General features: G+C 54.7%; 51 protein-coding genes (2 of these 51 running past the window's edge). 31 read left to right on the top strand and 20 right to left on the bottom strand.

Annotated elements, in window-relative coordinates; genetic code table 11:
- Positions 1-51: the 3' portion of a magnesium transporter CorA family protein gene (locus tag TURPA_RS20075; protein WP_014805102.1), read on the top strand. Its footprint begins 978 nt before the window's first position; 51 of the gene's 1,029 nt are visible here — the last part of the coding sequence; its start codon lies beyond the left edge, outside the window; it ends in the stop codon at positions 49-51.
- 3 nt (positions 52-54) lie between these two features.
- Here the strand turns inward: TURPA_RS20075 and TURPA_RS20070 are convergent, their stop codons facing one another.
- Together TURPA_RS20070 and TURPA_RS20065 are read right to left on the bottom strand one after the other, a co-directional pair.
- The gene (locus tag TURPA_RS20070; RefSeq protein ID WP_014805101.1) at positions 55-459 is read right to left on the bottom strand and encodes a hypothetical protein; all 405 of its coding nucleotides are present in this window, start codon (positions 457-459) and stop codon (positions 55-57) included.
- On the bottom strand, positions 459-1,244 hold the full coding sequence (locus tag TURPA_RS20065) for an SDR family NAD(P)-dependent oxidoreductase (RefSeq protein ID WP_014805100.1): 786 nt from the start codon (positions 1,242-1,244) through the stop codon (positions 459-461). Before TURPA_RS20065 ends, TURPA_RS20070 begins: the two co-directional genes overlap by 1 nt.
- A gap of 333 nt (positions 1,245-1,577) precedes the next feature.
- Between TURPA_RS20065 and glnA the strand changes: the two genes are divergently transcribed.
- The 7 genes from glnA to TURPA_RS20030 all read left to right on the top strand — a co-directional run bounded on the left by glnA (position 1,578) and on the right by TURPA_RS20030 (position 8,780).
- Entirely contained in the window at positions 1,578-3,014 is a 1,437-nt protein-coding gene (gene glnA / locus TURPA_RS20060) for a type I glutamate--ammonia ligase (RefSeq protein ID WP_014805099.1), read from the top strand.
- Positions 3,015-3,121: 107 nt separating this feature from the next.
- On the top strand, positions 3,122-3,565 hold the full coding sequence (gene dut / locus TURPA_RS20055) for a dUTP diphosphatase (protein WP_014805098.1): 444 nt from the start codon (positions 3,122-3,124) through the stop codon (positions 3,563-3,565).
- A complete protein-coding gene (locus TURPA_RS20050; protein ID WP_014805097.1) occupies positions 3,543-5,216 on the top strand; it encodes an MBL fold metallo-hydrolase in 1,674 nt (557 codons plus the stop codon). Before dut ends, TURPA_RS20050 begins: the two co-directional genes overlap by 23 nt.
- Positions 5,213-5,983 carry an imidazole glycerol phosphate synthase subunit HisF gene (gene hisF / locus TURPA_RS20045; protein WP_014805096.1) on the top strand — a complete coding sequence of 257 codons (771 nt, stop codon included), beginning with the start codon at positions 5,213-5,215 and terminating at the stop codon, positions 5,981-5,983. Before TURPA_RS20050 ends, hisF begins: the two co-directional genes overlap by 4 nt.
- A 102-nt stretch (positions 5,984-6,085) precedes the next feature.
- Positions 6,086-6,691, top strand: a complete 606-nt coding sequence (locus TURPA_RS22375; protein WP_014805095.1) for an SRPBCC domain-containing protein — start codon at positions 6,086-6,088, stop codon at positions 6,689-6,691.
- A 4-nt stretch (positions 6,692-6,695) separates the two neighbouring features.
- Positions 6,696-7,967, top strand: a complete 1,272-nt coding sequence (locus TURPA_RS20035; RefSeq protein WP_014805094.1) for a sterol desaturase family protein — start codon at positions 6,696-6,698, stop codon at positions 7,965-7,967.
- Between the two features lie 75 nt (positions 7,968-8,042).
- On the top strand, positions 8,043-8,780 hold the full coding sequence (locus tag TURPA_RS20030) for a hypothetical protein (RefSeq protein ID WP_014805093.1): 738 nt from the start codon (positions 8,043-8,045) through the stop codon (positions 8,778-8,780).
- 46 nt (positions 8,781-8,826) lie between these two features.
- On the opposite strand, the gene TURPA_RS20025 is transcribed toward TURPA_RS20030, so the two are convergent.
- The 5 genes from TURPA_RS20025 to TURPA_RS20005 are packed head-to-tail and all read right to left on the bottom strand — an operon-like array spanning position 8,827 to position 15,729.
- A complete protein-coding gene (locus TURPA_RS20025) occupies positions 8,827-9,138 on the bottom strand; it encodes a hypothetical protein (protein ID WP_014805092.1) in 312 nt (103 codons plus the stop codon).
- Entirely contained in the window at positions 9,122-11,443 is a 2,322-nt protein-coding gene (locus TURPA_RS20020) for a hypothetical protein (protein WP_014805091.1), read from the bottom strand. Before TURPA_RS20020 ends, TURPA_RS20025 begins: the two co-directional genes overlap by 17 nt.
- Before the next feature lie 45 nt (positions 11,444-11,488).
- On the bottom strand, positions 11,489-13,153 hold the full coding sequence (locus TURPA_RS20015) for an acyl-CoA dehydrogenase family protein (RefSeq protein WP_014805090.1): 1,665 nt from the start codon (positions 13,151-13,153) through the stop codon (positions 11,489-11,491).
- A gap of 1 nt (position 13,154) precedes the next feature.
- Positions 13,155-14,414, bottom strand: coding sequence for an acetyl-CoA acetyltransferase (locus TURPA_RS20010; RefSeq protein ID WP_014805089.1), 1,260 nt, complete (start codon positions 14,412-14,414; stop codon positions 13,155-13,157).
- 13 nt (positions 14,415-14,427) lie between these two features.
- Positions 14,428-15,729 carry a 3-hydroxyacyl-CoA dehydrogenase family protein gene (locus TURPA_RS20005; protein WP_014805088.1) on the bottom strand — a complete coding sequence of 434 codons (1,302 nt, stop codon included), beginning with the start codon at positions 15,727-15,729 and terminating at the stop codon, positions 14,428-14,430.
- Positions 15,730-16,085: 356 nt separating this feature from the next.
- On the opposite strand from TURPA_RS20005, the gene TURPA_RS20000 reads away from it, so the two are divergent.
- Positions 16,086-16,607 carry a hypothetical protein gene (locus TURPA_RS20000; RefSeq protein WP_014805087.1) on the top strand — a complete coding sequence of 174 codons (522 nt, stop codon included), beginning with the start codon at positions 16,086-16,088 and terminating at the stop codon, positions 16,605-16,607.
- 152 nt (positions 16,608-16,759) lie between these two features.
- Here the strand turns inward: TURPA_RS20000 and TURPA_RS19995 are convergent, their stop codons facing one another.
- Genes TURPA_RS19995 through TURPA_RS19975 form a run of 5 tightly spaced genes read right to left on the bottom strand, consistent with a single transcriptional unit; the run spans position 16,760 to position 20,691 of the window.
- A complete protein-coding gene (locus TURPA_RS19995) occupies positions 16,760-17,119 on the bottom strand; it encodes a hypothetical protein (protein ID WP_157210606.1) in 360 nt (119 codons plus the stop codon).
- A 20-nt stretch (positions 17,120-17,139) separates the two neighbouring features.
- Positions 17,140-17,979 carry a 3-deoxy-8-phosphooctulonate synthase gene (kdsA, locus tag TURPA_RS19990; protein WP_014805085.1) on the bottom strand — a complete coding sequence of 280 codons (840 nt, stop codon included), beginning with the start codon at positions 17,977-17,979 and terminating at the stop codon, positions 17,140-17,142.
- A 9-nt stretch (positions 17,980-17,988) separates the two neighbouring features.
- Positions 17,989-18,312: a hypothetical protein gene (locus TURPA_RS19985; RefSeq protein ID WP_014805084.1), complete on the bottom strand. Its 324-nt coding sequence runs from the start codon at positions 18,310-18,312 to the stop codon at positions 17,989-17,991.
- On the bottom strand, positions 18,309-19,016 hold the full coding sequence (locus tag TURPA_RS19980) for an ABC transporter ATP-binding protein (protein ID WP_014805083.1): 708 nt from the start codon (positions 19,014-19,016) through the stop codon (positions 18,309-18,311). Before TURPA_RS19980 ends, TURPA_RS19985 begins: the two co-directional genes overlap by 4 nt.
- Positions 19,017-19,020: 4 nt before the next feature.
- A complete protein-coding gene (locus TURPA_RS19975) occupies positions 19,021-20,691 on the bottom strand; it encodes a hypothetical protein (RefSeq protein WP_014805082.1) in 1,671 nt (556 codons plus the stop codon).
- Positions 20,692-20,843: 152 nt separating this feature from the next.
- On the opposite strand from TURPA_RS19975, the gene TURPA_RS19970 reads away from it, so the two are divergent.
- The 5 genes from TURPA_RS19970 (at position 20,844) to TURPA_RS19950 (ending at position 24,265) form a co-directional block, all read left to right on the top strand.
- Positions 20,844-21,668 carry a tetratricopeptide repeat protein gene (locus TURPA_RS19970; protein ID WP_014805081.1) on the top strand — a complete coding sequence of 275 codons (825 nt, stop codon included), beginning with the start codon at positions 20,844-20,846 and terminating at the stop codon, positions 21,666-21,668.
- Between the two features lies 1 nt (position 21,669).
- The gene (gene hisG / locus TURPA_RS19965; protein ID WP_014805080.1) at positions 21,670-22,299 is read left to right on the top strand and encodes an ATP phosphoribosyltransferase; all 630 of its coding nucleotides are present in this window, start codon (positions 21,670-21,672) and stop codon (positions 22,297-22,299) included.
- A 120-nt stretch (positions 22,300-22,419) separates the two neighbouring features.
- Positions 22,420-22,623: a 50S ribosomal protein L32 gene (gene rpmF / locus TURPA_RS19960; protein WP_014805079.1), complete on the top strand. Its 204-nt coding sequence runs from the start codon at positions 22,420-22,422 to the stop codon at positions 22,621-22,623.
- A gap of 85 nt (positions 22,624-22,708) precedes the next feature.
- Positions 22,709-23,269, top strand: coding sequence for a PaaI family thioesterase (locus TURPA_RS19955; protein ID WP_014805078.1), 561 nt, complete (start codon positions 22,709-22,711; stop codon positions 23,267-23,269).
- 84 nt (positions 23,270-23,353) lie between these two features.
- Positions 23,354-24,265 carry a PfkB family carbohydrate kinase gene (locus tag TURPA_RS19950; protein ID WP_014805077.1) on the top strand — a complete coding sequence of 304 codons (912 nt, stop codon included), beginning with the start codon at positions 23,354-23,356 and terminating at the stop codon, positions 24,263-24,265.
- 34 nt (positions 24,266-24,299) lie between these two features.
- On the opposite strand, the gene TURPA_RS19945 is transcribed toward TURPA_RS19950, so the two are convergent.
- Positions 24,300-26,168, bottom strand: coding sequence for an alpha/beta hydrolase (locus TURPA_RS19945; RefSeq protein ID WP_014805076.1), 1,869 nt, complete (start codon positions 26,166-26,168; stop codon positions 24,300-24,302).
- 168 nt (positions 26,169-26,336) lie between these two features.
- On the opposite strand from TURPA_RS19945, the gene TURPA_RS19940 reads away from it, so the two are divergent.
- Positions 26,337-27,164, top strand: a complete 828-nt coding sequence (locus TURPA_RS19940; RefSeq protein WP_245536845.1) for a formylglycine-generating enzyme family protein — start codon at positions 26,337-26,339, stop codon at positions 27,162-27,164.
- A gap of 70 nt (positions 27,165-27,234) precedes the next feature.
- Entirely contained in the window at positions 27,235-27,915 is a 681-nt protein-coding gene (infC, locus tag TURPA_RS19935) for a translation initiation factor IF-3 (protein WP_014805074.1), read from the top strand.
- 63 nt (positions 27,916-27,978) lie between these two features.
- Here the strand turns inward: infC and TURPA_RS19930 are convergent, their stop codons facing one another.
- A complete protein-coding gene (locus TURPA_RS19930; protein WP_014805073.1) occupies positions 27,979-28,797 on the bottom strand; it encodes a ferritin-like domain-containing protein in 819 nt (272 codons plus the stop codon).
- A gap of 69 nt (positions 28,798-28,866) precedes the next feature.
- Between TURPA_RS19930 and TURPA_RS19925 the strand changes: the two genes are divergently transcribed.
- From TURPA_RS19925 to TURPA_RS19895, 7 genes are all read left to right on the top strand, one after another.
- Positions 28,867-30,117, top strand: coding sequence for a nicotinamide-nucleotide amidohydrolase family protein (locus TURPA_RS19925; RefSeq protein ID WP_014805072.1), 1,251 nt, complete (start codon positions 28,867-28,869; stop codon positions 30,115-30,117).
- Between the two features lie 113 nt (positions 30,118-30,230).
- Complete coding sequence (locus TURPA_RS19920; protein WP_157210605.1) at positions 30,231-31,136, top strand: hypothetical protein; 906 nt, start codon at positions 30,231-30,233, stop codon at positions 31,134-31,136.
- Between the two features lie 9 nt (positions 31,137-31,145).
- Positions 31,146-35,705, top strand: a complete 4,560-nt coding sequence (locus tag TURPA_RS23210; protein ID WP_014805070.1) for a hypothetical protein — start codon at positions 31,146-31,148, stop codon at positions 35,703-35,705.
- A gap of 9 nt (positions 35,706-35,714) precedes the next feature.
- Positions 35,715-36,590, top strand: coding sequence for a porin family protein (locus TURPA_RS19910; RefSeq protein WP_014805069.1), 876 nt, complete (start codon positions 35,715-35,717; stop codon positions 36,588-36,590).
- Positions 36,591-36,648: 58 nt separating this feature from the next.
- Complete coding sequence (locus tag TURPA_RS19905) at positions 36,649-39,333, top strand: carboxypeptidase-like regulatory domain-containing protein (RefSeq protein WP_014805068.1); 2,685 nt, start codon at positions 36,649-36,651, stop codon at positions 39,331-39,333.
- Position 39,334: 1 nt separating this feature from the next.
- Positions 39,335-40,057: a hypothetical protein gene (locus tag TURPA_RS19900; protein WP_014805067.1), complete on the top strand. Its 723-nt coding sequence runs from the start codon at positions 39,335-39,337 to the stop codon at positions 40,055-40,057.
- A complete protein-coding gene (locus tag TURPA_RS19895; RefSeq protein ID WP_014805066.1) occupies positions 40,047-41,465 on the top strand; it encodes a hypothetical protein in 1,419 nt (472 codons plus the stop codon). Before TURPA_RS19900 ends, TURPA_RS19895 begins: the two co-directional genes overlap by 11 nt.
- Before the next feature lie 3 nt (positions 41,466-41,468).
- On the opposite strand, the gene TURPA_RS19890 is transcribed toward TURPA_RS19895, so the two are convergent.
- Together TURPA_RS19890 and TURPA_RS19885 are read right to left on the bottom strand one after the other, a co-directional pair.
- Positions 41,469-41,951: a low molecular weight protein-tyrosine-phosphatase gene (locus tag TURPA_RS19890; RefSeq protein WP_014805065.1), complete on the bottom strand. Its 483-nt coding sequence runs from the start codon at positions 41,949-41,951 to the stop codon at positions 41,469-41,471.
- Between the two features lie 5 nt (positions 41,952-41,956).
- Positions 41,957-42,388 (bottom strand): hypothetical protein, encoded by a 432-nt coding sequence (locus tag TURPA_RS19885; RefSeq protein WP_014805064.1) that lies wholly within the window; start codon positions 42,386-42,388, stop codon positions 41,957-41,959.
- Between the two features lie 16 nt (positions 42,389-42,404).
- Between TURPA_RS19885 and TURPA_RS19880 the strand changes: the two genes are divergently transcribed.
- Positions 42,405-42,878 (top strand): phosphoribosyl-AMP cyclohydrolase, encoded by a 474-nt coding sequence (locus TURPA_RS19880; protein WP_157210604.1) that lies wholly within the window; start codon positions 42,405-42,407, stop codon positions 42,876-42,878.
- A gap of 1 nt (position 42,879) precedes the next feature.
- A complete protein-coding gene (locus TURPA_RS19875; RefSeq protein ID WP_014805062.1) occupies positions 42,880-44,520 on the top strand; it encodes a hypothetical protein in 1,641 nt (546 codons plus the stop codon).
- Here the strand turns inward: TURPA_RS19875 and TURPA_RS19870 are convergent.
- Positions 44,495-47,230 (bottom strand): 2-oxoglutarate dehydrogenase E1 component, encoded by a 2,736-nt coding sequence (locus tag TURPA_RS19870; protein ID WP_014805061.1) that lies wholly within the window; start codon positions 47,228-47,230, stop codon positions 44,495-44,497. The genes TURPA_RS19875 and TURPA_RS19870 overlap by 26 nt on opposite strands.
- A gap of 132 nt (positions 47,231-47,362) precedes the next feature.
- On the opposite strand from TURPA_RS19870, the gene TURPA_RS19865 reads away from it, so the two are divergent.
- Genes TURPA_RS19865 through TURPA_RS19855 form a run of 3 tightly spaced genes read left to right on the top strand, consistent with a single transcriptional unit; the run spans position 47,363 to position 50,782 of the window.
- A complete protein-coding gene (locus TURPA_RS19865) occupies positions 47,363-49,366 on the top strand; it encodes an ABC transporter ATP-binding protein (RefSeq protein WP_014805060.1) in 2,004 nt (667 codons plus the stop codon).
- A complete protein-coding gene (locus tag TURPA_RS19860) occupies positions 49,363-49,809 on the top strand; it encodes a chemotaxis protein CheX (RefSeq protein ID WP_014805059.1) in 447 nt (148 codons plus the stop codon). The genes TURPA_RS19865 and TURPA_RS19860 overlap by 4 nt, the downstream gene beginning before the upstream one ends.
- Entirely contained in the window at positions 49,802-50,782 is a 981-nt protein-coding gene (locus tag TURPA_RS19855; RefSeq protein WP_053332252.1) for an RluA family pseudouridine synthase, read from the top strand. The genes TURPA_RS19860 and TURPA_RS19855 overlap by 8 nt, the downstream gene beginning before the upstream one ends.
- Here the strand turns inward: TURPA_RS19855 and TURPA_RS19850 are convergent.
- From TURPA_RS19850 to TURPA_RS22365, 3 genes are read right to left on the bottom strand one after another with little or no spacing between them, the layout of a single operon-like run.
- A complete protein-coding gene (locus TURPA_RS19850; RefSeq protein ID WP_014805057.1) occupies positions 50,775-52,313 on the bottom strand; it encodes an FAD-dependent thymidylate synthase in 1,539 nt (512 codons plus the stop codon). The genes TURPA_RS19855 and TURPA_RS19850 overlap by 8 nt on opposite strands.
- A 50-nt stretch (positions 52,314-52,363) precedes the next feature.
- Positions 52,364-53,467, bottom strand: coding sequence for an LptF/LptG family permease (locus tag TURPA_RS19845; RefSeq protein WP_014805056.1), 1,104 nt, complete (start codon positions 53,465-53,467; stop codon positions 52,364-52,366).
- A 1-nt stretch (position 53,468) separates the two neighbouring features.
- A complete protein-coding gene (locus TURPA_RS22365; protein ID WP_014805055.1) occupies positions 53,469-55,043 on the bottom strand; it encodes a bifunctional glycosyltransferase family 2/GtrA family protein in 1,575 nt (524 codons plus the stop codon).
- 111 nt (positions 55,044-55,154) lie between these two features.
- On the opposite strand from TURPA_RS22365, the gene TURPA_RS19835 reads away from it, so the two are divergent.
- The 3 genes in view from TURPA_RS19835 to TURPA_RS19825 are tightly spaced (at most 11 nt apart) and all read left to right on the top strand, a layout consistent with a single transcriptional unit that may run on beyond the window.
- Positions 55,155-56,492, top strand: coding sequence for an aminopeptidase P N-terminal domain-containing protein (locus tag TURPA_RS19835; RefSeq protein WP_014805054.1), 1,338 nt, complete (start codon positions 55,155-55,157; stop codon positions 56,490-56,492).
- An 11-nt stretch (positions 56,493-56,503) separates the two neighbouring features.
- Complete coding sequence (locus TURPA_RS19830; RefSeq protein WP_014805053.1) at positions 56,504-57,142, top strand: hypothetical protein; 639 nt, start codon at positions 56,504-56,506, stop codon at positions 57,140-57,142.
- 4 nt (positions 57,143-57,146) lie between these two features.
- Positions 57,147-57,671: the 5' portion of a M50 family metallopeptidase gene (locus TURPA_RS19825; RefSeq protein ID WP_014805052.1), read on the top strand. The gene runs 288 nt beyond the window's last position; 525 of the gene's 813 nt are visible here — the first part of the coding sequence; it begins with the start codon at positions 57,147-57,149; its stop codon lies beyond the right edge, outside the window.

The raw sequence follows: 57,671 nt of genomic DNA, 5'->3' as shown, positions 1-57,671 counted from the left end.
ATTCTCGCAGGTGTCATGATGGTCTTTTTTCTCAAAAAGCGTTGGCTCTGAGGATTAATCTTCTGCAGGCAGGTCGGGCAGTGGGCGAAAGATTTTGCTTCGCTCGAAGTCGGCGAGTTCGGTTTCGGCCGGCGCATTCGGCGCCTTTATGTAGCCTGCTTTTTCGGCGTCTGCGATTCTCGATGCATCGATTTCAAAGAATAGTTCCCGGTGGTAGGTAGGGCATTTGCCGCATGCCTGACAGGTCGGCTGGTTTCTGAAAAAACTGCGGTAAATGACTAGCTTGCGCTCTTTTAGAGCTACTGATGTTGCTTCAGTGCCTGGCGCGATAAACTTGATTTCAGCCCCGGTTTTTGCGCAGAGCGGGCCGCCGACATAAGTTCGCTGAACCCATACGGTTTCGACTGCCGACAGATCTGCAGCCGCAAAGAGTACGAGCAGCAGCAGCGGCTTGTGCATCAGCTGCGTCCGATTTTTTTCATAACCTGCGCCGCGATATAGGTGCCGATGCCGCGTGAAACGAGGCGTGTGCTGAAAACCATCAGCTTGTTCTTGAACCCTGCGACAACCACGGACTTTTTGCCGAGCGCTTCTAGCGCTGCCGTGACAACCGGGCCGACCGGCATCGAACCCGGCACGGGCCCCGTGTCTGCCACGTTGGCAAATTCGGTCTGTGTCGCACCGGGGCAGAGCGTTAATACATCCACCTTGTGCTTTTTCAACTCATAGTGCAAACCTTCGCCGAGTAACAGGTCGTAAGCCTTCGTCGCTGCGTAGTGGCTCATGTAAGGCACGCCCTGAAACGAGACAACCGAACTCACCATGATGATGCCCCCGCGGCGGTGCGATGCCATCGCGCGGCCGAACTCGTGCGCAATAATCAGCGGGGCGCGGCAGTTGACGTCGAGCATCGCAACCTCACGTTCGAGGTCGTTTTCGGTGAATTCACCGGCAATACCGAACCCCGCGTTATTGATCACGAGACCTATATTGAGTTTTGCCGTCTGCTTCTTGAGCACTGCCATAAAGTTGGGTTTGCCCAAATCGAGCGGCACAACTTTGACCTGAATGCCATGTTCAACCTTGAGCGCAGTTGCGAGTTCATTCAACCGGTCGCGGCGCCGGGCGACGAGAATCAGGTCGAGCTTTTCAGCAGCGAGCTGGCGCGCGAATTCAGCGCCAAGCCCACTCGATGCCCCGGTGATCAGAGCCCAGGCGCCGTAGCGGTTGCGAAAATCGGTCATAGTGTACCATCCCTAAAAAACGTGCAGCAACTCGCCGGCCAAAGGCGACGGTCGCTGCTGCAAATGGGGTTTGAATCTGCTCAGCGGCCGTCAAGATTTTCGTGAGGAGTGCAAGTGCCTCTGAAAAAATCGCCTTATGACTTCGCTACGCGAGCGCCCTCAGAGTTATGTAGCCGTATTTTACTCTACTCGTTGACAATGTGTCTAAGAGACATACTTTCTCGTAAGTTCTGAGGTTGGCATCAAGTTTGCTGACCAAGCAACAAGAGGGACGGCGGCACAAGCGTAATCGCAGGCCTGAGATCCCGCTGACTACAGACAACAGGAGAAAATATGGCAAAATTAAAGTTCGGCTCGTGGAAAGAAGTCATCGATTTCGCAAAAAAAAGCGGCGTGCTCTTCTACGACTTCCGTTTTTCTGACATAGGCGGTGCATGGCACCATGTGTCGTATCACTCAGATTCTATCACCGAAGACTCATTCAAGGGTCTGCCGTTCGATGGCAGCTCGATCACCAAATGGCAGCCGATTAACCAGTCTGACATGCAGCTGATTCCCGATCTCGAAGGCGCGTTCTTAGACCCGTTCACCGCTGATGTCACCCTCGTGATCTTCTGTGACGTCTACGACATCTATAAGAAGCAGATGTACGAAAAGTGCCCACGCTCAATCGCGAAAAAGGCGCTCGAATACCTCAAGTCAACCGGTCTCGGCGATACGGCATTCTTTGGCCCTGAAAACGAATTTTTCATTTTTGACTCGATTCGTGTGCGCGACGATATCAACTGCCAGTACCACGAAATCGACAGTAACGAAGGTTCGTGGAACACCGCAACTGCGCAATACAACGACGGCCACAACCTCGGCCACCGTCCTGGCACCAAAGGCGGTTACTTTCCCGTTTCACCGCGCGACTCTCAGGTCGATATACGCGCTGAAATCGTAAAGACGCTGCACCAGATCGGCCTGGAAACATTCGTGGTTCACCACGAAGTTGCGCAGGCACAGGGCGAAATCGGCGTTAAGTACGGCACGCTCATCGAAGCTGCGGATAACGTGCAGAAGCTTAAGTACGTCGTGAAAAACGTCGCGAAGCGCCATGGCAAGACCGCAACGTTCATGCCGAAGCCCCTCTTCGGTGACAACGGCAACGGTATGCACGTTCACCAGTCAATCTGGAAAGGCGGCGAAAACCAGTTCGCGGGCGACAAATACCAAGACCTGAGTGATTTTGCACTCAACTACGTAGGCGGAGTTCTCAAGTACGCGCGCGCGATCGCCGCATTCTCGAATGCTTCGACCAACTCATACAAGCGTCTGATACCCGGTTTCGAAGCACCTTCGATTCTGACCTACTCGGCGCAGAACCGTTCGGCTTCTTGCCGCATTCCGTTTGTTTCGGGCGCCAAGGCGAAGCGCGTTGAGTTTCGCTTTCCCGATTCAACCGCAAACCCGTACCTCTGCTTTTCAGCAATGATGATGGCAGGCCTCAAGGGCGTTCAAGACAAGATCGATCCGGGTAAACCGATGGAAGAAGACCTGTTCGAACTCTCGCTCGACGAGATTCGCGAAAAGGGTATTCAGCAGATGCCCCACACTCTGCGCGAAGCCGTTGAAACCATGCTCACAAACCGTGCGGTGTTTGAGCAGGGTGGCGTGTTCACGAAAGAGTTCATCGATACGTACAAAGAGCTCAAGTTTGAAGCAGAAATCTGGCCATGGGAAGCGCGTCCGCACCCATACGAATTTCTGTCTACTTACAGCTGCTAAAACCAGCGCCGACAAGGCGTGTAAAATAAACGACAAAGGGGCCGAAAGGCCCCTTTGTCGTTTATTGATTTTACGCCATGAATCTACGCTTGTCTCGTCCTGAGTCGATGCAGCCCGTCACGGTCAAATTTCGAAAATTGCATGCCGCCGCTAGCTTGCCCGCACGGCAATCTGAGCATGCGGCTGGCTACGATGTCTACGCATGCCTCGATCACAACCTGACAATCGACCGCGGCAGCATTACACCGGTTGCCACCGGCCTCGCGGTTGAAATCCCCCCTGGATTTCATATTTCGATACGCGCCCGGTCGGGTATGGCCGTCAAACATGGCCTTACGCCGGTGAATACTCCCGGTACGATCGACGCCGATTACCGCGGTGAAATATTCGTACCGCTCATCAATTTGGGGCGCGAAGACTATACGATAAAGCACGGCGACCGTATTGCGCAGCTTTTGCTCGAGCAGACGCACACGATTGTGTGGCAAGAAAGTGAACTCGGCGAGACTGAGCGGGGTGAGGGAAAATTTGGTTCCACAGGTAAGCGCTGACCCTGCCGGTATAATTGATTACCCGCGCCGCCTTGAACCAGGCCATCTGTACTTTGCGTTCGGTGGCGGTGTCGGTCGCTTCGGCACAAATTTTACGGTTTTCCACCTTAACGGTGTTTCTGTTTGGATAGATATCGGTTCGGGTTTTGCGAACCACCACACACCGGGCATGGAGAAAAATCTGCCGAACCGGCAGTTGTTGCTGGGGTTGCCGCCGACCGCCATTTTTCTGACGCATGGCCATGAAGACCACATCGGAGCCTTGCCCCACCTGCGCGACGTCATACCCGAGGGCACTCCTATTTATGCGTCGCCCTTCACGACAGCGCTCATCACGCAGCGCCTCAAAGACCGCGGCGTCGACCCGGCGCGCTGGCAGTTTGAACTGATCGAAGAAGATTCGACTATTGATATTGGCGCCTTTAGGGTCTCAACGTTTTTCATGCCGCATTCGATACCGCAATGCTTTTCCGTTGGCCTCGAGGCCGAAACGCACGATGGCCGCAAGCGCGTGTATTTCAGCAGCGACTTCAAGATGAACGGCGCCGAAATCAGGCACAAGGTCGCGCATCTCAAAAAATTCGCACCAGTCGATTACCTCTTCGTTGACTCGACGGGCTCATTGCAAGAAGGCGAAACAGTCGATGAGCGCGAGGTGCAGCAATCGCTCGAAAAGCTGATCACCCGCACGAGCGGACGCATCTTCATCACCACCTTCGCCTCGCAGGTTGAACGTATCAAAAATCTCGCCGCGACTGCGGCACGGTTAGGGCGCCCAATAGGTTTTATCGGCCGGTCGCTCAAAACCCAGTGGGAGGCTGCGTTTACTGCGAAAGAGGTGTCGTCACCGCTGCACCTTTTGAAACCGCCGCCTTACTCCGCGCAGAATTCGATTTGGCTCGTTGCCGGTTGCCAGGGCGACCGCAACTCTTCATTCACACGGCTTACCCACGGCATTATGCCACGGGTGAAACTCAAAGCGGGCGATACTCTCATCTATTCAGCGAGCATGATTCCCGGCAACGAAGCAAAAATTTATGAGGCGCTGAATCTGGCGGCCGACGCCGGCGTCAAAGTCATCGGCGTCAGCGGCGATGTGCGTGTGCACGCGAGCGGGCATGGCCGCCGTGGCGACATCTTGAAGCTGATCAGCTACCTCAAGCCGCGTCATGTGATGCCGGTGCATGGCGACCCGCTGCACTTTCATGCGTTTCTGCAATTCATCGAGAATGTCAAAGTGAATGTCGCGATCACCGAAGGGCACCGCATCTATGCGCTGCGCGAAGAGCCGGTCTTCATCGAATCGGTGCCCGACGAGACCTGCCTTGTCGAACCCGGTGAAATTCACTTCGGCGAAACCATCTACCGCGAACGCAACCACATGGCCGAGCAGGGCATCTGCCTTGTGGTTCTGCATCCGCAGCGCTTCGAGGTGACAGCTGTCGACTATGTAGGAGTGATGAGCGAAACTAAACTTGCCGAACTCAAGGGCCGGCTGCTCGCAGAAGCGCAGGCGACTGCGGCGGCCGTTGCGGGCAGTCAGGCCGCGCTCCGCGAAAAGAAGTTTCGCGACCGTCTCGGCAGATTTCACGAAGAGACTATCGGCAAGAACCCGTATATTAAACTGATCGCCACCGGAGCCGAGCGATGAATGCTTTGCGCATTATTCCCTGCCTTGACGTCAAAGACGGCCGTGTCGTGAAAGGCGTCAACTTTGTGAACCTGCGTGACGCGGGCGACGCGGTTGAATGCGCGCGGGCGTACGACCGCGAAGGCGCCGACGAGCTCGTGTTTCTCGACATTACCGCTTCATCAGATAAGCGCGCGATCATTCTCGATCTCGTAAAGCACGTGGCCGAACATGTCTTTATACCTTTCTGTGTCGGTGGCGGCATTCGCACCCTCGACGATATGCAACAGATACTCGCCGAGGGTGCCGACAAAATTTCGGTGAATACAGCGGCGTTTGAGAAACCCGAAATTCTGACGCAGGGCGCCGAACACTTCGGCAGCCAGTGCATCGTCTGCGCGATCGATGTGAAATTTAACGGCAGCTTTCACGAGGTATACCTGCATGGCGGTCGAACACCGACCGGCCGCCCGGCGGTCGAATGGGCGCTCGAGGCAGAACGGCGCGGCGCGGGCGAAATTCTGCTGACGTCGATGGATACCGACGGGGCGCGCACCGGCTTTGACCTGAAGATCACGCGCGAAATTACGCAGGCAGTTTCGATTCCCGTTATTGCCTCGGGCGGCGCAGGCAAAATGGAGCACTTCGCCGAGGCGTTTGACGCCGGAGCGCGCGCGGCACTCGCCGCCTCGCTTTTTCACTTCAATGAACTGAAAATACCCGTCTTAAAAGATTACCTGGCTGAGCGCGGTTACCCGATGCGGCGCGAAACCCAGGAATCTGTCTAAGCTCTGCCCAAAAATCTGCGAACCGCGCTGAGCGGCGAATCTTTAGACAGCCCCTTTTCTTTTTTTGATTGCGGCGTTATCGCAGGCCTGCTACGGCAGGCCATGCCAGAATCCATTACGGTAACGTTTTCTCTGCACGCAGCCGCAAAAGACATCTATAATGCGTGGCTTGACTCTGATGAGCACACGGCAATGACCGGCGAAAAAGCGACCGCATCGCGCGAAGTCGGCGGTGAATTCAGCGCCTGGAACGGTTACATTACGGGCAAAAATCTGCTGTTGATTCCGGGAAAGAAAATCGTGCAGAGCTGGCGTTCGTCTGAGTTTCCTGACGACGCGCCTGACTCGGTGCTTTCGATTCAGCTGATTGAAAACCAGGGCATCACTGAAGTCGATCTCGAGCACAAAGACATACCGCCGGGCCAGGGGCTGCAATACCGGGCCGGCTGGATAGACTATTATGCCAACCCGATGCAGAAATATTTCGCAGTACGGGGTAGATCCTCATCTGTAAAAAAGCCTGCACGCAAGGCACTGCCGGCACGCAAAAGTGGGGGAGTCAAAAAGACCAAAAAACAAGCGGCGTCTGCAAAAAAGTCTGGTGCCAAAAAAAGTAAGGGTATCGCTCGCCCGAAAAAGACAGCTGCGGCCAAAAAGAAGGTAGCCGCCACAAAGCCGACTCGGCGTAAGTCAGCGCGAAGAAGGTAAACGAATGGGTGATAATGCAAAATTTGAGAATCTGATAGCGCTGGCGGTACCGGTCTTTTTTATTTCCATTGCGATAGAAATCGTCGCGTCGCTGCTCATGAAACGCAAGGTTTACCGGTTCAATGACTCGGTTTCAGATCTCAGCGCCGGTATGCTGCAAGAGCTGGTGGGGGTTTTTACCAAGGTACTGCTCTTCGGTGTCTATATTATGCTCTTCGACGCGGTGCATAGGCCGGCGAATGCCGTGCCGGGTCAGGCATATGGTATACCGGTCAACATCGTCACATGGATCGTTGTCTTTTTACTCGTCGATTTTGTCTATTACTGGTTTCACCGCAATTCACACAATATTGCCGTGATCTGGGGTTCGCACGAAGCGCACCATTCAAGCCAGGAATACAACCTTTCGGTTGCGCTGCGCCAGGGCGCCTTTCAGCGCCTGTTTTCTTTTCCCTATTACCTGCCCATGGCGCTCGTCGGTTTTTCACCGGTGCAGTTTATGGTCTGCTCGCAGATCAATACCCTGTACCAGTTCTTTATCCACACGCGCCTCGTGAAAAAACTGGGTTTTCTCGAATACTTCATGAACACACCATCGCACCACCGCGTGCACCACGGCGTGAACCCCAAATACATCGATAAAAATCACGCGGGCATGCTGATCATCTGGGATAAAATGTTCGGCACTTTTCAGCCCGAAGACGAAGAGCCTTATTACGGCACAGTGAAGCCCCTGACGACGTTCAACCCGGTTTGGGCGCAGCTACACTACTGGTGGCACCTGATTCAGCTGTCGCGGCAGAGCCGTGGCCTCGACAAGATTAAAGTCTGGTTTAAGGGCCCGGGCTGGAAACCCGAATATCTCGGTGGCAAAGCGATGATTCCCGAAATTAATCCGAATAGCTACCAGAAATACGACGCGCCAAACCTGCCTTCGCTCAAGGCCTATGCCGGTGTCGTGTTCGCGATGACGCTTCCGGTCTTTCTGATTATGCAGCAGACCAAAGGTTTGCCGCTTTTGCAGCAGGCAATTCTGGCTCTGCCGGCGATTATTGGCCTTGCGGCTACCGGTGGATTAATGATGCGCAAGAAATGGGGGCTCATTGTCGAGTTGGTACGCATTCCCATGTTTTTTCTTCTGGTACTCGGTATTGCGAGTCTGCTGCGGCGAGACCTGATGCTGACGACGGTATCGGTTTTCGCCGTTGTGACGGTGCTGCAGCTCGCCTGGCTATTACGCGAATACCGCCAGCGTTCAGTACTGCAGTTTAACTGACGCCAAGCGGCCATAATGCTTTCCCGTGAGTGTGACAACGCGAAACTACCCCATATTTCAACTACGGAGACCTAAATGAAAAAAATCAGAATCACGGCCGTGGCGGGCATTCTCGCCCTGATCGCGCTCGCCTGTGGCAGCGACAAATCGCAATGGCTATGGAAAATTGAAGGCAAATCAGTCAGCATGAAGCAGCTCGATGAAGCCTACAGCGGCTTCGGTGTTCTCATGAAAGAACAGCTGCAACAGAGAATGGGGCGTTTTATTCCCGAAGAAGAGTTTAAGCAACTGCTCGAAGATCCCGATCGTTCGGGTAACCCGCAGCTCGCAGAAATGTTCAAGAGTTTCGGTAAAGACCTGTTCTCTGAGCAATACAAAGATATGCTGATTCTCAACATGGAAGCGCAGAAAGACGGCTATGCACGTCGCCCAGAAGTAAAGGCAAAACTCGAGTTTTTGCAGAAGTACTTTCTGGCGAACATGTACCTGTTTGACCTGCTGAAACTGCAAGAGATCAAGATCAGCGACGCAGAGGCTTATGCCGCGTGGGAAAAGGCCAAACGCGAAGACGCGCGTCTGAAGACGATTCCGGTTGATCAGGGTCTCGAAATGATCAAGGGTCGCATGGTTATGGCTTCAGCGATGGAAAAGCAGCGCACCCTGCTGAAGAATGCGACGCAGAAATACCGTATCGAAACCAACAAAGATTTTGATATTGCGACCTACGTTAAAGAGCAGCGTGAAGAAGCGCGTAAAAAGCGTGAAGCCGCAGCAGCGGCCCCTGCACCTGCGCCCGAAGAACCCAAGAAGTAATTTCGTATCAGGGGCCGCCGAGTCTGTGCGGCCCTTTCAATTCTCATCAACGTTTTGCGGGTAAATCGCCAAGAACGCGGTGATGTGTCTCGGGTAAAAACCGCTTGAACGCTGGCGAAAATTCGTTCAGAGTGAGCGAATGCCGTTTTAATACCCGGCCCAGCGTCTCCGCATTCGATTTTGGCCCACCCCCGTGCAGATAGTGCAGAATACGCTCCGTGGTGAATTCGGTGACGACCTGCTCTACCAGCTCTTTTTCGACGCTTATGCGGCGGTTTCCACAAGCAGAGGTTAAGAGCAGGCAGCTGCTGGCAGCAAATGCTATCGCCGTGCGCGCGAGCCTAATCGAGACTTTCATAAAATTGTATGCGCTCAAAGGCGCTATCAGCTGAAAACGATTTTTCTGCCCGGGAATAACTTTCCTGAAAGGCGGTGGTTGACGGCATTCCCCGCCGGTTCTTGCGCTGAAAGAAATCGTAGAGCAGGGCGGTTCTCATCGGCACGGGGGCCGCTGCGGGCAGAGTGATCGCCGAAAGATCACTGCGCCAGCCCAGCGTCAGCAGCATCTGCGCGGCCATGGGTGACGTGCGGGCGCCTTCATCGATCACCAGGTTAGTGCTGCGCCATGGGCAACGCTGCAGCATGGTCGTGCGGGTGCCCCCGTTCAAGAGTAGCGTATCGTTGGCAGGTACGGTTTCGAGGCCGCAGGCATCGAGCGAATTATATTCCAGAGTCAGAGAAAAAGTGTCGGCGATTTCAGCGAATGTGGTGCGCCAGGCCCTGTCGGCGCCGCGATCGACGAAAAGGCGTGCAGGCCTTTCGCTTGTCGCGCGACAATTTTCACACCAAAAGTAGAGGGGTGCAAGATACTGCCGCTGTGCGGTAGATTTTACCTGAACCCCAAGCTTGCCGAAGTTCACGACCGCCGGGGCGGCTGAGCTGTTCTGCGACAGCCGACCGGTGGTCCTGTCGTAGAAGATTTCCACATTATCGCCGCCGTAGCGCAGTGAATGTTGCACCCTGAACGCTTCAGGTGCAGAAGGTTCGGGACGTACCTGATCGAGCGCACGGCCTGAATTGTGCCGGGAAAGCCGGGCGGCATCGGGGGGCACAAAAAGATTCAGCGGAGCGCCGCGGGTGATTCTTGCAGCGTAATTTCTGTGCAGCGCGGTGAATATTTTCAACGCCTGCCGGCTCTCGAGTTTCTGCGGCAATAGTGCGATAAGTTCGGCATCGGCGATTTCAGGCGCCACTATGCCCCAGTCGAGAAACAGAAAATCAGCCGGGTAATCTGGCGCGAGCTGCAGGTAGGCCGTGACCGCATTCGCTGCTACAGGGCCCTTGGGCCGCGCACCAATCAATAGCTGGTGGTTCAGCAAAAGCCGCAGCAAATCAGAACCGGCTGCCATTTTCTCAGTCAGTCGCCGGTCTGCATAGGCCGCTATCGCCGAAATTTCGCTACCCGCACCCGGGGTTGTAACAATGGCCTGCCACCAAAGGCGGTCATGGCCCAGCCCGCAGTTTTCATAGAAGAGTCGCGCTTTGACGCGCCATTCGGGTTCCATTTCGAGCGTGTCGGTGAATTCGTTTGCTGCCGGGCAGCGGCGGTCATGCAGAAACGCAAACATCAGGCTGCGCAGCTGCTGGTCACGCAGCGAACGGCGCAGGGCAACACGCTCTTCATTGGCTGTCACGCCCGATTCAAAGATCGCCTGCAGGTGTTCAGCGGTTTGCTTTGCCGTGCGTTCTGCACTTTCGTATTGGCGGCGAAGCAGCTGCAGGTTCTGCAACAGCACACTGTGCCTGATGTAGTTGATCTGGTTTTCGGCGAGTTTTTGATCATTCGACCTGAGCGCCGCTTCGCAGATCTTTTCTGCCTCGTCATAGGCGGCGGTTGCCACGTAGATGCGCGCGGCCGCCAGCGGGTCAAGCTGGTCACCCTGCCTTTGGTAGAGGTCATCGGCCATAGCCCGCGCCCTGCCGAGATTGCCATGGTGAATGTTCTCGAATATGCGAAACAAAAAGGCGCGCCGGTTCCAGTAGTTTTTGCCGCCACCAGACTCCAGGCTGCTTCGCTCAGCGAAACGATCGGCTTTTTCGAGTGCGTTGAGCTGGCGCGCCTGCCTGATCTTCAGCGCGTCTTGCAGAAGTGAAACAAAGGCGAAGAGATCCGCGTCTTTCTGCCGAATAGAGGCGGATAACTGGCGTTCTGCGTTGGCGAGGGCAGGTTCGATTGCTTCAAAATCGATCTTGCCCGATTCGTGCGCTCTGAGGCCCGATTCAAGGTAGAGCTGCAGTGAGCAGAGTACGAAATCCTGAAAGGTTTCGCGGTTTTCACCCCACGGCAAATCTTTCGCGACGAGCCCCTGCGGCAACCGCGGCCAGTCGTACTTGCCGCGCAGCGACGCGTACGCAATCGTCAGCGCAGATTCTGCCTTTTTGAAGTATTGTTCTGCATCGCCGCTCTCGCCGCGCAGCGCGAAATAGTTAGCGATTGCAATCTGCCGCTGAAATTCGGCAAAAGGCCCCTCTTGAAAAAGCAGGTTCCAGTTTCCCTGCGCCATGATCGAATCGATGAGCCGTTTGGGTAATGAGGATGCAAAACGTATCGCACCTTTTTCACGCCACGGAACAGCCTCGGCGCGCACGCCGAGGGCCAGCATTACGCAGAGGGAGAATCGGGCGATTTCCCTCTGCATGGTAACAGGTCAGGCGGCTTTGAGACCCAAAGCGCGCGCGAGCAGCGCACGCGCGATTACCCGAAGCGCGAGCACTTCTTCTGCGCCTTCAAAAATGCTAAAGACGCGCGCATCGACGAAAAGACGTGAAACTTCATACTCTTCTGCGTAACCCATACCGCCGTGAATCTGCAATGCTTCACGCGTGACCCATTCAGCGATGCGGCACGAATAGAACTTCACGAGTGAAGCTTCCATCTGCCCTTCGTGCTTATCCATGAGGCGTGCGGATTTATAAGTCATCTGGCGTACGGCCTGTGTAATCGCCGCCATTTTCGCAATCTTATGGCGGTTGATACCGTAAGCCGCGATTGGCTTGCCGAAGATTTTGCGATCCATAGCATACTGCAGCGCTTTTTCGACTGCAGCCTGCATCACACCGGTTGCGCGTGCAGCGGTCTGCAATCTGCCGCCGGCAAAGCCTGCCATCTGCAGGTAGAAACCTTTACCGAGGCCGGCTTCGCCGCCGACGAGGTTTGCATCGGGTACAAAGTAGTCTTCGAACACCACTTCGTACGAGTGCATGCCGCGGTAGCCAATCGTCGAGATCGCCTTACCATGCATACGCCCGCCTTCTGGCTGCGTGTAATCGAATTCATGGTCGCGCGTGGGCGCCTTTTCGGCGAGCAAAATAGAAAGCCCGCGATGTTTGAGCGACATGTCGGGGTTTGTGCGCACGAGAACGAGCAGCACATCGGCCATACCGGCAAATGTACACCAGGTTTTGACGCCGTTGATTTTCCAGCCGCCGTCGACTTTGACAGCCGCAACTTTCATGCCGGCTACATCAGAACCAAAATCGGGTTCAGTCACCGCTACAGCACATTTTTTCTCACCCGATGCCAAAAGCGGTAGCCATTTCTGCTTCTGTTCTTCAGTGCCGCCCGCGGCGATTGCCTTGGCGACAATTTCAGGTCGGGTAATGAGACTACCCGCAACACCGACGCTGCCGCGTGACAGCTCTTCAGTGACCACCGCCATCGATGTGTGGTCGGGGTTTGCTTCAGATTGAAATCCGCCATAGGTGTCGGCGATCGAAAGCCCAAAGCAGCCCATCTCGGCGAGGCCGTCGATGATTTCATCGGGAATCGTGAGGTCTTGACGGTGTACTTTTTCAGCGATGGGCTTCACCTGGCCTTCGGCAAACTTGCGAAAGGTGTCGGCCATCATCGCCTGGTCGTCGTTCAGGCCATAGGCGCCATAATCGCGCGTTGATGCCAGCGTGTCAGAGATTTTGCCCGCGAATTCTTCAGAGCTGAATTTTGCGATAAAGTCATAGATGTCTTTGGTGCCTAGCTCTTTTTCGGCCTGCTCAGAGGTTATGCCCATCTTATGAGCCGCGAGGCGAAAACGCGCGACGATGTCGTTCAGCGCATCGGCGATGAAGAAAAGCGAAAGGTTCTCTTCAATGCTGCCCGCACCCTTTTCGACTTTCGCAGGGTAGGCGATCATTTCATCGATCGCAAAAATTTCTGCGGCTATCCAGGCGAGGTCGTAGTTTGCGACCTGATCCTGGTCCATCTTGTCGGTTGAGATGTTATTGTTTTCAAAAGCCTTGTCAGCAAGATATTTTTCAAAGCGGTTATAGAACGCTTTGACGTTCTTGACAATGCCCTGTGCTTGGCTGAGCGACATATTATTTACCTTTGTCGACGCCGACAATGTGTACGACGTTGGTCGTCGCCGAGCCGCCGATATTGAGAGCCGCCGCAATTTTCGCGCCTTCAACCTGATTTTCGCCCGCGGTGTTCGTGAGCTGCTTGTAGACATCGAGCAGCTGGCGTGAGCCCGTTGCACCGACCGGGTGGCCGGCGCCGATCAGCCCGCCTGAAGGGTTGAACGGCAGCTTACCGCCGATACGAATATCACCGTTGTCGATTGCCTTGTAGGCTTCACCGGGTGCAGTCAGACCGAAATGTTCGATCGCCGCATATTCAGAGGTGGTGAAGCAGTCGTGCGTCTCGACCAGATCGAGATCTTTCGGACCTTTGATGCCGGCGCGCTTATACGCATCGACAATTGCTTTTCGCGTGTGCGGCAGAATGTAGCCACCTTCTTTTTTCGCGGCGTAAGCCTCTTCAGTCTTGATGTCGAACAGCATCGGTGCCGTTGCGTGGCCCCAGCCCATAATATAGGGAATGTTCTTGAGCTTCAGGCCGTGCTGCTTGGCGTAACGCTTCGCAAACTTTTCTGAGGCGAGAAACGTGACCGCCGCGCCATCTGTTACCTGCGAGCAGTCGGTGATGTGAATGATGCCGCCGACTTCCATGTTGAAGTTACCACGCGAGAGCGCGTGCTGCTTGTTCATGTACCATTCGCGAGTCTGGGCCAGAGGGTTTTTGCGCGCGTTTTCGTAGTTGATGGCCGAAATTTCTGCGAGGTGGTCGTATTTCAGGCCATAGAGTTCTTCGTAAACGGTGCCGAGGCGACCGAAAAGTTTGGGAAAGGGAAACTGCACGCCCTTCGCTTCTTTGTCGTACCATGCCGCAGTGCCGAGAAAGTCACCGCCGGTCTTTGAATCAACGGATTTCATCATTTCAATGCCGACAACCATCGAAAGGTCGTAGTGGCCGGCTTCGATTTCGGTGCGGGCAACGAGCGTTGAAATAGCGCCCGATGCGCAAGCGGCTTCGTGGCGGCTTGTGGGCACACCGCGCAGCTTCTCGCTATAGTTCACGGTCATCGCGCCGAGGTGGCCCTGCATTGTGTAGAGCTCGCCGGCAAAGTTGCCGACGTGAATCGAACCCACATCTGCCGGGTCGATATTGGTCGCTGCAAACGCACCGTCCATTGCTTCGTGCATGAGTGCCTGAATCGTTTTACCTTCTTTCGCCCAGTTGCGGGCGAAGTCTGTCTGGTAGCCGCCGAGAATGTAAACTTTCTTATTTTTTGCCATTGGAGTCTCCTTCTTATCTACCGATCAGAAATTTACTGACGTCTGCCACGCGGCAGATTTTACCCTTATCTTTGATGCCTTTGAGTTGTGCGGGTGCGGTGAGGCCTGCCTTTTCAATCATCGCCACGGTTTCTTTGACACCGCCGAAGAGGTCAACCCAGCCAGAGGGGGGCAGCCATGAAAAGCCCGAAGACATGACACGGTCGATGCCGTGAATGCCGTCGGCCTCGGGAGTAACTTCGCCAATGCGCGCGAAGCTGTAAGCGACGTAGCCCAGAATGAAGTGGCGCACGAGTTCGCCTTCTGCGCCGGGCGCTGTTTTGATGAGTTCAATCGCACGCGCATACATGCCGTCTTGAATCGCCTGTTTGGTTTTTTCAACCCAGTCGATCTTTTCTTTTTTGGTCGGCGCAAAGCTGAGGTCAGCAATGTTGAGCGTTGTCTTGTTCTTCTCTGCGTCGCGGTTAAAGTAACCACCTTTGCCCTTTGCTTTGCGGCCGAGCATACCCTGGTCGATCATCTTCTGCATGTATGTAGGCATTTTGTACGTGTCGATACGCTCGTCTTTCACGTGCGCGACAACGTTATCGACGATTGCCTTGTGCACGTCGAGACCGACGAGGTCGATTGTCGCCAGAGGCGCCAGTGCGCGTCCGGTATATGGCCCGAGTAGGTAATCCACCTTGTCGACGCCGTGCTTTTCAGCATAGATTGCGGCTTCATTCAAGAACTGAAAGCCAATGCGGTTACCCGCAAAAGCAGCCGTATCTTCGGTGATAATGTTCACGCGGCGCAGTACCTTTTCGCAGAAGTCGTAAACGAAATCGCGCGTCTCTTTTGGTACGTCGGGGTGAAAAATCAGCTCGTTCGCAGGCAGCTTGCCGGGGGGATTATAAAAGTGTGTGCCCATGAACGACTGTCGAAAGTCGTCTGTGCGGCCTTCGCCCATTTTGCGAATCGAGAGGCCCGATGAAACCGTGCTGACAATTGCGCCGGGTTTCTTGAGCTTTTCGATTTTTGCGAAGAATTCATTTTTGATTGCCATATCTTCGGCGAGGCCTTCGAAGATCCAGTCGCAGGTAGGTATTTCTTTTTCGAGATCGTCGTAGCTTGCAGCCTTGATGTATTTGCGCAGCACGTCTGACCGGGCCTGACCGACTGCGGCTTCGAGGCCTGCGGTCGCCTTATCGAGTGACCGTGCGAAAAAAACGCATTCGATGTCTGCCTGGGCGAAAATGCCGCCTGAAAGTGAACCCATATTGCCCGAAGCGCCGAGCACCCCGACCTTCTTGATAACGCGCGTAGATTTAGCCATTGCTGCTCCCTGTCCGTTTTATGGAAAAAACCGCCTGCGGCACTCTTGCCATAGGTGGATTTCTCCCTTATATAAGGCCAGAATGCACTTTGGCGACCCGGCTCTTCCCGCCTTAATGGGGCTTTGAAACAGTGCGACAAGCAAAAGCCGCATGGGGCTGCGCGGCAGGTCGCCGTATTGGATATTTCAGCTCCAAGGCGAAACGACGAAATTCAGGAAAAGCGGGCCAAAGCCCGTTCATACAGCGATTTTCGCGCGGAAAATCGCGGGTCTTTTCCTGAATTTCGTCGTATTGCGACCTGTCGCGCAACCTGTTTTTCTGTGGACGCGCTCGCCTCGCTCTGCTCCTTTACTCCATGCTGAAAATGTGGCAGCTGCATCTGTGGCTCGGGGTGATATTTACCGGGGCCTCGTTTTATGGTACGGCGACCCCACTCACCGCAGCCGAGGCACCGGCCGCTAAAAACTCTGCATCCTCACCTGTTGCCAAAATTGACGAGCGCGAGGTGATGCTCAGAAACCTGATCGACGCCGGCGTGCTGATGCTCGAGGGCAAGGCATACGAACAGTTCATTCAGGCATTCGTTTCGCCCGAAGACCGGCGCCGGTTCGAGCAGGCATACGCCAAACAGGGCGGCATCAACTATGAAGTCTGGGGCAGTGAGAAGGGCGTTAAGCTTCTCAATGTGCTGAAACAGATTTCTGTAAAAGATATTGTGATCAGAGACAACAAGGCTTGCTACCGTACTGACGCAGCCCCTTCGGGTACATTTTCATTCGCGTATACGAAGGGCGCCTGGTATATCGAAAACCAGGCAAAGTGCGCTGTCGATAAGCCTGCGCCGACACCCGACGAACAAATCAAGGCTGTCCCGTAACCCGGAAGACCAGCGTCGGCCTCGGCATTTGCGTGCGCAAACGCCTGTTAAAGCGGCCGAAACGGCCTGCCGCCGCTCGTCTCGCAACAGCGCATGCATGCCAAATCACCGGGTTGCGGGACAGCCTAAAACAGATATAAACCCGTTAAACCTTAGCCTGAACACTGCTCGCGCAGTTTGTCTTTTTCGATCACCACGCGCGCGCGGCAGGTTGAATCTTCGCATTCGACCACGCGTTTCTTCTGGTTTTCGACGCGAAACCGCGCGATACCTTCGTCTGTGTTCTGTGCCGCGCAGAATTTTGTCCAATGGCTCATCGCGTCGATAATTGCGGCTTCTTTCGCCATTGCCTGCCGTTGTACCTGCGGCAAAGAGGCGTTTGCATGGCCTTCACCTACGAGCTGCAGCTGGTTTTCGCCACGAAAACCCTCGCGCCATCCACCGGTCGCGCACGCGAGCGAGCTTGCGCAGAACGGCAGAAAAATGCCCGTGACGAGCAGGCTGGCACTCATGGTCATTCGCTTCATGGTCATTAGACGTCTGCCTTTACCAAACGATCGATTTTTAGCGCCGTCTGAACAAAGTTTTCAAAGTCTTTCAGATAGAGCTGGTTCGTCGCGTCCGATTTTGCCTCAGGCGGGTTGGGATGTATCTCTGCGAAGATACCATCTAACCCCACGGCAACGGCTGCGCGCATTAATGGAAAAGCCATTCGTCTGTCGCCGCCAGAAGTTTTGCCACCACCGGGCAGCTGTGTCGAATGTGTCGCGTCGAATACGACATGTAGCCCGGCGCTGCGCATAATTTCAAAGGCGCGCATGTCGACGACGAGGTTGTTGTAACCAAATGTGTAGCCGCGTTCGCACAGCGTCACCTTGTCTGAACCTGATTTGCGAAACTTGTCTGCGATCTGCAATGCATCTTCGGGGGCGACGAACTGGCCTTTCTTGATGTTCGTCCATTTGCCGGTGCGGGCGGCGGCGACAACGAGGTCGGTCTGGCGGCAGAGAAACGCCGGTATCTGCAGCATATCGACGTACTCAGCGGCGATCTCGGCTTCTTCGGGGCTGTGGATATCGGTGAGCGTCGGCAAATTATGCACTGCGGCCGCCTCTTTCAGCATTTGCAGACCTTCTCTGATGCCGGGGCCGCGAAACGAATCGATCGATGATCGGTTGGCCTTGTCAAAAGATGACTTAAATAGTATCGTTACCTGGTGCGCATCGGCAACCCGGCGCACTTCTTTTGCGACGGTCTGCAAAAGCCCGGCGCTCTCGATCACGCAGGGGCCTGCGATAAAGAACGGGGGGTTGGTACCGCCGATCTTTGAACCGGCGAGAAACTCGCGCTCTGCATTATTTGCTGCCATCATTTGTTGCTCCTATTCGGCTGTGAACGCCATGCGCACGGTGCAGCCCGCGTTCAGCTCAAATTTTTCGCCGAGCCGCTTGCCCTCGTCTTTTGACTGCGGGTGTTCGCCCCGAAACCGGGCAACCGCCCTGGCCTCTGCAGCGCGGCAATTTTCTGCAAACTGCTGAGCGGCCGGCTGCAAAAGTTTCGGCGAGACCTGCGTTTCGACGAGCTGAACATATTTGCCCCCAAGGGCCGCTCCGTCACGCCAGATATCCGCATCGCTGACGACAAACTTGCCGCCGCCGCAGCCAAAACTCAGTATGACAATCGCTGCAGAGACTGCCGGTTTCACGCTGCGGTTTCGGTGTGGCGCATGAACCAGTTCTCAAGCTCACCGGCGGGAATAGTCTTCGTTTCGGCTTCAGCAAGAATTTTACCACCGTGAATCAGAAAAATTCTGTCGGCGAACTCATGCACTTCTTTCAGAATATGGCTTGAGACGAGCACTGCATGGTCTTGCTTAAATTCGCCGAGCAGAATTTTGATGTCGCGAATCTGGCGCGGGTCGAGGTCTGCGATCGGCTCGTCGAGCAGCAGCACTTTTGGCTCGTGAATAATCGCCTGAGCAAGGCCCACGCGCTTGCGAAAGCCCGCAGAAAGCGAGGCGATATAATCGTGCCGGCGCTCGGTGAGGCCGCAGCGGGTGAGCGCCCGGTCAATCGACGCGTCTTCGGTAGCAGTGTTTTGTACCCGCAGGCGAAACATATAGCGCAAGAAGTCTTCAATCGTCATGTCGGTATAAAGTGCAGGCGTTTCGGGCAGATAACCGATATGCGTGAGCAGTGTCTCACGTTCGTCAATGATGTTCTGCCCATCTAACAGCACAGCACCAGCAGTCGGAGTGATGTAACCCGTCAGCATGCGCAGCGTTGTGGTCTTACCGGCGCCGTTGATACCCAAGAGCGCCGAGATTTCGCCTTTTTTCAGCTCGAACGATACACCGTCGACGGCGCGCCGGTGCCCGTAATGTTTTGACAGATTCTGTATCTGCAGCAAGCGGTTATTTCCTCAGTTGCAGAGTCGTCTCGGCAGTGGCAAAATCACCCGTGACGGTCGACAAGATCGAGAAGTTTTTCAGCTTTTCGAGCATGTTCGCGTAAGGTTTCAGCGAGCCGCCCTGTTTCATCTTCATCACGGCCTTATAGACCTGTTGCAGGTCGAGAAAGAAAATTCCCTGGGCCGAATCATAGGTGAGGCGCGTGAGGCGTTCGCTGAGCGTCTTGTCGCCGCCTTTCGTTGCCTTGATTGCGTTTGCTTTCGAGTTGCTCACGATAATTTCTGTTTCGCGCACCAGTATTATAACCGAAATCGGTTTTGCTTTAGGGCCGCTCATGCGGTCTTCACCCGTGATCGTGATAATCTTGCCCTCGTCGATGTCTTCATACGCGAATTTTGACTTGTTGGGCTTTTTGGCCTCGGCTTTTTTCACCATCTTCTCAACATTCTTGATGAGCTTCACCCAATTGTTTGCGGTGCCTTCTTTGATGCCGAAGGTGCCGTAAAGTTCCCAAGCCAGGATGTCTTTCGTTTTTGCCTCTGAAGGTATGTTCAGTACCTGAAAGTTGTAATTTCCGCGGAGTGAACGCAGAATATCAGCTTCGAAATCAATCGCGAGTTTGGTGTTCACATCTTGAAGCCCCTTGTTATACTTCTCGGTAAAAACAGGGCTCAGTGATTTGAAAAGTTCGATCATCGCGAGTGCATTCACTTTGATCAGCGTGTAATGAACCGGGTTGCGGGCGAGTGTGTCAGACGCGAGCGGTGCGGTTTTAACCTGCACAATCTTAGGGTAAATTTTGGTCGTGTCGCTCAGGTAACCCTCCTTGTATTTATAAGAGAAGTAAAACGAAAGTTTTTCGGCATTGGCGACAATCGCCCCACCTGAGGATTGCAGATTTTCACGAATCTCAGCCACGTAGGGTGAGTTGTCGTCAATCACGGGAGCATTCTCGTCGCCTTTGTTCAGATCGCGCTGCAGGTTGCGCAGAAGTTCACTCTGCGATTTCAGCGAAGCAACAATCAAACGGGGGTGCAGGTAGAAGGCAACCAGAGGTGCCTTATTCTGGTTACGTCCGTAAAGATGTGTGCGCATCGAAGTATAGTGCGGCGCTTTGGCGATCGGGTTTGACGCTTTCGACTGCAGCGCCTTCACCATCGCCTGATCGTTGCTGACGAGCACTGCGTTCGGCGTGCGAACGAGAAAACCCGGGTCATTCTCAGCGCCGAAGTTCAGCAAACGGCCCGGCTCAATTTCTTTGTTCACCGGCATTTGTGCCTCGGCAACCTTACCTTTCAGAAAATCGTATAGCTTCGTGTTGTTTTGAGCGGGAATAATCAGCACAAACGCCGGCTTTGACGGGGTGCCGGTACTTTCAATTTCCATATTGAGTGCAATCGCCCATGCTTCTTTGCTCGAAACACCGATCTCTTCGAGTTTTTGCGCATCGAGCAGATTCACGCCGCTCTTCTGTTCGAGGTTCGCCGCGAAAATAGACCAGACACCTTCACCAGCAACACTACCAACAAGCGTGCGCAGCGAATCCAGATTTTCGGCGATGGGACCACCTTCAATAAAAACGGCCGTATCGGCCGGGGTGCGGTCTTGCGGGGCGAGGGCAACGAGCTGCTGGGTTGCAAACGCCACCAGCAAAAGACATTTTGCGATATTCATACCGCGAAAAAAAGGCGGAGCATCGGCTGACAAGCCTTTATTGCCCTGATTGCAGTCGGTACCGCTCACCGGTTACCCGGCCTCACGGCCTTCATTCGGGTGACTACCAACGCAAATAATGGACAAGGTGTTTCTTGGCAAGGTTGTGCCGCATGGCATTGGGCATCAAGGGTTTCAGGGCGCGCCGGCGCAAGGGTGAAACAAACGAACCAGAATCGGTACAGACGCAGAGCTACGAAGAGAAGGTTCCGCTTTCGCAGCAGATTCTGCAATGGATCAACGATAACCCCCGCACGCTCAGAAACGGCCTCTACACCGTTCTCGGCATCACCCTGATCGTCATACTCGTATTTGTACTGCACGCGGCCGCGCGTGACGAGCACAGCAAGAAGCTGCACACGGCACTCGAAAAGTATGACCAGATCAAGATTTTGCCCAAGGGTGAGGCGCGGTCCCTGCAGATGAAAGAATTTGGCGTGTCGCTGAAGCCCGTCTGCGAACAGATGATCAGCACATTAGAGAGCGCAGCAGCCTGCCTCACGGCCGGTAACGCATTGCTCGAGGGGCGTGATTATGCGCAGGCGGCAGATGCCTTCTCGCGTGCTGCATCCGCTTACGATACGGACGCAATGGTGAGTGTTGCCCGGTTTATGCAGGCGCAGGCTCTCGAAAGCGGTAAAGATTTTGAAAAGGCCCTGGCGATTTACAAACAGCTCGAAGGGCCATATGCAGCGGTCAAAAAATCTGAAATGGCGGTTTTTCACCAGGCGCGCATGCTCTATTACCTCGGCAAATTCGACGAGGCCGAAGAAAAATTCGTGAAAATTTCGCGGGAGAGCGAAGGCAAAGAATTCGCCGCACCGAGCCGCAACTATATTTCGATGCTGAACGCTCAGCGCAGCGCAGCGGCGAAAGGCCGCGAAGGCGCCGCCCAGGGTGGCGGTCAGGCACGCGATCTCGTGTCGCCGAAAAACTAACTTGGCAGAGCAGCCCCTCAGAATTGCGCTGCCCAAGGGGCGCATGAGCGATGAGAGCCTCGAATATTTCGTTTCGAAGGGGCTTTGCAGTCTTTCCAAGACCGGCGAAGGCCGCGAGCTGATTCTCAAAGACGAAAAGAGCCAAATCGATTTTTATCTGATACGCAGCAAAGATGTCGGTGCATATGTCGAGCAGGGGGCGGCCGACCTCGGCATCATGGGGCTCGACCTCTTACTCGAGCACCGTTTCGATGTGTATATTCCTGCCGCGCTGCCGTTCGGCGAATGCCGTCTGTCGGTGGCCTTTCCGAACGGGCAGACCGACTGGTACAAGAAGCGCGATCTGCGCGTGGCGACAAAATATCCCCGGCTGGCGACCGAATATTTCTTTCGCCGCGGCTTCAATATTCGAATTATCGAGCTTTATGGTTCAATCGAAATCGCCCCCCTGACCGGGCTTTCTGACGTCATCGTCGATCTGGTGAGCACCGGTGCCACGCTAAAGGCGAATAATCTCGTCGAAGAAGAGATTATCATGAAGAGCACGGCGCGTCTCATTCTGAACCCATCGGCTCTGGCCCTGCGGCGGGAGCGTCTGGGCGGTTTCGTGCGCCAGCTGATTTCGGCCTGAAGCAGCGAGTGGACTGCGCGGCAGCTCGCCATATTTGTGAATTTTACAACCTGCCGCGCAGCCCGAATTACCGACACGATCTAAGTTGACAGCCTGTCTTTGATCGTGTTTTGGGCTTGAATGGCCGTACCCAAGAGAAGAATTTCGCATGTCCGCCGACGCAACCGTCGTGCCCACCACGCAATCGGCAAACCGAACCTGCGACCCTGCGCCAACTGCGGCGCCTACGGTATGCCGCACCGCATCTGCACCGCCTGTGGCTACTATAAAGGCGTACAGGTTCTGATACCGCGCGCGAAAAAAGCCAAGTCAGACAAAGAATAATGCGGTTGTCTGAACTGCCAGCAGGCTTTTCAGACTTTTGGCCCAGCATGAACATTCTGCATCCGCAAATCGGGGCAACTCGCCCATGAGCCGCGTGCACACGAATGCCAGTCTCGTAGGCCAGCAGTTGCACCACGACAATTGCCTGGGTTGTGGTGCGCTCAACAACTACTCTTTTCACATACCGTCGACCTTTGATGAACAGAAGGGCGAAGTCGAATTCACTTTTCAACTGCGCCGCGAGCACGAGGGCGCTCCGGGTTATGCACACGGTGGTGGCCTGGCGCTGATTCTCGACGAAGCGCAGGGCGTTCTCTGCCATCACCTCGGGCACTTTGTCATGACCGATGGTTTTTCGATAAAGTACTATAAGGCGACACCGCTCTACCGCGACCTGCGCATCACTGCGTGGCTCACTTCGGCGCGATCAAAGCGGCTCTACACCAAAGCGCGCATACAGCTCGGCGATGAAGTACTGGTGGAGTCCAAAATCAAATGGTACATTATACCCGAAAGGCTGCTCGAGCGCCGTTTCGGGAATGGCGGCATGGAAAACCGGCTGAAATCATTTCTCGAACCTAACCGAGTGCGGGCGAAAGAAATTCGCCGGCGTCTGCGCGCGGCAAAAGTCACGACCGCCGTCTGATCTTGTCATCGCGGTGTAGAAAAGCGCGTCACAACGCGCTTAACGGAGTTTACGCGATGAGTGTCTTTTCGGCATGCCTGCCCAATGCGTATGCTTGTGGTTGGGTCTGTCGCGTTCGACGATATCAAGACCCCGTTCGGCGAAAAGAAGAATGTGCTCGGTGGCGCCGCCAGCCACTTCTCGATCGCTTCGGCTCCGCTGATTGAGCCGAAAATTATCGCCGTTGTCGGCAGTGATTTCCCTGAAAAATATGTAAAATACCTGGGCAACTTCGGCATTGACACGAGTGGCATCGAGCGCAGCAGCGAGACGACTTTCCATTGGTCGGGTTTCTACGAACACGACATGGCGGTCGCGCACACACGCAGCACAGAGCTCGGTGCTTTCGCCACGTTTGAACCGAAACTGACCGAAGAAGATAAGCAGCGTCAGGTTCTGTTTCTCGCAAACATTGACCCTGTGATACAATACAAGGTGCTCAAACAAATGAAAAACGTGCAGCTCGTCGGCATGGATTCGATGAATTTCTGGATTGAGAGCAAGAAAAAAGATCTCATGAAAGTCATCAAACAGGTAGATATACTTTTTCTCAACGACGCCGAGGTGCGTATGCTCGCGGGCGAAGCCTCGCTGATCAAGGCGGCGAAAATGATACAGAAGCAGGGGCCCGGTGTCGTGATCGTCAAAAAAGGCGAGCACGGCGTTACTGCCATCACCAAGAATGAGATCTTCGTCAGTCCCTCTTACCCGACCGAGAAGGTCATCGACCCAACGGGTGCAGGCGATAGTTTTGCCGGCGGATGCATGAGCTATCTGGTGGCGAACACACAACCGGGAAAAAAGATCACTTCTGAAGTTTTGCGCCGCGCAGTCGCCTGGGGTTCTGCGACTGCGAGTTTTGCGGTCGAAGGCTTTTCAACTTCAGGCATCGCTAAGGCTGATAAGAAGAGTATCACCAGGCGGGTCGAAGTGCTGAAAGGTCTTTCAGCATTCTGAGTTGATTGATTGGGAAGCGAAGCTTCCCAATCAATCAACTAATATAATTCGCGGGTAGGGACCGAATCCAATCGTCTGTATCGATCGCTATCTGGCGCACTGTTTCGGGGTGCGTGATGATACCCAAATGACCTTGCTTATATTCGGCGATGCGGTTCTTCGGTGACTTGCCGGCAAGGTGGCCCTGACGCACCGTATCGGGGGGAGCGATTTCGTCTACGGTGCCTACGACTGTAAAGTGGGGTATCTCGAGTTCATTCAGTTCAAGCGTGTAATTGATCTCTTTGTCAATCGACACGAAATTGTCGCCGTCGATGAGTGAGCGAATGAACTGGCTGATCACGAGCATCGATTCTTCGCAGAATACATCCTCCATAAAAAAGTACCATTCGGGCGGCGTGATCTGCTCGTAGCCGATGAATTCTTTCAGCGTTGGCAGTCGGTACGACACGTCGAACGACATGGTGCGAATCGAAGCCGAGATGTTGTGCAGAAAGGTGAAGAATTTATTCAGGTCGATGCCACCGATCGTCGAGGTGAGCGTGAAGTTGATCAGCCGCATCAGTGGTTCGGCAAGAATATTGCCGGTCAGCAGCTTTGCCGATTGGCGAAACATGTTGAACCAGGTCGACTCGGCCGCGATGCGAATATAGATCGGCGATGTGATTGAAACGATGCCGTCGATAATCGATTCGGGTTTAATCGCGAGGTCGCCCGAGCGTTTGCGGCCGTATTTGTCATAGGCAGCCGAATAAAAGAGGGGAATCATGCCCCCCATGCTGTGGCCGAACACAACGACCTTTTTGCCGGGGTGCGTCTCTTTGATCCACTGCAGCGCTGCGGGAAAATCTTCCCAGATATAATTATCCACCGACCAGTGGTAGTTATTCAAGAACTTATTGGGCAGGGTCTCGCGTGACCTGCCCCGAACATCAAGCGTAAAAACTGCATAACCGTGTTCGAGCGCCATTTCTTTGGCCAGGCGGTCGCAGATCGAGCGGTTGCAGAAGAAGCCTGGCAGCATCAGCAGAATGCGGTCTTGCCCGTTCAGGTGTTCGGGCAGGTAGCGCTTGAGGCTGATGCGGTAACCATTGACCGTGGGCACGATGTAGTTGGTGTCCTGCCGGTATTTTTCTGAATAGCGGTTCGAATAGAGAACCATCGACTTCACCGGCTTTTCCTGGTCGGGCACCTGTGTGTAGACGAGGCTTTCGAGGTTGGCAGTCGGGTCGTGCTTTTCGATTTTTCGGCGGGCCGCGTACGCGTCGGCCGATTCGGCGAGCTCTTCAGAAACGACAAAATCGATTGCCCGTGCCAGCGAAATCATCTGCTGCCTGACATCGCGGCGCTGTTCGGGGCTGAACGACTTGCGGTGAATGCCCCAGAGCACCCCCACGGGTTTGCGGTCTATAATCACGGGAATACCCACCGCATAGCGCACGCCATTGGGGGCGAGGCGTTTCATCGCGGCGTGCAGCCTTTCTTCTGACGCGATATGCAAGAATTCAACCATCGGCGGCAGGTTGTTGGCAATGTTGTAGAGTGACTGGCGCATCATTTGCGCCGAAAGATTCTTTTCATGCGCGATCGCCAGCGGGCGGGTTTTCGCGATGAACTTCTTGAATACCTCGATATTGCGGTGTTCGGCGACTTCGCGCAGGTGAAACTGCGACGAAGACGCGGTGACACGCATGAAGGGTCCGTCGACCATTTCAAATACGCTGTACTCAAAGCAGTGGGTGAAGTCGGGAAATGTGAAAGACACAACTTTGTTCACGAATGCAGTCTGCACCTGCGAAATAAAATCATAGCGCGAGCGGGGCAGTGGGGGAATATAAAGAAACCCCGGCCCTGGCTCGTATGACTGGTCGAGCAGTGAACGGGTGACGCTGCGGCGCTTCATTGGCCATTTTGACGCGCCGCATAGCGCGACAAGCAGCAGTTGGCCCGCTTCAGCTCGGCCGCGAGAACCCGATCGGGCAGCGTATCAACAACTTTACGCGGCGTTGCCGGGTGATAAAGAGGGAAAATGCGAAATTTGCGCTCTTTGTTGCCCACGTTAGGCATCCTCATGGTTATCACAGGCTGCACCCGGCCGGTCGCCGCCTGCTCGAAGCAGATTCCCGGCATGGCATGCATTCCGGCGGGTGAATTTATTCGCGGGTCCAATGACTTTGAAAGCGACGAGAAGCCCGCTGAGAAAGTCTACGTCAGCGAATTTCACATGGATCTGCATGAGGTGACGAACAAAGAGTTTAATGAATGCCTGGCCGCGGGCAAATGCCGCGGCTGCTTGCAGACCGGTGAATGCAATTATATTGGCGCACGCTATGGCTGGCGATACAAAAAAGACGACCAGCCGGTTTCAGGTGTCAGCTGGTTCACCGCGCGCGAATACTGCGAGTTTCGCGGCAAGCGTCTGCCGACCGAAGCCGAGTGGGAGAAAGCCGCACGCGGCCCCGACGGCAATCTTTACCCCTGGGGCAATGAGCCCGCCGATTGTTCGCGCGCCATTATACAGATTGGTGAGGGCAAGAAAGGCATAAAAGGATGTTTCACGAAACGCCTCGAACCCGAGTGGCACATGCACACCGCAGCCGTCATGTCAAGGTCGCCGGGTGCTTACGGCCTCTACGACATGGCCGGCAATGTGCACGAGTGGGTGAATGATTGGTATTCCAAAAGTTACGCAGCCTGCGGTGAAAAATGCCGTGGCCGCGACCCCAAGGGGCCATGCGACGGCGCGGCTGTCTGTCCCGGCCATAAAGAGCGCAGCGTGCGCGGTGGCTCGTGGTGGTGGACAGCCGGTTATGCGCGCGGCTCGAAACGCCGTGGCAATGTACCGGGCAATATGCCGATGGAGCATTACCACCATTTCGGCTTTCGTTGTGCTCAATAGGGGCAATCATAACATTCTTGACAGGCGGGTCAAATGTCTGACAATGCCCAACTCTTAATGACAAAACTCTATGCAGCAAAGGCCTAATTTTTCTCAAGCACCCAAACCCGGCGGTGGTTCGGGCGGCGGTCAGGGCCGGTTTAATCGATTCGCCAAACTCAGACGCCCGATGCGGGAACACCGCATCAACGAAGACATTACCGAATCGCAGGTGCGCCTCGTCGGTGAGAAGGGCACAGAACTCATATCGACGCGTGACGCTTTGCAGCGGGCGCGGTCGCAGAATGTTGACCTCGTTGAAATAACCAAAGGCCAAGAGGTGCCGATCGTTCGCCTCGTCGACTACGGCAAGTTCAAATTTGAAAAGGCTAAGAAAGAAAAAGAAGCGAAGAAAAAGCAGAAAGTCATTCAGATAAAAGAAATCAAAATGGGGCCAAAGATCGACGTGGGCGATTTTGACCGTAAGGCTAAAGAGGCGATCGGCTTTCTGAACGAAGGCGACAACGTCAAAGTCACCATGAAATTTCGCGGCCGCGAAATGCAGCACACCGCGCTCGGTGCCGAAAAGCTGACGGAGTTCTACACGAAAGTCGCTGAAGCTGCCCACATGGACAAAAAACCAAACCTTGAAGGCCGAATGATGAGCATGACGCTGCGCAGCAAAGGTGCAAAACCCAAGCCCGCAGCCCCCGCACCGGCCAATCAGTCTGCGACCCCGGCAGCAGCGCCCACAACCACTGAAGCTACTTAGGGTGCTTTAGCCCCTGACCGCCGCCGTCTAAGCGGCGGCCCCGCCGTGGCGTATAGCCACATTTCAGGCAACAGGCCGTGACATGACTGCTAGGTCGTGTTCAGAAAAACCTGCGCGGCGCCGGGCATCGAGGTTCAGATTCTTCTTGCCACCGATTTTTGTGCCGGGTATCGCCATTTCAATATCGGCCGCAAAGTCTTCGGGGTTAGAACCGTCGAGCGTGCAAGCATAGCGGTACCAGAAGTCACCGGCTGCCACGTGCGCAATTTCATCGTCGAAAATAATCTTCAAAGCATCGCGGATTCTTTCGGCCATGGGGTCGTCAAAAAGACTCATTTTGCGGGCAAGTTCGGGGTGTGCGTCGAGGCCATTGGCTTCGAGATGGCGGTGTGCCGCAACCATGCGCCGGCGCAGCGAATCTTCAGACCGAACCATGGCATCGTGAATACCGGTGTGCACCGGCAGCGCACCATACCCCGAGCCCAGTTCGCCGAGCAGACTCTGCAGCATGGCGAAATGCCGGGCTTCGTCTAACGCGACATTCAACCAATCTTCATAGAACTGGGGCGGCATATCGCGAAACCTATAAGCCGAATCGAGCGCCAGGTCAATGGCCGAGTATTCAATATGTGCCAGCGCGTGTAAAAAAATAATGCGCCCTTCGCCCGAGCCAAGGTTGCGGCGGCGCGGCACTTCAGACCCGTGCACGATCTTGCAGATAGCGCTGTACGATGGCGGGCCGAGCGGCACGACTGGGGCCTCTGTGTCAAACTCGACGCTTTCATGCCGCTCAAGGGCAGCCGCAAAATCGCCGAGGCGTTGAAGTTTCTGCGGCAGGTCATGTGCCCCGCGCAGCTCGCTCAGAGTTCTGAAAAATTTCATCACTGCATTTTACCAAGCCTTTCACCTGCCTGAATTGACCGCACACCGACAAGGTATATTCGTACTCTTATGAGAAAAGGCGTCAGGCTCTGCATTACCGGCAGCGAAGTGATGAACGGCTTCGTGCTCGACCGCAATACGCAGTTTTTTGCGTCAGAACTCTACGCACGCGGCCTCGAACTGATCGAAAGCCGCATTATGCCCGATGACCCAGAGCAGATTGTCAAAACCTGGAAAGAGTTCAGCGCATCGGGAGATCTGATCGTCAACTCGGGCGGTCTCGGACCCACGAGCGACGACCTCACCGTCGACCTGCTGTGCGAGTGGCTGGGTGACACGGCGGTCTACGAGCCACACGCTGAAAAACGCACGCGTTATTTTTTTGAGAAACGCGCAAAAGACAAGACCCGGGTCATGTCGATCGACGTCGCCCTGAGGCAGGCGCGTATTCCGTCAAAGGCGACCGCCATAAAGAATACCGTCGGTCTTGCGCCGGGAATTTTTATCCCCGAGGTTCCGTTTATCGCGCTGCCGGGTTTTCCCGACGAGATCAGGGGAATGTGGCCCGAAGTGCTTTCAATCATCGAACGGCTCGACTTCTCGCGTTCGGCGATGCGTATCATTCCACTGTGGGGTGTGGGTGAAAGCCAGCTTTTTTCAGTACTCGAAAAGAGCGACGGTGTTCTTGTGGGCGTGCACGCGCTGCCATGGGGATGCAGACTCTTCTTGCGCTCTGACCCCAAACACGAGCCGGCCCTCGACGAAATGGTGGCAACTCTGCACTCGCGGTATCCAGGCCAGATCGTTGAAAATCCGCTATTGAATATCATCGAAAGTCTCAAATCGCAGAATCTGAAGCTCGCCGTTGCCGAAAGCTGCACCGGTGGCCTTGCCGCAAAGCAGATTACCGACCTTGCGGGCGTCTCTTCGGTTTTTCAGGGTGGGGCAGTAAGTTATGCCAACAGCGCCAAGACCGCGCTTGCGGGCGTCTCGCCCGAGATTGTGGAGGCGCACGGGGCCGTCAGCGCCGAATGTGCTGCAGCCATGTGCCGTGGCATCGCCGATAATTTGCAGGCGGATCTATCCCTCTCATTTACCGGCATCGCCGGGCCAGACGGCGGCTCGGCGGCCAAACCGGTCGGCACGGTGTTTATTGGCCTTTTCGACAGGCGAACCGGCGAAACACGCGTGGGCAAATTCTTCTTTCCTTTTGGGCGCGAACGCTTTCGCAACGCCTCGGTCGCCACGGGGTTTTTGGCCCTATGGCAGCATCTTGAGCGTGCGCAGGCGAGGCCTTTTCCGTTAAGCGAACTAAATTAACCACGAGCACAGGCAGCTGTGCTTGTGGTTAATTTAATAGTGAACATTTGTTTCCTCAATGACGGAGGCGTCATTATTTTTGGCACAGAAGGCCCGCGTCGGGCGGTATATCTGTGGGGAAATCCCGATACATGCGCCCGACGTATATACTGACAGTACTTGAGAAATCCGCACTGCGCCTTCTTATAGCGGCGGCAGCAATTTTTATGCCCGCAGCGCATGTGCATGCGCAAGACAGTGAAAGTTTTTTTGACGATGAACTACCCGAAGAGAAGAAAGACACCGGCGGCCTCAAGTCGAAGCCGATTGAGCTGAAAGGCGACGACGACGAAAAAGAAGAGCGCAAGAAGGCGCTGCACAAGACCAACGAGAAGGGCGAGGTCGAGCTGCCAAAAGAGAAGCCGAAAGATGACGGGCCGACAGACCAGGTCGCACCGCTCGCTGCGCGCCCGAAAGAAACGATTCTCGACAACTCACGGTTCTCGGTCGCGGGAACGTACTTTATGAATGTCGGTCGTGGGGCGGTAAATCCGGATGACTTGCCTGAAGAACGCAAAAGAGATGCGCGATTACCGTCCACAACAGGGTGGGGCGCTTTTTTCGCCTACGACGCGGACGAATCGAAGGGCAAGGGTTTTGACCTGCGCTTTGAGGCAGGTTATCTGAACATCACGAAAGATGTTTCGGCGATCACGGGTTTTTATGGCGAGATCGGCATGGCCTGGCTTTACCGTGTGCCGAAGATGCCGCTGCAATTTGTCACGGCGATTCAGCCGGGTTTGGGTTACTACAATTTCAAAGACGCAAACGGGCAGGGCTCGGCGCTGAAGTTTACCGGGCATGTTGTGCTGGGTATTGAGTTTCCGATGTCGATGAAGCGAACCGACAGAACCGACGAACTTGTACCATTTCTGCAGATCAGAGGCGGATTGATTTACGATAACGTGTTACCCGTGATGCACTACGGGGCTTATGCCGGGTTTGCGTACAAATTTGGCGCTGTGATTTTCAAGTACTGAGAGATAAACATGAAAGACAAAACAAAAAAACTTTTCTTGCTAATCGCCCTCGCGGCCCTGTTTGCCGCCTGCGCGAAAAAGAAAAAATCCGATGACTTTCAGGGCTTCGGCGGCGTGAGCTACAATGCAGCGCCGAAATCCCTTTCAGCAACTCTCGGTCTCAATATTAAAGTGCAGGCGATTGACATCAACTACGACGGCAAAATGGACGGTCTCTACGTCTGCCGCACGGGTGGCATTAAACAATTTACCGTCAATTCATCTGGCTCGGGCTATACGAATTCGCCGACAGTCACGCTGACCCCTTCGGGCACCTGTACAGTCAACCCAACGGCGGTACCCGTCGTCGCGAACGGCCGCGTCGAGCGCATTGTCATTACCAATTCGGGCTCGGGCTGCACGAGCAATAGCTTTAACGTTACGCTGAGCGGTCCGGGCGCGGGCACAACCGCGACGGCGCAGGTTACAGGCGCAAGCGGCGGCCGCGTCACGCGCATCTCGATGCTGCAGAAGGGGTCTGGTTATGCAGCGCCGGTCGTCACCATCACCGGTGGCGGCGGTTCAGGTGCGACCGCCGGCGTTCATGTCGCCGGTGGCGGATTGCAGAATGTGTATCTGCTCGAACCGGGTGACGGGCTTTATACGGCGCAGCCGACCGTGACGCTAACAGGCGATACGGGGGCGGGCGCCGACGCGGTCGTTGCGCCCGCTGACGTCATCGTTTCAGAACTCGACGCCGACGGCAACTGCACGGTGACTTATGACCCTGAAGATACGAATGCCGACGGCAAACGCTATATTCCGCAAATGCTCTTTACCTGGCCGGTAACCCCGACAGTGGGCCTCGATGTAAACGGTGATACCAACGCCGATTATTACCTTTACACGAATGCCGACGGCACCTCGCAGGTGATGACAAATTCAGACGGTTCGGGGGCTGTCGCAAAGCTGATCGTCAAAAACCCGATGATCGATGAGACCAATGATCTGCTCTATGCAGCACTCGACCATGGTCAGGTAATTGGCTTTGATGTGTTGAATAACAACACGATCGCGAATAACATTCTCGGCAAAATTGCGCTCGATCGCGTCGACCCGGGTTTCGTCGACCAGGGCAACCCGATGCCGATCATTTCGCCCATTCGCAACAACGAATTCTATGCGGCCCCGATGGATGTGAACATTCTCTGTTCAGACAGGGTTGCCTGTAACTCGGTGACGTACAGCCTGGGTAATGGTGTGACGCCAGTCGACCCGAACTTCTCGAGCACAAACCTTGACCCAACCGGGGTAGATTATTCGGGCACCATGCACGCCATTAAACCCGGTGACAGCGGCACGATTTCATTCCAGAACCTGCCTTTTGGCAATTACATAATGAAGTATATGGTGCGTGATGCGGCAGGCCGTACCTCTGGGATTCAGCAGATTACTTTCACCATCGGTCGCAAACCCGATATTTCGATTATCAGCGTCGGCAACCGCTACGTTTCGAACACAGCAGGCACGACCGCATCATTCCAGTGGACTGCCGATACAGGCAGCCTCACGAAACCCTTTCGTTATCTGATCGCCGTCAATGGTTCATGCATTGGCTACACGCGCGCGCAATACCTCGCACCGCCGGTCGGCGTCATTACCGGTGGCCCGTTCACGTCGGGCGATACTGTGACGACGAACATTTCGGCGACGGCGTCTGGCATGCTGTTCAACGATACCAACCATGGCATCAATTACATCACCATATGTGCCATCACCTGCGAAGTCGCTGCATGCAATGCGGTCGGCCACCTCTCTGTTTGGGGTGATGCGTTTGAAACGGTGATTCGTGACGATACGGCGCCTTCTATTACCGCCTCACCTCTCAGCGGCATGTTTTCATTGCCACAGCAGATTTTCTTATCAGGTTCAACGACGGTTGCAGGTGTGCCAGCGAATGGCTCTCTGATACCAAACGAAATCTGTTATACTTGGGGCGCGGACGCATCTGGCAACCCGACGCCTGCGACAAACCCTGCGAATCCTGTTTTCCCATGCCCGGCTGCCAATAATGTTGTGCATGTGACTGGCAGCAGCAGTACGCAGCTGAACCTCGGTTGCAACTCGCGTGCGAGTGTCACCGATGTGAATGCCAATCCGAGTGCGTGCCCTTTCACGCCCGGCATCTATTATCTGAAGTTCATCGCCCGCGACGCGGCCGGAAACGTTTCGCCCGTGCAGACGCAGGCCTATGCAATCGGCGTAAACCCACAGATTACCACGATCACTCCGGCGGCAAAACATGTCTGGACAGTTGCCAATAACTGGGGTAATTCGGCGACAGCGGTCGCTGCACCCCGCGATACAACGACGTGGCAATGGCAGACTGACTTTCCCGGAACATACCAGGTGCGTATCAATGACGGCACCCTCGATTGCACGGGGGGTAGCCTGTCATCGCATGCGCCCAGCGCGACCGGCACAGTTGCTGCGCTGACACCGACGACGATCACAATCAATGCGAGTGATCTTAATACCAATAATATCAACGATGTTAAGATTTGTCTTTTTCCATCGGGTGGCCCCGGTACACCGAGTATAGCATCGCGTGCTATTTGGCGGGTTCAGCCGAAAAACATGAACACGGTCTACGCGCGTGTACATTGGAATAAAGGCGAAACGATTACCTTCGACGTCGATGCCGATATGTTCGAGCCGATTGGTGTCATTAAGTCGCTCACCTTCACCTGTCCGGCAGGTTCTACAGGAGTTGACGCGAACAATGCGTGTGCGCTGCCCTCTGGTGTCGGAGCACCAAACGCGCAGGGAATCTACACAACTTACCAGATTGCGCCTCCCCTTACGAATAACGTGACAACCCTTGCGTTTAATGTCGCGATTGAACTCTGCGACATCGCGGGCGTGCCGTCGCCTTGTTCACCCGCCGCCGTGGCACCCTCTTGGGGCACTGCGACAAACGGTGGCACATCTACTCTGAAATATTTCGTATTGCAAAACAAAACCGCAGGCGAGTCGATTTACGTCGACAACGCGACCGGTAACGATGCTAACCCCGGTACGGTTCGCACTGCACCCAAGCGCTCATTGAGCTCGGCTGCCGCGGCAGCAACAGGCGGTAAGGCAATCTATGTTATTGGTGGTACGTATTGCGGCAACGGCGCGCCGCCTTGCAGTGCAACGACCGGCACGCTTAATCTACTGACGGGCACCAGTATTTATGGTGGATTTACATCTGCCTGGTACAGACCAGATGTTGCCACGAATCGTGCCGCGATTACCGCGGGCAGCAATGACAGCGCGAACAGCATCGGCATTAGCCTGGGGGCAGTCAACACCCCGGTATTCGTCGAAGGCATTAGTCTCACAACACAGAGACCGGTGCCAGACCTCACGCAGGGCTATAACGCAGTTGGCCTGAGAGCCACAACGGGCGTTTCGTCTCTGACCATCTATAAGTCGCAGTTTATCACGCAGGGTGACAACGTCGGCGCAGGTGGCCCGAACCCAGGCGGCTCTTACGGCGTGCACATTTCAGGCGTGAATACCGTGACCATGACTTCAAATACAATCAATGCGGGCCAGGGCTGGCGCGGTCTTTCTGGAGGCTCTGGCGGGCAAACCGGGGCGACGGGCGGTAACGGCGGTAATGGTACTGGTGGCATCGAAGGTGGTGTGGCCGAATCGAACGACAGCCGCTGGCTGGCACCCGGTGGCGCCGGCGGTGCAGGTGGCATCGCCGGGTTCAACGGTGGCGGTGCAGGCGGTTCTGGCGGCTGGCAAGATGACGGCGGTAGTGGATGCGGGCAGCGCGGTGGTTGTGATGGTGCAGCGGGCCAGAACGGTGGCGGCGCCGGTGGCCCGCGCGGTACGTCAAATTGCAATGGTAACGGCGGCGGCGGAGGTAATGGCGCTACGGGTGGTGCAGGCGCGAACGCACCAGCGCCACCGGGCGCTCAGCCCTATGGCCGCAACGTCGGTGGTTTTCTCGTCGCTTACCAGGGCAGCACCGGTGATAATGGCGGTGTGGGCCTGGGCGGCGGTGGCGGCGGCGGTGGGGCCGGCGCGGAATGCGATATGAACGACGGCGGCGGCAGCGGCGGCGGCGGTGCCGGCGGCGGGCAACAAGGCAATGGCGGTGAAGGCGGCCATGCCGGAGGTCCCTCGGTTGGCATCTACCTTGCCAGCATCAGCACAATCAACCTGAGCTCAAACTCGATTACCCGGGCTGCCGGGGGTAATGCAGGCAATGGCCAGAACGGCGGCGGTGGCGGCGGTGCTGGCACCCGCGGACTTGGCGCCAACGGGCCCGATGATGGTGGTGATGGTGGTCACGGCGGTTTCGGCGGCGACGGTGGTTCTGGTGGTCATGGGTCGGGTGGTTATGGCGGCCCATCCATTGGCGTGACGATTGTGCAATCGGCTGCACCCACGTGTTCGGGTAACACTTACGCGGGCGGCGGCGGCGGTACCGCAGGCACGAGCTCGGGCAATGCAGGGGCGGCGGGTACTAACGCCAATTGCTTCAACTTCACCTCGCCAACAGCAGGGGCTACCTGTACATGCAACTAACGGTAAAGAATGCGGATTAACCCGGTCACATATCTCGCGTCGCTGCTACTGACAGGCGCGCTTTTGGCAGAAGGAAAGATTCAGCTCAAGCGACCTGTTTCTCCCGAAGTTGAATCATCGTCTTCGGCGGGTGATTCGGGCAAGATTGAATTCTCTAAGCCCGCAAGTTCGACTGCGGCCGCCGAAGCAGATTACACGACCTCTCAAGGCCCTGAGGCAAAATCGCGCACGCTCTACATGGGGTCTTATCTCGGGTTTAATTATTCAGGCCTCGCAAAAGGCATGCAGGGTTCGGTCAACAACGGCGGGTCTGACCTTTCGGTTATTCTCGGTATTCGCAGCGAACTTTATTTCAAACGGGTTTATGGTATCATTACCGATCTCGGTTACGAACAGAACCGGGCATTTATCGTTGAAACACCGACCGGTGGTTATGCGGGCAATGGCATTCTGCGCACCGATTATCTGGCGCTGCGCAGCATGTTTTCTTACCGCTACTCGCTATACAAGGTACTCGGCAAAGTCAAATTTTTGCGCCCGGTTGCAGAGGCGTTGAAGCCTTTTGCGGGCAACCTGCAGGCAGGCTTTTTCGCCAAAACGCCGCTTTCTTCGCAACTCGAAATTCTGAACAGCACCGTCGGTAACCCCGACGACCAGCTCTACGACGTGCGTGAATTTGCTCGGCCGGTATCTGGCGGGTTTATGGGCGGCTTGGGCTTTGAGCTGCGCCTTGGGTCTTATATTTGGTTTTTCGAAGGGCAATACTTCAGGGGCCTGCTGAACACCTACGGGCCAATTCAAAGCCGCTTTTTCAATACAAACGAATTTTCTGAGCAGGGTTTCTATTTTAGCTCAGGTTTCAAAACGGGGATCTATGGTTTTTAAAAAATATGGTGCCGCAATTCTTCAACATAATTGCCCACGAATTAATTCGTGGGCAATTATGTTGATCGCGCTCTTTACCCTGAACTGTTTTACTTCAGAAAAAAGTCTGCCGGGTGTTACCGGGTCGGGGCAGATTTCGGGTAAGGTTGTTGGGCCCGATGGCACCGGCATCGCCAGCGTGCAGATACAGGTTAGCAGGCAAGATAATGAGCAGGTTCTGCAAACGACGTCCGCCAACAATGGTTCATTTTCAATCAACCTTAACGAAGTTAAGCGCGGCACCGGTTTTAACCTGCGGTTCAGCAAGAGCAATTTTAAGTCCGCTGCCCGAGCAGCGGTCATTAGTCTACCGAATCTAAAAGTTGATATTGGTAATGTAGTGATGTTTACCTTCGGCGCTGACGAGAGCCTAAGTCTGAGAAGAATTACGGGACAAGTTTACGATAATTTTGCCTACAAGCCATTAATAGGCGCTAACGTGACAACAACAGACGCAGCGGGTCAAGTTCTAGTTGTTTCAACAAACGAAAATGGGCGATTTATACTTGAGAGCAACTATTTCCCATTACCAAGCGATGAAGAAAAACAAGTGATGAGAGACAATGGCATAAGTGAAATGGATATCCAAGCATTGTCAACATTTGCCATTGGTGTCTACAAAGCCGATTACATCACGCGCACCGATATTGTCGCCGTGATCACCGCAGAAGAAAACCCGATTCGTAATAACCCTGTTCGGCTCTACCAGAAGTTCGGCTCAATATATGGCCATATCACTGAAGACACATTGGGCACAGCGCTCAACAATGTCAGCGCCACGCTGACCAACTCGAATAACCAGCAATTGACTTGCAATAGCGGCGGGCCATACGATGCCAACAGCTCAGCGCCTTATGAACCTCTCGCGGCAGGCCTGTATTGCCCCGACATGGACGATGATTTCAATACCAACCAGAACGGAGCCAATGGCGGCGGATTTAAGATTAAAGACCAGTTCTTGCTTGTCGGTACCCGCTACCCGGTGACTCTTTCGAAAACAAGTGCCGCCTGCACTGCCCGAACTGCCGCGACGACGAACTGTTACCGCACGAAAACAACCTACGCCGACGTATTGTTAACCGGCAACAACGCAATCGCTGGCGCAGCGACAGCACTCATGTGGGACTCATGGATACACGGTACGGTCACGGCCGGTTCTGGTGTTCTGGTAAAGCTCTATAATTCGAGTAACACCTACATTACAGAGGTGACAACCAACGCGTCGGGCCAGTTTCTGTTCGATCATGCGAGCATATTGCGTAACCAGCAATATAAAATGACATTTGAGAAATCCGGCTATTATTCGCGCCTCATTGGCCTGTCGGCACCGAATGACCCTGCATTGATTACCATCACGATTGCGGGCGCCAACAACGCGGGTGCCGTGACCATGACTGCGTTGCCGCCGCCGACGCACTGCGTCATGGGTACGGTTACCGATTACTGGTCGACGCTGCCGGTCGATGGGGCGACGGTTGCAATATTTGACGGTGGCTGGCGTACCGCGACAACAGGGCCTGCAGCGGCTTCGGGTGGGTTTCCCGCGCTTTCGAACGGGCAGTTCATAATTCAGGGTAACTTCGGCAACACGGCGGTGAACGCCTTTGATGTCGAAATTTCGCGCACGGGTTATACCGGCGAGACACAGGTTGGAAAACAGACCTTCAAATTTACGCACAGCGGTATTGCGGCGTGCCCCGGAACGCCCTTTAATCTCGATACGCAGCTCGCCTGCGGTGCATCTGGTGTCGGCCCGACTGGTGGGTCTAATTGCACCAATCAGCTGCGACTTTACCCCATCGGCATATACGCCGTGATTAACGGGGGCTCAAAATATTTCAGAAACCAGACGAAACAGACATACGAGAAATTTCTCACCGAAAAGACCGGTTTGACGATTTCAGGCAGAACTGGCGACCTGATTCGAACCTCATCGCTGCCACAAAAGACCTACGATTTTGACGGTATATATCTGCATTTCGACGACACACCGCGCATTCTGCCGAACGTGCCTGAGGGCAAATGGTCGAACCATGTACCTGTAAATCCCAATGGCTCTTCGCCGGCTGCGAATGGTGTTCTCACCGAAGGCATCGGTGCTGACAGCCGCACGAATGCCTGGGATCTCAAGAATTACGTGTACTATCACTTCTATGCGGCGCAGCCCGGCTCGTACACGATCGAAACAACCGGGTCGACAGACACGCATATCACTCTCACCGCGCAAACCGGCGCGAACCTCGGGTCAGACGATGACAGTGGCACCGGCTCAAACGGACGCATCGGGCCGATTAACCTGCTCAGAGGCTGGTATTACGTCAAAGTTCGCGGCAAAAATGATAACGTTTTTGGTTTCTTCGATGTGCGCGTGACCGGCCCCGCGCAGGTTCAGTCGAACTATAACACAATGCTTTCGCCGACTGCGACCTACGCGACCAATTGCGGCACCAACAACGGCAACCTTGTCGTTTCATGGTATGACGCCACAGGGCATTTGCTATATGTTGCCGGGCCAGGCGAACGCCCGAGTGTTGATCTGAACGAATGTTCGGCCAACGCAACCATCGACATGCATGGCCCTATAGGCGATATTATTCGCGGTCGTTTTGACGGTAAGCTACGGCCGATCGCAGCGGCTGGTGCTGCAGCGAACGTCAGCACGGGAACATTCAGAGGGTTCTTCAACATTCTTCGCACCGAGTAGCATGCGGATTTTCGCTGTCACAATATTGCTTGCGTGCACGCCGCTCGTCGCCCTCGGTGAGGGTGAATTGCAGTTTAGCCTTGGTGGGCGCGCATACGCGACGCAGCATGCGGCAGCACTTGTCACGACGCGCAACGGAAAGTCACGCATTGTCGTTGCGGTGAAAGATATCAACCAGAGATTCTTGCTGATGCTCTCAGCCGATGTCGCTGCCGGCAATGAGAAACAACCATTGTACCTTTCTTCGGCCGATACCGATCTGGCCGTAACGCTGCGCAGCAGCCAGGGTGTGTTCTCGCTGCTACCCCAGCAGCAGCTAGCGAAAGATGCCAACATTACCTATGTCGAGCAGGTCAATATCGAAACCGACGAATTTGAAGATGAATTAGAATCACCGGCTGAAATTCAAGATCGGTTGCGTGGCAAGTTTCATGCGCGTCGAAAACGCAAAAAGATGCGCAGCGAATACCGCCGCGTGAAACCAGCCTGGACACGCATGTCGCGCCAGAATCGGCTCGAAACCGGCGCAGGTGTCATTCAGAACGGAGCCTTCAGAGATACGCATTTTACGCTGCAGCTCACGCCGAATGTCGTCAACGGCAAAGTAGTGTCGTATCAGGGTTCATTTTCAGGTTCAGGCAGGTTCGCGGCGCAGTCGGGCAGCGGCGAAATCAAAATGCTGTCGGGCGGCAGGTTTCATGTGAGGGTAGAACATGCTCCGTAGGTTTTTGGCGATCTTTGTCGTCTGTTTTGGCGTCAATGCGGTATCGGCGTTTATCGTCAACGTGCACCAGAACATGCCAGAAGAGGGCATGCTCTATATGGAGTTTCAGGGCACTAACCAGATGCGCTGGGTGGCAGACTACATGAAGGCAAAGGCTGGTGGGCGCTATTCAGGCACCTGCGTCAACATCAACTACACCGCGAATGAAATGTCTTATGGCAACAATACGCAGTGCGGCGCACTCAGCATCGAGCGTGTCGGTGGGGTTAAGCCCGACTATTTCTGGGACGCTTTTTGGGATGACCTGCTTTTCTTTAGCTGGCACGTGCCCGATTTTGGCATTTACTCGAACAACTTCACTTCGTGGTATCACTTCGTGAATCTTCTCAAGACGAATGAAGACGGTGACCCGCTCGTGACTAATAATTACAATACCTACGACGGTTATGCCTACAATCAAACTTATGGTTTTCCCAATATTGGCATCGATTATATACTTGCGGTGTTTATGAATAACGCGCAGATGTCGGTGAATTTGCCCAACTGCAGCGACAGCAATTGCCAGGAATGGCAGGGGATATCCAACACGTACAAGGCAAACCCGGCGATCGATTACAAGCAAAACGGTTCTACGACGCCGGTTTCGAATGGCAGCGGCAGCAAAGCGACAGAGCAGGCTGATGGCACAAATTACAACTGTTTCAGTGATGTGGCGCTGATCGGCAGCTGTCCCGATAAGGGCGCCGAGTATGGTGGTACGACGCAGGTTCCGAACGTCGACCCGGGAGCGGGCACACTTTTCAGCGGCGACGAAGATTGGGTAATTTATGAACCCGCAACGAATGCGGCGGCTTTCTATTATAATGAAATGTGGCTCGAGGGGCTAGCCTCGATGAACGGCAACAACCGGCATTCACTGCAGACTGCCCCGATTGCGGGGCGTTATTACACCGTAACGGGCGCTGAAATGCTCTATTTTACCGTCGTGCAGCACTGGGCGGGCGACATGACGCAGCAGGCGCACATCTGGTCGACGATCGGCTATAACCATGGCGATTACGAAAGTTATGCCGATGAGAAATATGGCACCCGGGTCATCGGGGGTAGCAACGCCGACAAAAACTACGAAGATTACGGTGAGAGCCAGGCTTATGCCAATTCATGGCAGAACAGATACAACACGCCTGTGGGCAATATCAATCGTCTTTTAATGGAGCAGGTCTTCAGAACCTACCATAACCGCCTGCGCTCGGGCTATGATATTCTCACTTCATCTGACCGCGCCGTCTGGACACGCGCGGGAATCTGGGCCGTGCGCAACGCTACCGCCGAGATGGCGATAATCACAGAAAAAGCAGTACTCGATCTGCGCAAATGCCGCAACGGCGCTGCGTGTAATAACAGTTAATGTTCAGCCTTTGCGCTGCTCACGCAGAAAAGCTATAAATCCGCCTATAGCTTCGTCGAGAATCGCATAGACGGTTTCAAACGCTTCGCCGGTCTTGCCCCAGGGGTCTGGCACCGCGAGTCCCTTTTTTGCGTTCGGCGCGAGGCTGAAATCGCGCATCAGATGAATTTTCTCTTTTGGAAAACGGAATTCATGCAGCAGTGAATCGCGGTTTGAGGCGTCCATTGCAATGATGAAGTCAAAGATTTCGCCGTCTTTTGCATGCACGGGCCGGCTGCGCTGCTTTTCAATGGAGATGCCATACTTGCGCGCAACCGCAATCGAACCGCTGTGCGGCGGTTCACCTTCGTGCCAGCCCGAGGTGCCTGCCGAATCGGCATCAAAATGGGGCGCAAGCCCGGCGCTTTCAATCTTGTGTTCGAATAGCCCCTGCGCCAGAGGCGAGCGGCAGATGTTTCCCAGGCAGACGAAAAGAACGCTCTGCATCGGCTTCAGAGCCCTGCGTAAGAGGTCAATATCGCAAAGCCAGAAAATACCTCTTGATCGGCGTCGAGTTCCGTTTCATGCATGCGCCAAAGTTCGTGAAAATAGCGGCAGATATTTGCCCCTGCGGGGGAGATATAGGCGATATTTTGACCCGCCGTTGCAAAGATAGGTATGTGGCTTTCTCTGAAAATAGGCGGCACCTTGAGCATTTTGCCCTCGAGGCTGACGGTTTCGTCGAGCAGGTGCTGCGCGTCTTTTTGTAACGGAAAAACGCCCAGCGAGTCGAGCTTCATTTCGCGGGTATTCAACTGTTGAATCGCACCGTCGAATGCGGTGCGCGCAGCGGCGATATCATGAATAACATAACCCGCCGAGGCGTCGCGTGAAGCGAAGGTGGTGATGCGGTGTAAACTTGAAGCTTCAGGGGTGATCGCCATGAATGGGTAAGGCAGAATGGATATCAGACGTAAAGATTTTTACAGCACGCAGGCGCTTGCGGCAGAGGTAGCTATGGCCACTCTGCACGAGATAGAAGAATCGACATCAGATTTTCTCGACTTTGACAAGCTCGCGAAAATCGCGCAGGGGGCAGAACCCGTGCTGCCTGTCGCCGTGCAAGATGCAGAGAGCCGGGAAATGCTGCTGATTGCTTATGTGAACCGGGAAGCGCTGCGCCTTTCGCTGGCAGAGAAGCGCGCAATTTTTTATTCTACTTCGCGGCGTGAAATCTGGCGCAAGGGTGAAACCAGCGGTGACATGCTTGAACTCATCGAAGTGAGGGTCAACTGCGAACAAAACAGTCTGCTCTTTCTCGTGCGCCGCACGAACGCGGGTGTTTGCCACACGAAAGACGCGACGGGCAAAACCCGGCACTCGTGTTATTACCGCAAAATGACGCCGCAGGGGTTGCTCGAGATGTTGGCCTGAAATGAGCAGGCTCAAGCAAGCTCTGTTCTTTCACCGCTATCTCGTTCTTCTGCTCGTCGGCTTTGTGGTCATGGCGCAGGTGTTTCCCTTGCGCGTGCAGGCGGTTGAACCCTATACCTATGCGGCCGGCGTTGAGGGATATTACAATATCGCGACGACGTTCGCCACCGCGCAGCCAGACAAGAATTTGCCAAATTTCTCGCGTTACCATCCCAATCACCCTTTGCTGCATCTGGCCACCGGTTATTTGCATGATCTGACCGGCATCGGCGGCATGGAGCTTTTCAAGGCGTTCAACCTTTTGGCAGCCCTAAGCGCTCTGGTACTTGTTTACCTTCTGGTTTTGCAACTGGACCTTAGGCGCGAAACGGCGCTACTGACAACGCTCGCGACTCTATTCATGTATGCTTTCTGGGTGGGGGCGCTTTCTGCCGAGGTGCACCTGCCGGCGGTTGCGCTGCAGCTGCTTTCGGTCCGCTATCTGGTCAAATATCTGCAATCAACCGCAGCAGCTCATCGACATCTCAGGGTTGCGACGCTGTTCTTTGCGCTGGCAACTGCCGTTCACCTCGCCACATGTTTCTGGGGTTTTGCCTTCGCCGCTGCGGTGCTATCGCACAAAGCGCAGAGTCGCTTGCGCATTTGGGCAGAATGCGCTCTGATATATTCGCTCATCATGCTGTTGGTTTATGGGTTGATGCTCGTCACGATTCTGAAAATCGATTCATTCGATCTCTACAAGGCGACGATGTTCATCTACAGCCATCTGTTGCATGTGCGCTATTCTGGTCTTGATTGGCTGGTAACGCTGGTGAAGGCTTTTGCGCAATCGATGGTTTTCGGGTTCGGAATCTGGCCCCTGTTGCTCAAAATACTGTGGGGTGGGTTCGTGGTTGCCGGTCTACGCGAGGTCTGGCGGTCTAAAAACCCAACGGCGATCAAAGTGTTGATTCTGGTCTGGCCGGTCGCTTATGTTGCTTCGCATGCAATATTCGGTGCGCGCGCCGACAGCATTCACAGCTGGCTATTCACGCTGCCGGCATTGCTTTTGGCCTTCGCGTTTCTGTTAGATCGCGTGCTTTCAGGCGCCGAGCTGCGGGTCTATGCCATCGCCGCGCTATTGCTCGTCGGCACCAATAACTTCATCTTTGGCGTGCTGCCCAACAGTCTTTTGCAGCGGACCGATTATCAGTTCGTTGAAGATCCGCAGGTGCTTTTGGCCGGCAATGAGGTCGAAAAACCCGACGCGCGGCAACTGCCGGTGTTAATCTTGATGAAATACCCCGCGGTCACATTTGCCGATATCTGGTACCTTGGCAGTCGCCTCGGATACAAGAATCAGCTGCCGCTCGTCTATTGCTGCGGCAAACAGGGGTACAGAGAAATTCTGCGCGGTTATATAGAGCGCAATGCAGAATTTTTTCTCGTCGCCGACGAAATCGGCGATGAGGTGCCGCAGCTGCTCAGCGAAAGCGGGCGGTCATTTCGGTTACTGCTCGAGAAACGCGGCGAAATCACCCGCAACTCTCTGGTGAGTTCGCTCTACTTTGAACGTCCGGCTGGTCATAAGAACCTGAAAGAGCTGCAGATATACTTCGCAACTTCTCAGGTGCGCGTTAGCCCACAAGCGACCGGTCGATAAGCTCTTTCTGTTCGCGCTCGTGTACCTTCAAGAGGCCCGCCGCGGGGCTCGGCGATGTCTTGCGGGCAACGCAGCGAATCATGTTCTGATATTTGCCGTTCGAAAGACGTTCGTCAAAGCGGTCTTTGATGTAAAACCAGGCGCCCATGTTCTTGGGTTCTTCTTGCACCCAAATAAGGTCTTTGGCGTTTGGATACGTGTCGATTATAGATCCCACTTTTTCGTACTTAAAAGGATAGAGCTGTTCGAGCCGTACGATCGCCACGTCTTTGAGCCCGCGCGTTTCTCGCTCTTTCAGCAGATCGTAATAGACTTTGCCGCTGCAAAGCAAGACGCGCTTGACGCCCGCGGCCTTGACCGTCGTGTCGGCGATCACTTCTTGAAAGCTACCCTTTTGCAGATCAGCCAGTGAGCTGATAGCTTCTGGGTGGCGTAGCAGACTTTTCGGCGTCAGAATCACCAGCGGTTTCTTCTGTTTACGCAGAGCCTGCCGCATCAGCACGTGAAAAATCTGCGCCGGATTCGTCAGGTTGCAGACAATCATGTTCTCTTTTGCGCAGAGTTGCAGAAAACGTTCGAGCCTCGCACTCGAGTGCTCTGGGCCCTGGCCTTCGTAGCCATGCGGCAACAGCATTACCAAACCGCTCATGCGGTTCCATTTCACTTCGCCGCTCGAAAGAAACTGGTCGATGATAATCTGCGCGCCGTTCGCAAAATCGCCAAACTGCGCCTCCCAGATTGTGAGGCTCGCGGGCGATGATAGAGAATAGCCGTACTCGAAGCCGAGCACCGAATATTCAGAAAGCGGCGAATTGAGGATCTCTATTTTGCCCTGACCGTCGCTGATGTGGTTGAGCGGCGTGTATTTTGCCGCGGTATTCGTCTCAAGCAGCACCGCGTTGCGGTGCGCAAACGTGCCGCGTTCTGCATCTTGCCCGCTGAGGCGAATACCAATACCTCGGCTGAGCAACGTGCCGAAGGCCAGCGCTTCACCCATGCCCCAGTCCAGTGGCAATTCACCCTTGGCCATTTTGGCGCGGTTCTCGAGCAGCGCGAGCAGCTTCTTATGCGGATTAAAGCCTGCGGGCACGGTGGTGATTGCAGTTGAAACCAACTTCAGCTCCGCTGCGGTCATTGTCGTGTCGGGCTCTACCGTGCCTGTCTTTGCAAAACCTGACCACAGGCCCTTCATGGAATCGACGTTGATCGTAACGTTCTTCTCTTCAGTTTCGACAAAGCTGCGTTCGAGCGCTTCGGCGACCGAACTCTTAATTCTTTCGAGCTCTTTCGCATCGTGGCCTTCGGCGAGCAGGCGCTTCTCATAAATTTCAACCGGTGTGGGGTGTTTGCGAATGATGTCGTACATCGTCGGCTGCGTGAAAGCCGGTTCGTCCGTTTCGTTATGGCCGTGGCGGCGGTAACAGATGAGGTCTATAACCACATCTTTTTTATAGCGCTGCTTAAATTCCATTGCGAGCGTCAGAACGCGGTGGCAGGCTTCGGGGTCGTCGCCGTTGACGTGGAAAATCGGTACCTGAAAACCTTTCGCGAGATCGGTGGCATAATCTGTCGAGCGCGATTCTTCTGGCAGCGTCGTGAAGCCGATCTGGTTATTGATCACGATGTGCAGCGTGCCGCCCGTCGAATAGCCCGGCACTGACATGAGGTTCAGCGTTTCGGGCACAACACCCTGGCCGATAAAGGCCGCGTCGCCGTGAATCAGAATACCCATGTATTTTTCGCGCGCATCGTCGTTGTTGAGGGTCTGCCGGGCGCGCACCGAGCCCATGCAGACCGGGTTTACCGCTTCGAGATGGCTCGGGTTGAACATGAGCGTCAGGTGCACTTTTTTGCCCGAGGCGGTCACGCGCTCAGAAGAATAACCGAGATGGTATTTGACGTCGGCGTTGTCGTACGTATTGACGTCGGCTTTTTCTTTGAATTCGGCGAAGATAAACTGCGCCGGCTTTTCCATGATGTTTTCGAGCACGTTGAGGCGCCCGCGGTGTGCCATGCCCAGCACGATGCCGTTCATCGACATCTGGCCCGCCATTTCAACGGCTGCATCGAGCATGGGAATCAATGCGTCGCCGCCCTCGAGGGAGAATCTCTTTTTACCCACAAATTTTTTGCCGAGAAATTTTTCGAAATAATCGGCCTGAAAGAGTTTTTCGAAGATGCGAAGCTGCTCTGCTTTCGTAACCAGAGGGTTATTGCTCAGGACTTCCATCTTGTACTGCAGCCAGCTGCGCTGTTGCACGTTATCGAGGTAATAGTGTTCGATGCCAATGCTGCCGCAGTAGACCTTTTCGAAGTGTTCGATGACCTCGCGCAGGCGGGCTACACCGAGCCCGGGCACTTCGGTGTCGTACTCGGCTTCGAGGTCGTCGCGGGTGAGGTTATTGAGGCGATCTTCGATCGTGGCCCGGTCGCGCTTGCGTATGCCGAGGGGATCCAGATTTGCGGCGAGGTGCCCCCGGCTACGGTAAGAGTTCAGAAGGTTTTGCACTCCCATCTCTTTGAGCAGCGAGACGTCGATACCTGAGTTCGCGATCAGCTCGTCATTTTTGGTGCGTGTGCCAGATTCCAGACCCTGAAAAAGGTCGCGCCATTCAGGGGCGATGTTCTGCGGTTGTTTTTGGTATTGGTCGTAGAGTTCTTCGAGAAAGTATGCCTGGTCGGCCGAGAGCGCGCTCGATGCGGATTTCATATTCTCGGGACATCATTCAACCGATGGCGGTCAAGTAGTTTTTAAATACCATCGCGCCCAAATTTGTTGCGGCGCCCTTTGAGCCGGGGCAATTTGACTTTTCGCCCTGTTGGTTTTGCCCGACGCGCAGTAATGTCTGCAAGCCCCGCTGCGCCAAAAGTACGTGAAAAAAAACCAAGGGTCTACCTGCGCATTCTGGGCTATGCGGCGCGTTACAAATGGCGCTTCATTCTCGGTGCTTTATTGTCGCTCTTCGTTTCGGTTTTTAACGCGCTTAGCCTCACCGCACTCAAGCCTATATTCGACGTGATAGAGACTGGCGGCAATAAACCGTTTCAGTTGCACTACGACCGCGATGAAGTAGAATTTGCGAAATCGGGGCCGCTTAAAAAAGACCTGCAGCTGCTTTTGACAAAGCACCCGGTTCCCGATTTCTACGAAAACGAGCGCCGCTATTATAAAGAATCGGTGGCGAAGCCTGCCGATGAGCTGCGGGGAAAGCTGAAGTATTTTATCGCTGAAAAAAAGACAGCACTCAACCTGTTTCTCTTGCAATACCATGCGCTCAAGGTTTTGGTTTTTGTTGCATTTCTGGTCTTACCGATCTACCTTCTGAAACTGCTCTGCGACCTGGGCACAGTCTACTTCATGAGTTCGACGGGCCTGCGCGCGGTCAATAATATACGCGACGATCTTTACCGTAAGCTGCTCGATTTACCCATGTCATTTTTTGTGAAAGAGAAAACCGGGGTGATGATGAGCCGAATCATCAACGATGCCAATCTGCTCTCCGATTCTGCATCCGACTACCTGCGGGTTTCGATCAACAACTTCTTCATAATCATGACCCACCTTGTGTTGCTGAGTCTTATCAGTGTAAAACTTTTGGTTATTACGGTTATCGGTGTACCTCTGGTACTTTGGCCGGTTAACTACTATGCCCGAAAAATAAAGGACATTACCCAGCGCGAACAGACAAGCCTTGCCGATCTCACCGGGCACATGCAAGAGGTTATTGCGGGCATTCGCGTCATTCGCGCATTTGGTATGGAGAAATTCGAACACGGGCAGTTCAGCACAATCAACGAGTCGCTGTTTCGGCAGATATTTCGCTTTCGCATCAACAACGCACTTTCGCCTGCGCTTGTCGAATTCACAACGAGCCTGTTGATTATTGGCCTCATCGTCTACGGCGCAGCGCGTATTATCGAAGGCGAATTTACATCTGGCAGCTTTTTTCTCTTTCTATTCACGCTGATGGTAATCATCAGCCCCATCAAACAGATCGCGTCGTGGTACAATATGGTGCAGCGGGCAACTGCTGCAGGCGAACGTATTTTCCATTTGATCGATACTCCGAATGATGTGACAGAACGACCGTATGCGCAGCCATTCAGTACGCTGAAACGCGGTATCACCTTTAAGGGAGTCGGCTTTCGTTATCCGAATACCGACGCGCAGGTTTTGAAGAACATCACGTTTGACGTGCCCGTCGGTTCGCGCGTTGCGTTGGTGGGTCATTCCGGTGCCGGCAAATCGACGCTGGTCGACCTGATTCCCCGCTTTTATGACGTCACTGAAGGGACGATTCAGTTCGACGGCGTTGATCTGCGGGACCTGCGCATCGCAGAGATGCGCGAGGCCATCGGTGTTGTAACGCAAGAGGTATTTCTTTTTAACGGCACGGTAAGGCAGAATATCTCATATGGTCGCAGTGATATTTCTGATGCAGACGTCGAAAAAGCTGCCGAGATGGCTTACGCCGATATTTTCATCAATGCCCTGCCCAAAAAGTACGACACGCCGATCGGCGAACGCGGGCTCATGCTATCGGGCGGGCAGAGGCAAAGGTTGTCGATTGCGCGTGCGATTCTAAAGAACCCGCAAATTCTCATTTTGGATGAAGCCACCAGTGCGCTCGACACAGAATCAGAACGTCTCGTACAAAAGGCACTAGAAAAACTGATGAAAAACCGCACGGTTTTCGTGATTGCGCACCGATTGTCGACGATATACAGCGCCGATCTGATTCTTGTTGTCGATAAAGGCCGCATCGTAGAGCGCGGCACGCACAAAGAACTTCTGCGTAAAAAGGGACACTACAAAAAACTCTACGATATGCAGTTCACGAAATGAAAGAAGCAGAACTCAAAACTTTTGTCGAAGGCGTGATGCGCTATTTTTCGACCATCACCTCTTCGGGCGCCAAGGTGGGAGTCCCCTACGTGAAGTCGGCCGAGCACGCCGTTGAAGACATTACGGGAATTATCGGCATGACCGGCCAGCGTAAAGGTGGCATTTTTATTTCATGCCCGCGCGAGATGCTCGCCGAAATAGTCACGGAATATTCAGGTGCAGCTTCGCCGTCGCTTGCTGTCATCAAAGATATGGCGGGTGAGATGGCGAACACCGTCGCGGGTAACGCTTCGCTCGCGTTCGGGTCAGAATTTCAGATTTCGGTGCCTGTCGTGCTCGTAGGGCGACCAGAGCAGCTTGATCTGCCAACGCGAGTACCCACGTTTATTATCCCCATCGAATGGAAACAATACAAGGCGTATCTGGCAGTTGGCGTTGAATAAAGCCGCAACAGAACAGATTTTGCATCTCGAGCTGCCCGCTGGCGTGCGGCTTGATAAATTTCTCGCGGCCGAGCTGGGCGAGGGCAATCAGGGCCTTTCGCGCTCTCAGTTACAGCGCCTCATTGAACAGGGGCAAATTACGGGCATCAGCGAAAAGAATCTCAAATCGTCGTTTAAGGCAAAGCGCGCAACCGCGATTACGATTACTCTGCCGCCAGAGAAGCCGGCTGAGATTTTGCCGTTCGCGGCGTCGATTCCCGTGCTGTACGAAGATGAATATCTGGCGATTGTGCACAAACCCGCAGGCATGACCGTGCACCCGGGGGCGGCAACGGGTAACGACACTCTCGTGCACGCGCTCGTCGGCCAGATCAAGAAGCTGGCACCGCATGCCGAGCGGCCCGGCATCGTGCACCGCCTCGACCGGGAAACCGAAGGCCTCATGGTGATCGCCAAGACCGACAAGGCGCGCGCGGCGCTCGCCGGGCTATTTGCCGATCGACAGGTGCACAAGACCTATCAGGCAATTGTCTGGGGCAGCGTTGAACTGCCAGAAAAGATCGACGGATTTATCTGGCGAGACCGCCGAAACCGTAAGAAAATGAAGTTTGGCTACGAAGCGCCTGAAAAAGGTATAAGAGCGCGCGAGGCGCAGCTCGTATTTCTGCGGCAGACACGTTACAAATTCGGCACCGAGCTTGAGATCAACCTGATTACGGGCAGAACGCACCAGATCAGGGCAACCTGCGCGCAGCTCAATGCGCCGATTATCGGCGACGCAATCTATGGAGACGATGCGGGCCGGGCCAAGACGTATAAAGTCGGGCGCGAAAAGCGCGACGACCTGTCTGCCTGTGGTATGCTGCTGGTGGCGAAAAGTATCGAGTTTGCGCATCCGTTTAAGCGAAAGAAAATCAAATTCGCCATTGAGCTGCCTGCGCGTTTTGCAGAAGCCCGCTCGCTTCTCAAATAACGCGGGCGTAGTCAGCAAACGGAATTTGCCACACCTTAATGCCGCAGAAATGGTCGCCTTCGGGGCAGCGTGGCTTTAAATGTTCGCGCACGACACAGGGCGGCCCGATGTGCTTGCCGATTTCGGGGTAGTTCTGCTTTACTTCAGCAACTTCGGCATGGGCAGAATAAAATATCTCTTCTTGCGCGTTATAGCAGAGCCGCGACTTCCACTTGTGGTAGAAATTATAGAAATCGCCTGACTCCAGAAAGCGCACAGGAAATGCATTCGGCAACAGATAGACCACGTCTTCACGGCTGAGGGCTTCGTTTTTCCACAGGTCGCGGACAAGATCGAAATTTTGCGCGAGGTAAGATTCATAGATGCCCGTTGCCACGGCCGACTCGCGTATCAGCGCAGGCACAACGTAATCATTTTCGAGCGACACCTGTTCGGCGAGGTGAGGGCGTGTGCCTGGCAAAGTGCGGTGGCGCTGTTCTTGCGAGTCAGCAGTGTGCGAGAGCTTCTTCATGAACGTGAAGTGCGCGTGGTTGAGTAGCCGCGTGCGCTCGTCGAGCGTGCCTGGATAAAACACGTCACCCAGCAGCGTATTTTCTGCGGTGTCGAGCGCTGCCGTTGCGCTGGCCCCCATTAATGGCAGGCCGTGCGGGTTTGTGAGCGCACCCACCGACGCAGAGACCAGTTTGGCCGATTTGCCGGCGAGCGCTGCGTCAAACTGGGCATTCGCTTTTGCGGCAGCTGCTGTATCGTAACTTCGCTGCGGAGCCGGCAAAGGTTCGGGAAACTCTTCGAACAGGTCTGCATCCACCTGGCGTACAAGCTCAAATAGGCCTATGCCCAGAACGACGAATTCTTCATGGTTCGACCAGCGCAGCATACGGGCATATCGCATCAGTGTCAGCGCGCTGACACTGTGGTACATGTAAGCCACGGTCGATACCGGCATGATGTAGCGCGCGACTTCCATGCAGCGTTTGCGAATGGCATCTGCCCAGGCCTCTTTGTTGCGGGCCTTGAGCCGGTGAATGGAAAAGTAAATTTCTTCTACGACGGGTTTTAAGGTTTCGACAAGTGTCGTATACGTCGCAAACGCCCTTTCGTGCAGGGCGTGCACTCGGGGGTCGTCTTTGAGTGCGTGGGGTACACTGTACCAGGTGCGATCGTTCTTGATGGGTACGTAACGCTGAGAAACCTGCTCAGAGTTGTAATAGGGGTGTGCGTGCAGCACCTGCCAGATGAGCTGGCGGCTGACGTTTTCGAGTCCGAAGACAAAGTGCGCGTGCTGCCTCGTGGTGTGGTGGCCCGATTTGAGAGTCGCGCGCGCGACCTTTTTTCTGAGTTCGCGCGATTTTTCAGTCTTCTGCATGTCTTGCGGCAAAAGCAAACCTTTTGAGCTGTAACATGTGCGCGCTGAAGCCGCTGCGATATCAAATGGATTTTCGGTGTAAGCGATCAGGCTCACCTTGACAGGAGAAGAAGCTATTTGTGCCGCAAATTCTGTCTTGAGGCGGTCGAGCCAGTGGTCAGACATGGGTAAGTCTGTTTTTTAGATCGGCTGCGGCAACGAGAACTGCAGGGCGATCAGTAATCGAGGCGAAAGTAGACCCAGGCGGTGCCCATACCTGAAACGATGTTGGCGAGATTGCCCGCGATAAAGGGCGGTATCGACCCGCTTTCGCCAAAAGCCGACCCGAAATACATCAGAAAGAAATACGCCAGAGTGAACAGCATCGAAACCGCGATGCTGGTCGCAGCGTTACCGCGCTTCAGCCGGCCCCCGATCATGCCGCCGATGAAGACAATAAAGAAGCAAACGAGCGGATATCCCGCGTGCCAGAAGAACTCGGTGAGAAACACGCTGTATTCACCCCCGGCCTCCTTTCGCTTTGAATACAAGCGGTACGCGTCAAATATCGAGCGCTCTTCTGAATCCATCTCGACATAGAAATTCTGAAAAGCCTGCATGGTCTCTTGCAATTCGACGTCGAGTGTCGCGAATGGGTCGGTGCTGACGTAAAGCCCGTTGGCGTCGAAGCGTGAAAGCCGTACATTGTAGAGTCGCCACCGGCGCGATTCTTTGCCCTCGGCCACGGCGCGCTCGGCCTCGATGATCTGTTTGATCGAGCCGTTTTCGCCTAACTCAAGCAGATGAAAACCAATGAGCGCCGATTCGTACCAGGCGCCATAGCCGATGGTATAATAGCGCAGCCCAAATCGCAGCGTCAGGTTGCTGCTGTGGTCATGTTTGCGCAGGCGGGCGTCGGCGCCGCGGTTTCGCAGCGCGTATGAAATATCGGTCGCCTTGTAAGACGCGGGGTACGCCACATATTCGTTAAAAAAGAAAAAGGCGACGGTCAGAATCGCCGCAAAGATTATAATCGGCCTCAATATACGGCGAAACGAACGCCCAGCCGCGAGCATTACCGTGATTTCAAAATTGCGGTTGAACTGCGCCACAGTAAATGCGACGGCGAACATCAGGGCAGGGGGCACAATGTACGTCACAAAGGTCGGTGTAATCGTCACATAATATTGAATCAGAAGACCCGCACCCTGCTTGTTATCGGGAAAGTTCTTGATAGAGTCGAGTATCTTAACGATCACGGCGACCCCGATCAGCAACACGAGCGTGCCGAGAAAGGTCTTGATGAAAGCCTTGAATACGTAACGGTCGAGTTGATCCATATCAGATATTGTACCGGTATACCCAGAATTTATAGCCGAAATAGTTTGTGATAAAACTGATGATGACCGTTGAGAGCTTAAAGATATTTGTCAGCAACACGTCGGCTTCGGGATTATAGAGCAGGTTGAGACCGTGAAAAATAATGCCCGCGACCAGCAGCGTAAAGACCGAAACGGTAAAAAACCGCCGGTACGCAGCCCGCCTTTGAAAAGTGAATCCGCTGTGCAGCGTGAAGGCCAGCAGGTTTGCGCAGAAGAACGCCACGACCATATAAACCAGCTGGCGCGTGGGTTCACCAATACCGAAAAACACGATCAGCAGATTGTGCACGGTAAAATCAGCCACGGTATTAATCACCCCGACGAACGCAAATTTAATCAGGTGCCCGAAACGCAACTTTAAGAGCTCGGTCAATACTCTGATCGTTTGTTTAAACGTGACTTTGCTGCCATCCTGGTCGTTCCAGCGTACCGCAACTTCGCTGACGCTGAGGCGCAGCACCCCGGCCTTTTTCAGAATTTCAAAATCAAAGCCGAAGCGAAAGTTGCTCAGATTGCGAAACAGGTATTGCGCAGCCTTACGGTCAAAGAGCTTGAATCCGCACTGCGTATCTTTGTAGGGTAGGTCGAGCAGTGACCTGATCAGCAGATTGCCGGCGCGGCTCACCATTCTGCGCATCAGGTTCTGTCTTTTGCCAATTTCACTCTGCGCAAGATAGCGCGAACCGATGGCGGCATCGGCACCATTCTCAATTTCAGCAGCAAGTTTGGGGTATTCGGTTATGGGGGTTGCCCCGTCTGCATCGGCGATGAGCACCTGCCGGCCTTTGGCCGCCATGACGCCTTCGCGCACCGCCGCACCCTTGCCGAAGTTCTGGTAGAGGCGAATAACCCTTACGCCGCGAAACTTTTTGCGCACGAGTTCGCCCGTACCGTCGCCACTGCCGTCGTCGGCCACAATGATTTCGTGCGCGATGCGCCGCGCCTTCATGAACCGGCTGATTTCAGCCAGGTACGCAGGCAGGCGCCCCGATTCGTTGTACGCAGGTATGACGATGCTGAGTTCAATGGCCGATTTCGCATCACGGCGCTTTTCGCTGAGTACTGCGACCGTGCCGATGCCCGCGAGCACGTTCAGGTAGGGGTGCAGACGAATCTCGAGCGAGAGCAGCGCAGAGAAAAAGCGATCTGCCAACGGAAGCCACTTCAACCATAGAAATGGAAGAAGCAAAAAGCCGAAGTAGAAAATTTCGCGCAGTTCATAGCCCGCGACCTTCAGGTCGCCGCTGCGCAGCTGGCGGTCTTCAGCGCGGGTCAGCGCGGTCAGCACGATGAACCGTGGCGGGTGAGCGCGCACTGCCTTCTCGAGCGGTTCAGAAGGCCGGGTAATGAGAATATCCCCCCTGGATTGGTCGGTATTCAGCGCAATGACGCCTGCGAAATCCAATCGGGGTTCAAGCGTGCCGGTTCTGAGTGCTATCGCCGAATGCGGGCCATGCACGCGCACCACGCGCGCTGTCAGCTGTGCGAGCTGTGGCGCGAGCTTTGGCCAAAGTGAATCAACCTGAAAAAGCACCGTGCCTGAGTTGAGTGGGCAGCTGCGCTGTCATTTTAAAACCAGTTCGCGCACCAGGCTGACCGCAAAATAGATGACGATCAGAGGGCGAAGCTGGTTTCGATTCATTCGATGCAGATATTTGGCGAACGTATACAGAGGGTTCAGGGCAAGATGCTGCCGGGGTCTTTGCTCGTGATACCTGCGGCGCCGCACGCGATACGCAACCGCGACACGCACTACAGCTACCGCGGTTATTCAGACACACTCTACCTGACCGGCGTTAACGAAGAAGAACTGGGTCTCATCGTCACAAACGAGAATCTGTACGTGTTTGCGCAAACCCGTGATGCGGAGCGCGAACGTTGGGTCGGCAAGGTCTGTGGCCATGAGTTTTTTCTGCAGCGCTTTTCAGGGCATAGATTCAAGACCGAAGTTTTCGAGGCAAAGCAGTTCGAACGGCAGTTTGCCGAACTGGCGAAAGGGCGCGACATACTTTATTACGACTTTGGCCTGCAGAGCGACCTCGAGCGACGCCTGCTGGCTGTCTTGCACGAAATGGCGCTCTATTCGCGGCGTGGGCAGAAAGGCCCGAGGCAGATCATCAGGGCTTCAGAAATTTTGCACGAGTTGCGGCTCAAGAAAGACTCGCACGACCTTGAGATGATGCGGCGGGCTGCGGCGATTTCTGCCGCGGCTCACAATAAGGCGGCCGATCACATCGTCGCGGCAGCGGGCAGCCTCAGCGAATATGAAATTAAAGCGCTCATCGAGCACGAGTTCATGGCGCGCGGCGCCGACCGGCTTGCATACCCTTCGATTGTCGCGGCAGGCGACAACGCTACAGTCCTGCATTACGAACGCACACAGGGTATTGCCCAGCCGGGTGATTTCGTGCTGATCGATGCCGGCGCCGAACTTGAAGGTTATGCATCTGACATCACACGCACCACGCCGACCGGTGGGTGGAAAAAAGCTTCGGGGCTCCATAAAGACCTGTACGATCTTGTACTCGCTGCGCAAAAGGCGGCGATTGCAGCCTCGAAGCCCGGTACGACGATTGAAGCTGTGCACACCGCCGCGCAGCATGTGCTGGCCCAGGGACTTCTGGCCATGGGCTTTTTCAAAAATGTTCCCGAACGAAAGAAGGCTGAAGGGGAAAGCGCTAAACTCGCAAACCCGGGCACCATGGCTGAAGTGCTTGAGGGTGAGTATCTGGCGCACTTTTATATGCACCGCACGTCACACTACCTCGGTCTCGATGTGCACGACGTAGGCGAATATTTTGCAGCAGGTGAGAGCCGGCCACTCGAACCAGGTATGGTGATTACAATCGAACCCGGATTGTATTTTCCTGCGGATTATGAATTTGTACGGCCCGAAGCACGCGGCATCGGCATTCGTATCGAAGACGATGTGCTCATTACCGAAGCCGGTAACGAAGTCTTGACGGCAGCATGCCGTTCATAGCGTAAGGTGACGTGAGGCTACTGCATCCGCATCGTCTATTGCCGGCACTTTTTTGGGTGGTGAGCCTCGCAGGTAACCTTTCAGCCACCACAGACGAGAAGGGCAACGCGGTACCAAAACCCTGGTACGCAGGTTTTGATCTCGGCTGGGCCGGGCACAACGAAGCGGGTCTCGATCGGTCGAAAGGCGAGTACGACGTCAGCTATAATACATTGGGGGGATATCTCAGCGGCCAGTATCATTTTCCTGAATTCTATCTGCACGGTGGCCTTGGCCTGCTGCGGCTCATGACCTTGAGGGTCAACAGCGTTGCCATGGCGATGGAGAACCGCACGCAGTGGCATGTGCCGGTATTTCTGCATGCCTATTACCGGGTAGATCCGGTTTTTGCATTCGGCGCAGGGCTTTCGCACCTGACAGAAACGACAATGTATCTGAATGGCACCGAGGTACCGAAATCTTCTTACAACCACGTCTTTGTCGATATTGCGATGCAGTTCTCGCCGAGGTTGACAAGCAGCGTGAAACTCGTATTCACACTCGTGTTCGGCGTCAATATGGTGCCGGGGCGGCAAAACGTCTACACGGTCACAGACCTGCTTCACGTGCGGGCGCAGCTGACCGCGGGCATGCAGTTCTTGCTGTTCTAGAAAAATGCGTACCGTTCTGCTCAGGCTCATCGCACTCAGCGTGCTTACCGTATTGCTGATATTTTTCTGGAACTCGCCGCTCTTAAAGCCTTTCAAACTCTTCGTTGTGTTCTTGCATGAGACTTCGCATGCGATCGCGACGATTGCGACGGGGGGCCGCCTAGCCGCGATCACTCTCGAGTGGGATGAATCAGGTGCCACGTATGCAGCGAGCGGCGAAGGAATCTTCTTTATTATCGCGATTTCTGGTTACATCGGAAGTATTCTCTGGGGTTACCTGATGCTGCGTGCTTCGCTTACCGGTCGCTGGGTACGCACGGTATCGCTCGTCGTCGGCCTGTGCGTCATCTTCTTTGGTTTTTTTCCCGATGGCGCGCCTGCGAAGAATTCGGCCTTTTTCAACGCCCGCTATATTATCAGCGGCGTTTGGGGGCTGACGCTCACGATCAGCGCCTTTATTCTGCCGCGCTTCAACCATTTTTTGCTCTTTTTTCTCGGGGGCGCGACTGCGCTCTATTCGCTCTATGAC

Origin of the sequence: Turneriella parva DSM 21527, assembly GCF_000266885.1 — a bacterium.
In the GTDB taxonomy this organism is placed as follows: domain Bacteria; phylum Spirochaetota; class Leptospiria; order Turneriellales; family Turneriellaceae; genus Turneriella; species Turneriella parva.
Note: the sequence above shows the minus strand (reverse complement) of the source record. Positions and strands in the feature narration are given on the sequence as shown.

Coding starts and splice junctions, on each gene's coding strand:
- kdsA (WP_014805085.1), bottom strand. CDS start 17,979: ATGATGGCAGCAAATAATGCAGAGCGCGAGTTTCTCGCCGGTTCAAAG.
- glnA (WP_014805099.1), top strand. CDS start 1,578: ATGGCAAAATTAAAGTTCGGCTCGTGGAAAGAAGTCATCGATTTCGCA.
- TURPA_RS19905 (WP_014805068.1), top strand. CDS start 36,649: ATGTTGATCGCGCTCTTTACCCTGAACTGTTTTACTTCAGAAAAAAGT.
- TURPA_RS19835 (WP_014805054.1), top strand. CDS start 55,155: ATGCAGATATTTGGCGAACGTATACAGAGGGTTCAGGGCAAGATGCTG.
- TURPA_RS23210 (WP_014805070.1), top strand. CDS start 31,146: ATGAAAGACAAAACAAAAAAACTTTTCTTGCTAATCGCCCTCGCGGCC.
- TURPA_RS20000 (WP_014805087.1), top strand. CDS start 16,086: ATGCTGAAAATGTGGCAGCTGCATCTGTGGCTCGGGGTGATATTTACC.
- TURPA_RS19940 (WP_245536845.1), top strand. CDS start 26,337: ATGGTTATCACAGGCTGCACCCGGCCGGTCGCCGCCTGCTCGAAGCAG.
- TURPA_RS19865 (WP_014805060.1), top strand. CDS start 47,363: ATGTCTGCAAGCCCCGCTGCGCCAAAAGTACGTGAAAAAAAACCAAGG.
- TURPA_RS20010 (WP_014805089.1), bottom strand. CDS start 14,414: ATGGCAAAAAATAAGAAAGTTTACATTCTCGGCGGCTACCAGACAGAC.
- TURPA_RS19925 (WP_014805072.1), top strand. CDS start 28,867: ATGAGAAAAGGCGTCAGGCTCTGCATTACCGGCAGCGAAGTGATGAAC.
- TURPA_RS20030 (WP_014805093.1), top strand. CDS start 8,043: ATGAAAAAAATCAGAATCACGGCCGTGGCGGGCATTCTCGCCCTGATC.
- TURPA_RS19870 (WP_014805061.1), bottom strand. CDS start 47,230: ATGAAATCCGCATCGAGCGCGCTCTCGGCCGACCAGGCATACTTTCTC.
- TURPA_RS22375 (WP_014805095.1), top strand. CDS start 6,086: ATGCCAGAATCCATTACGGTAACGTTTTCTCTGCACGCAGCCGCAAAA.
- TURPA_RS19875 (WP_014805062.1), top strand. CDS start 42,880: ATGAGCAGGCTCAAGCAAGCTCTGTTCTTTCACCGCTATCTCGTTCTT.
- TURPA_RS19945 (WP_014805076.1), bottom strand. CDS start 26,168: ATGAAGCGCCGCAGCGTCACCCGTTCACTGCTCGACCAGTCATACGAG.
- TURPA_RS20065 (WP_014805100.1), bottom strand. CDS start 1,244: ATGACCGATTTTCGCAACCGCTACGGCGCCTGGGCTCTGATCACCGGG.
- dut (WP_014805098.1), top strand. CDS start 3,122: ATGCAGCCCGTCACGGTCAAATTTCGAAAATTGCATGCCGCCGCTAGC.
- TURPA_RS19955 (WP_014805078.1), top strand. CDS start 22,709: ATGAGCCGCGTGCACACGAATGCCAGTCTCGTAGGCCAGCAGTTGCAC.
- hisF (WP_014805096.1), top strand. CDS start 5,213: ATGAATGCTTTGCGCATTATTCCCTGCCTTGACGTCAAAGACGGCCGT.
- infC (WP_014805074.1), top strand. CDS start 27,235: ATGCAGCAAAGGCCTAATTTTTCTCAAGCACCCAAACCCGGCGGTGGT.
- TURPA_RS19995 (WP_157210606.1), bottom strand. CDS start 17,119: ATGAGTGCCAGCCTGCTCGTCACGGGCATTTTTCTGCCGTTCTGCGCA.
- TURPA_RS20035 (WP_014805094.1), top strand. CDS start 6,696: ATGGGTGATAATGCAAAATTTGAGAATCTGATAGCGCTGGCGGTACCG.
- TURPA_RS19845 (WP_014805056.1), bottom strand. CDS start 53,467: ATGGATCAACTCGACCGTTACGTATTCAAGGCTTTCATCAAGACCTTT.
- TURPA_RS20070 (WP_014805101.1), bottom strand. CDS start 459: ATGCACAAGCCGCTGCTGCTGCTCGTACTCTTTGCGGCTGCAGATCTG.
- TURPA_RS19900 (WP_014805067.1), top strand. CDS start 39,335: ATGCGGATTTTCGCTGTCACAATATTGCTTGCGTGCACGCCGCTCGTC.
- TURPA_RS19910 (WP_014805069.1), top strand. CDS start 35,715: ATGCGGATTAACCCGGTCACATATCTCGCGTCGCTGCTACTGACAGGC.
- TURPA_RS19895 (WP_014805066.1), top strand. CDS start 40,047: ATGCTCCGTAGGTTTTTGGCGATCTTTGTCGTCTGTTTTGGCGTCAAT.
- rpmF (WP_014805079.1), top strand. CDS start 22,420: ATGGCCGTACCCAAGAGAAGAATTTCGCATGTCCGCCGACGCAACCGT.
- TURPA_RS19950 (WP_014805077.1), top strand. CDS start 23,354: ATGCGTATGCTTGTGGTTGGGTCTGTCGCGTTCGACGATATCAAGACC.
- TURPA_RS19890 (WP_014805065.1), bottom strand. CDS start 41,951: ATGCAGAGCGTTCTTTTCGTCTGCCTGGGAAACATCTGCCGCTCGCCT.
- TURPA_RS19860 (WP_014805059.1), top strand. CDS start 49,363: ATGAAAGAAGCAGAACTCAAAACTTTTGTCGAAGGCGTGATGCGCTAT.
- TURPA_RS19930 (WP_014805073.1), bottom strand. CDS start 28,797: ATGAAATTTTTCAGAACTCTGAGCGAGCTGCGCGGGGCACATGACCTG.
- TURPA_RS19850 (WP_014805057.1), bottom strand. CDS start 52,313: ATGTCTGACCACTGGCTCGACCGCCTCAAGACAGAATTTGCGGCACAA.
- TURPA_RS20020 (WP_014805091.1), bottom strand. CDS start 11,443: ATGCTGGCCCTCGGCGTGCGCGCCGAGGCTGTTCCGTGGCGTGAAAAA.
- TURPA_RS20015 (WP_014805090.1), bottom strand. CDS start 13,153: ATGTCGCTCAGCCAAGCACAGGGCATTGTCAAGAACGTCAAAGCGTTC.
- TURPA_RS19885 (WP_014805064.1), bottom strand. CDS start 42,388: ATGGCGATCACCCCTGAAGCTTCAAGTTTACACCGCATCACCACCTTC.
- TURPA_RS19880 (WP_157210604.1), top strand. CDS start 42,405: ATGGATATCAGACGTAAAGATTTTTACAGCACGCAGGCGCTTGCGGCA.
- TURPA_RS20005 (WP_014805088.1), bottom strand. CDS start 15,729: ATGGCTAAATCTACGCGCGTTATCAAGAAGGTCGGGGTGCTCGGCGCT.
- TURPA_RS19970 (WP_014805081.1), top strand. CDS start 20,844: ATGGCATTGGGCATCAAGGGTTTCAGGGCGCGCCGGCGCAAGGGTGAA.
- TURPA_RS19975 (WP_014805082.1), bottom strand. CDS start 20,691: ATGAATATCGCAAAATGTCTTTTGCTGGTGGCGTTTGCAACCCAGCAG.
- TURPA_RS20025 (WP_014805092.1), bottom strand. CDS start 9,138: ATGAAAGTCTCGATTAGGCTCGCGCGCACGGCGATAGCATTTGCTGCC.